This is a genomic window from Clostridium sp. UBA5712 (assembly GCF_002419845.1).
Taxonomy (GTDB): Bacteria; Bacillota; Clostridia; order Clostridiales; family Clostridiaceae; genus Clostridium_J; species Clostridium_J sulfidigenes.
Window position 1 is genome coordinate 115,343 of record NZ_DIGW01000003.1, and the last position, 57,671, is coordinate 173,013.

50 protein-coding genes (2 of these 50 running past the window's edge) are annotated in these 57,671 nt (G+C 30.1%); 41 read left to right on the forward strand and 9 right to left on the reverse strand.

Features of this window, described 5'->3' with window-relative positions; translation table 11 throughout:
• From aroA to B3B03_RS01515, 9 genes are all read left to right on the forward strand, one after another.
• Window positions 1-888: the 3' portion of a 3-phosphoshikimate 1-carboxyvinyltransferase gene (gene aroA / locus B3B03_RS01475; protein WP_346876306.1), read on the forward strand. The gene continues 396 nt to the left of window position 1, outside the view; the window shows 888 of its 1,284 coding nt (coding positions 397-1,284); its start codon lies beyond the left edge, outside the window; its stop codon occupies window positions 886-888.
• A complete protein-coding gene (aroC, locus tag B3B03_RS01480; protein WP_346876307.1) occupies window positions 866-1,942 on the forward strand; it encodes a chorismate synthase in 1,077 nt (358 codons plus the stop codon). The genes aroA and aroC overlap by 23 nt, the downstream gene beginning before the upstream one ends.
• Window positions 1,943-1,977: 35 nt before the next feature.
• Window positions 1,978-2,484: a shikimate kinase gene (locus B3B03_RS01485; RefSeq protein ID WP_346876308.1), complete on the forward strand. Its 507-nt coding sequence runs from the start codon at window positions 1,978-1,980 to the stop codon at window positions 2,482-2,484.
• 95 nt (window positions 2,485-2,579) lie between these two features.
• Window positions 2,580-3,734 (forward strand): helix-turn-helix domain-containing protein, encoded by a 1,155-nt coding sequence (locus B3B03_RS01490; protein ID WP_346876309.1) that lies wholly within the window; start codon window positions 2,580-2,582, stop codon window positions 3,732-3,734.
• 140 nt (window positions 3,735-3,874) lie between these two features.
• The gene (locus B3B03_RS01495; protein WP_346876310.1) at window positions 3,875-4,366 is read left to right on the forward strand and encodes a sigma-70 family RNA polymerase sigma factor; all 492 of its coding nucleotides are present in this window, start codon (window positions 3,875-3,877) and stop codon (window positions 4,364-4,366) included.
• A complete protein-coding gene (locus B3B03_RS01500) occupies window positions 4,363-5,031 on the forward strand; it encodes a zf-HC2 domain-containing protein (protein ID WP_346876311.1) in 669 nt (222 codons plus the stop codon). Before B3B03_RS01495 ends, B3B03_RS01500 begins: the two co-directional genes overlap by 4 nt.
• A gap of 600 nt (window positions 5,032-5,631) precedes the next feature.
• Window positions 5,632-5,811, forward strand: a complete 180-nt coding sequence (locus B3B03_RS01505; protein ID WP_346848750.1) for a hypothetical protein — start codon at window positions 5,632-5,634, stop codon at window positions 5,809-5,811.
• Window positions 5,812-6,099: 288 nt separating this feature from the next.
• Entirely contained in the window at window positions 6,100-6,297 is a 198-nt protein-coding gene (locus tag B3B03_RS01510) for a hypothetical protein (RefSeq protein ID WP_346876312.1), read from the forward strand.
• A gap of 1,015 nt (window positions 6,298-7,312) precedes the next feature.
• Window positions 7,313-7,687, forward strand: a complete 375-nt coding sequence (locus B3B03_RS01515) for a hypothetical protein (protein WP_346848754.1) — start codon at window positions 7,313-7,315, stop codon at window positions 7,685-7,687.
• Window positions 7,688-8,070: 383 nt separating this feature from the next.
• Here B3B03_RS01515 and B3B03_RS01520 read toward each other — a convergent pair whose 3' ends face one another.
• The gene (locus B3B03_RS01520) at window positions 8,071-8,577 is read right to left on the reverse strand and encodes a ferritin-like domain-containing protein (RefSeq protein ID WP_346876313.1); all 507 of its coding nucleotides are present in this window, start codon (window positions 8,575-8,577) and stop codon (window positions 8,071-8,073) included.
• Between the two features lie 221 nt (window positions 8,578-8,798).
• On the opposite strand from B3B03_RS01520, the gene B3B03_RS01525 reads away from it, so the two are divergent.
• From B3B03_RS01525 to B3B03_RS01595, 15 genes are all read left to right on the forward strand, one after another.
• Window positions 8,799-8,960 (forward strand): hypothetical protein, encoded by a 162-nt coding sequence (locus tag B3B03_RS01525; protein ID WP_346876314.1) that lies wholly within the window; start codon window positions 8,799-8,801, stop codon window positions 8,958-8,960.
• A gap of 210 nt (window positions 8,961-9,170) precedes the next feature.
• On the forward strand, window positions 9,171-9,830 hold the full coding sequence (locus tag B3B03_RS01530; protein ID WP_346876315.1) for a CPBP family intramembrane glutamic endopeptidase: 660 nt from the start codon (window positions 9,171-9,173) through the stop codon (window positions 9,828-9,830).
• 98 nt (window positions 9,831-9,928) lie between these two features.
• Window positions 9,929-11,239: a hypothetical protein gene (locus tag B3B03_RS01535; RefSeq protein WP_346876316.1), complete on the forward strand. Its 1,311-nt coding sequence runs from the start codon at window positions 9,929-9,931 to the stop codon at window positions 11,237-11,239.
• A 125-nt stretch (window positions 11,240-11,364) separates the two neighbouring features.
• On the forward strand, window positions 11,365-11,922 hold the full coding sequence (locus B3B03_RS01540) for a glycerol-3-phosphate responsive antiterminator (protein ID WP_150845407.1): 558 nt from the start codon (window positions 11,365-11,367) through the stop codon (window positions 11,920-11,922).
• 119 nt (window positions 11,923-12,041) lie between these two features.
• Window positions 12,042-13,538 (forward strand): glycerol kinase GlpK, encoded by a 1,497-nt coding sequence (glpK, locus tag B3B03_RS01545; protein WP_346876317.1) that lies wholly within the window; start codon window positions 12,042-12,044, stop codon window positions 13,536-13,538.
• Window positions 13,539-13,564: 26 nt separating this feature from the next.
• Window positions 13,565-14,008 (forward strand): GNAT family N-acetyltransferase, encoded by a 444-nt coding sequence (locus tag B3B03_RS01550; protein ID WP_346876318.1) that lies wholly within the window; start codon window positions 13,565-13,567, stop codon window positions 14,006-14,008.
• Window positions 14,009-14,186: 178 nt separating this feature from the next.
• Window positions 14,187-15,614, forward strand: a complete 1,428-nt coding sequence (locus tag B3B03_RS01555; protein ID WP_346876319.1) for an NAD(P)/FAD-dependent oxidoreductase — start codon at window positions 14,187-14,189, stop codon at window positions 15,612-15,614.
• A 12-nt stretch (window positions 15,615-15,626) separates the two neighbouring features.
• Window positions 15,627-16,877 (forward strand): FAD/NAD(P)-binding oxidoreductase, encoded by a 1,251-nt coding sequence (locus B3B03_RS01560; protein WP_346876320.1) that lies wholly within the window; start codon window positions 15,627-15,629, stop codon window positions 16,875-16,877.
• A 1-nt stretch (window position 16,878) separates the two neighbouring features.
• Window positions 16,879-17,238, forward strand: a complete 360-nt coding sequence (locus B3B03_RS01565; RefSeq protein WP_035134767.1) for a DUF1667 domain-containing protein — start codon at window positions 16,879-16,881, stop codon at window positions 17,236-17,238.
• 97 nt (window positions 17,239-17,335) lie between these two features.
• Window positions 17,336-17,671 carry a hypothetical protein gene (locus B3B03_RS01570; protein ID WP_346848764.1) on the forward strand — a complete coding sequence of 112 codons (336 nt, stop codon included), beginning with the start codon at window positions 17,336-17,338 and terminating at the stop codon, window positions 17,669-17,671.
• Window positions 17,672-17,880: 209 nt separating this feature from the next.
• Window positions 17,881-18,390 (forward strand): methylated-DNA--[protein]-cysteine S-methyltransferase, encoded by a 510-nt coding sequence (locus B3B03_RS01575; protein WP_346876321.1) that lies wholly within the window; start codon window positions 17,881-17,883, stop codon window positions 18,388-18,390.
• Window positions 18,391-18,514: 124 nt separating this feature from the next.
• The gene (locus tag B3B03_RS01580) at window positions 18,515-19,447 is read left to right on the forward strand and encodes a M15 family metallopeptidase (protein WP_346876322.1); all 933 of its coding nucleotides are present in this window, start codon (window positions 18,515-18,517) and stop codon (window positions 19,445-19,447) included.
• Window positions 19,448-19,482: 35 nt separating this feature from the next.
• Window positions 19,483-20,601 carry an amidase domain-containing protein gene (locus B3B03_RS01585; protein ID WP_346876323.1) on the forward strand — a complete coding sequence of 373 codons (1,119 nt, stop codon included), beginning with the start codon at window positions 19,483-19,485 and terminating at the stop codon, window positions 20,599-20,601.
• A 70-nt stretch (window positions 20,602-20,671) separates the two neighbouring features.
• Complete coding sequence (gene manA, locus B3B03_RS01590; RefSeq protein ID WP_346848768.1) at window positions 20,672-21,619, forward strand: mannose-6-phosphate isomerase, class I; 948 nt, start codon at window positions 20,672-20,674, stop codon at window positions 21,617-21,619.
• Between the two features lie 165 nt (window positions 21,620-21,784).
• Entirely contained in the window at window positions 21,785-22,105 is a 321-nt protein-coding gene (locus tag B3B03_RS01595; protein WP_346848769.1) for a DUF1622 domain-containing protein, read from the forward strand.
• 19 nt (window positions 22,106-22,124) lie between these two features.
• Here the strand turns inward: B3B03_RS01595 and B3B03_RS01600 are convergent, their stop codons facing one another.
• The 3 genes from B3B03_RS01600 to B3B03_RS01610 form a co-directional block, all read right to left on the reverse strand.
• Window positions 22,125-23,981: a S8 family peptidase gene (locus B3B03_RS01600; RefSeq protein ID WP_346876324.1), complete on the reverse strand. Its 1,857-nt coding sequence runs from the start codon at window positions 23,979-23,981 to the stop codon at window positions 22,125-22,127.
• Window positions 23,982-24,128: 147 nt separating this feature from the next.
• The gene (locus B3B03_RS01605) at window positions 24,129-25,997 is read right to left on the reverse strand and encodes a S8 family peptidase (RefSeq protein ID WP_346876325.1); all 1,869 of its coding nucleotides are present in this window, start codon (window positions 25,995-25,997) and stop codon (window positions 24,129-24,131) included.
• Between the two features lie 3 nt (window positions 25,998-26,000).
• Complete coding sequence (locus B3B03_RS01610; protein ID WP_346876326.1) at window positions 26,001-27,881, reverse strand: S8 family peptidase; 1,881 nt, start codon at window positions 27,879-27,881, stop codon at window positions 26,001-26,003.
• Between the two features lie 285 nt (window positions 27,882-28,166).
• On the opposite strand from B3B03_RS01610, the gene B3B03_RS01615 reads away from it, so the two are divergent.
• Window positions 28,167-29,042, forward strand: a complete 876-nt coding sequence (locus B3B03_RS01615) for a tRNA 2-thiocytidine biosynthesis TtcA family protein (RefSeq protein WP_346848773.1) — start codon at window positions 28,167-28,169, stop codon at window positions 29,040-29,042.
• Window positions 29,043-29,131: 89 nt separating this feature from the next.
• On the opposite strand, the gene B3B03_RS01620 is transcribed toward B3B03_RS01615, so the two are convergent.
• Window positions 29,132-31,114 (reverse strand): sodium-translocating pyrophosphatase, encoded by a 1,983-nt coding sequence (locus tag B3B03_RS01620; protein WP_346876327.1) that lies wholly within the window; start codon window positions 31,112-31,114, stop codon window positions 29,132-29,134.
• 470 nt (window positions 31,115-31,584) lie between these two features.
• Window positions 31,585-32,349: a SagB/ThcOx family dehydrogenase gene (locus B3B03_RS01625; protein ID WP_346876328.1), complete on the reverse strand. Its 765-nt coding sequence runs from the start codon at window positions 32,347-32,349 to the stop codon at window positions 31,585-31,587.
• 266 nt (window positions 32,350-32,615) lie between these two features.
• Here B3B03_RS01625 and B3B03_RS01630 point away from each other — a divergent pair, with 266 nt between their 5' ends.
• The 5 genes from B3B03_RS01630 to B3B03_RS01650 all read left to right on the forward strand — a co-directional run bounded on the left by B3B03_RS01630 (window position 32,616) and on the right by B3B03_RS01650 (window position 41,557).
• A complete protein-coding gene (locus tag B3B03_RS01630) occupies window positions 32,616-33,326 on the forward strand; it encodes an ABC transporter ATP-binding protein (RefSeq protein WP_346848776.1) in 711 nt (236 codons plus the stop codon).
• Window positions 33,319-34,908 (forward strand): hypothetical protein, encoded by a 1,590-nt coding sequence (locus tag B3B03_RS01635; RefSeq protein WP_346848777.1) that lies wholly within the window; start codon window positions 33,319-33,321, stop codon window positions 34,906-34,908. Before B3B03_RS01630 ends, B3B03_RS01635 begins: the two co-directional genes overlap by 8 nt.
• A 217-nt stretch (window positions 34,909-35,125) precedes the next feature.
• Window positions 35,126-37,411 (forward strand): RNA polymerase recycling motor HelD, encoded by a 2,286-nt coding sequence (gene helD, locus B3B03_RS01640; RefSeq protein WP_346848778.1) that lies wholly within the window; start codon window positions 35,126-35,128, stop codon window positions 37,409-37,411.
• A 245-nt stretch (window positions 37,412-37,656) separates the two neighbouring features.
• Complete coding sequence (locus tag B3B03_RS01645) at window positions 37,657-39,318, forward strand: glutamine--tRNA ligase/YqeY domain fusion protein (RefSeq protein WP_346848779.1); 1,662 nt, start codon at window positions 37,657-37,659, stop codon at window positions 39,316-39,318.
• 190 nt (window positions 39,319-39,508) lie between these two features.
• Window positions 39,509-41,557 (forward strand): family 10 glycosylhydrolase, encoded by a 2,049-nt coding sequence (locus B3B03_RS01650; protein ID WP_346876329.1) that lies wholly within the window; start codon window positions 39,509-39,511, stop codon window positions 41,555-41,557.
• Window positions 41,558-41,638: 81 nt separating this feature from the next.
• Here B3B03_RS01650 and B3B03_RS01655 read toward each other — a convergent pair whose 3' ends face one another.
• Window positions 41,639-43,666 carry a HAMP domain-containing sensor histidine kinase gene (locus tag B3B03_RS01655; RefSeq protein ID WP_346848781.1) on the reverse strand — a complete coding sequence of 676 codons (2,028 nt, stop codon included), beginning with the start codon at window positions 43,664-43,666 and terminating at the stop codon, window positions 41,639-41,641.
• Window positions 43,667-43,909: 243 nt separating this feature from the next.
• On the opposite strand from B3B03_RS01655, the gene B3B03_RS01660 reads away from it, so the two are divergent.
• Entirely contained in the window at window positions 43,910-45,010 is a 1,101-nt protein-coding gene (locus tag B3B03_RS01660) for an ion channel (RefSeq protein WP_346876330.1), read from the forward strand.
• A gap of 96 nt (window positions 45,011-45,106) precedes the next feature.
• Here the strand turns inward: B3B03_RS01660 and B3B03_RS01665 are convergent, their stop codons facing one another.
• Window positions 45,107-46,675: a MutS-related protein gene (locus B3B03_RS01665; protein ID WP_346876370.1), complete on the reverse strand. Its 1,569-nt coding sequence runs from the start codon at window positions 46,673-46,675 to the stop codon at window positions 45,107-45,109.
• 197 nt (window positions 46,676-46,872) lie between these two features.
• Between B3B03_RS01665 and lexA the strand changes: the two genes are divergently transcribed.
• Window positions 46,873-48,375 carry a transcriptional repressor LexA gene (lexA, locus tag B3B03_RS01670; protein WP_346876331.1) on the forward strand — a complete coding sequence of 501 codons (1,503 nt, stop codon included), beginning with the start codon at window positions 46,873-46,875 and terminating at the stop codon, window positions 48,373-48,375.
• Window positions 48,376-48,481: 106 nt separating this feature from the next.
• On the opposite strand, the gene B3B03_RS01675 is transcribed toward lexA, so the two are convergent.
• The gene (locus B3B03_RS01675; protein WP_346876332.1) at window positions 48,482-48,844 is read right to left on the reverse strand and encodes a hypothetical protein; all 363 of its coding nucleotides are present in this window, start codon (window positions 48,842-48,844) and stop codon (window positions 48,482-48,484) included.
• Between the two features lie 181 nt (window positions 48,845-49,025).
• Here B3B03_RS01675 and B3B03_RS01680 point away from each other — a divergent pair, with 181 nt between their 5' ends.
• The 9 genes from B3B03_RS01680 to B3B03_RS01720 form a co-directional block, all read left to right on the forward strand.
• Window positions 49,026-49,559, forward strand: coding sequence for a hypothetical protein (locus B3B03_RS01680; protein WP_346876333.1), 534 nt, complete (start codon window positions 49,026-49,028; stop codon window positions 49,557-49,559).
• A gap of 193 nt (window positions 49,560-49,752) precedes the next feature.
• Window positions 49,753-50,541 carry a glutamate racemase gene (murI, locus tag B3B03_RS01685; protein WP_346848786.1) on the forward strand — a complete coding sequence of 263 codons (789 nt, stop codon included), beginning with the start codon at window positions 49,753-49,755 and terminating at the stop codon, window positions 50,539-50,541.
• Between the two features lie 80 nt (window positions 50,542-50,621).
• The gene (locus B3B03_RS01690) at window positions 50,622-51,137 is read left to right on the forward strand and encodes a peptidylprolyl isomerase (protein WP_346848787.1); all 516 of its coding nucleotides are present in this window, start codon (window positions 50,622-50,624) and stop codon (window positions 51,135-51,137) included.
• A 15-nt stretch (window positions 51,138-51,152) separates the two neighbouring features.
• A complete protein-coding gene (locus tag B3B03_RS01695; RefSeq protein ID WP_035134810.1) occupies window positions 51,153-51,524 on the forward strand; it encodes a DUF3783 domain-containing protein in 372 nt (123 codons plus the stop codon).
• 83 nt (window positions 51,525-51,607) lie between these two features.
• Window positions 51,608-52,300 carry a helix-turn-helix domain-containing protein gene (locus B3B03_RS01700; protein ID WP_346848788.1) on the forward strand — a complete coding sequence of 231 codons (693 nt, stop codon included), beginning with the start codon at window positions 51,608-51,610 and terminating at the stop codon, window positions 52,298-52,300.
• Between the two features lie 65 nt (window positions 52,301-52,365).
• Window positions 52,366-54,087, forward strand: coding sequence for a S8 family peptidase (locus B3B03_RS01705; RefSeq protein WP_346876334.1), 1,722 nt, complete (start codon window positions 52,366-52,368; stop codon window positions 54,085-54,087).
• Window positions 54,088-54,174: 87 nt separating this feature from the next.
• Window positions 54,175-55,539: a peptidoglycan-binding protein gene (locus B3B03_RS01710; protein WP_346876335.1), complete on the forward strand. Its 1,365-nt coding sequence runs from the start codon at window positions 54,175-54,177 to the stop codon at window positions 55,537-55,539.
• A 162-nt stretch (window positions 55,540-55,701) separates the two neighbouring features.
• Window positions 55,702-56,379, forward strand: a complete 678-nt coding sequence (locus B3B03_RS01715; RefSeq protein ID WP_346876336.1) for a response regulator transcription factor — start codon at window positions 55,702-55,704, stop codon at window positions 56,377-56,379.
• Window position 56,380: 1 nt separating this feature from the next.
• Window positions 56,381-57,671 carry the 5' portion of a HAMP domain-containing sensor histidine kinase gene (locus B3B03_RS01720; RefSeq protein WP_346848792.1) on the forward strand. 221 nt of this gene lie beyond the right edge of the window, so the window shows 1,291 of its 1,512 coding nt (coding positions 1-1,291); the start codon lies at window positions 56,381-56,383; the stop codon falls past the right edge of the window.

Here is a 57,671-nt window from a genome sequence, read left to right on the forward strand (position 1 = left end):
GGTATAAAATATTCAAGGGAAGAGGACGGTTTACCTTTGAAGGTAAGCGGAAAACTTACTAGTGGTACATATAGAGTAAGGGGAGATATAAGCTCACAATTTATAACAGGGCTACTGTTTTCTCTTCCCATTTTAGAGGGGAATTCTAGAATTCAGATAACTACAAAACTAGAATCTAAGGGATATATAGATCTTACTTTAGATACTTTAAAGGATTTTGGCATAGAGATAGAAAATAATAATTATAAAGAGTTTAATATTAGAGGAGCCCAAAAATATAATAGTAGAAACTATTATGTAGAGGGAGATTATTCTCAGGGAGCCTTTTTTTTAGTAGCAGGGGCATTGGGTTCTTCTATAGTATGTTCTGGTCTAAATAAGGATTCTCTTCAAGGAGATAAGGTCATATTAGATATTTTAGAAGCTATGGGATGTAATGTGGAAGAAAGTGAAGAAGGTATAAAAGTAAAACCTTCTAAGACTAAGGGCATAGAAATAGATGCCTCTAATTGTCCCGATTTAGTTCCAGTTCTTACGGTGCTTGCTAGCCTTTCAGAGGGGGAAACTAAAATAGTAAATGCTAAAAGACTTAGAATTAAAGAGTGTGATAGACTACATGCTATAACTAAAGAGTTAAATAAACTAGGAGCAAATATAATAGAGTTAGAAGATTCTTTAATAATATCAGGTGTTAATGAATTAAAGGGTGGAGAAGTTGATTCTCACAATGATCATAGAATAGTAATGGCCTTGGCCATAGCAGCCACAAGAGCTAATGGTGATGTAATCATAAATAATCCTAGTGCCGTAGAGAAGTCTTATCCTAATTTCTTTAAGGATTATTTTAAATTAGGGGGTGAAGGTGATGAGTTCAATTATAGGAAATAAAATAAAAGTATCAGTTTTTGGGGAATCCCATGGTGATACCATAGGAGTTATAATTGATGGGTTGCCAGCAGGTCATAGGATAAATTTTGACTTTGTTCATGAAGAAATGAGAAGAAGAGCACCAGGTCAAGATTCATTGTCTACTTCTAGAATAGAAAAAGATATACCTAAGGTTTTAAGCGGAATTTTTGAAGAAAGAACTACAGGGGCACCACTATCAGCCATAATTGAAAATAACAATACTAAATCTAGGGATTATTCAGAGCTTAAGGTAAAGCTAAGACCAAGTCACTGTGATTACCCAGCCATGATTAAATATGAAGGGTATAATGACTATAGAGGTGGTGGACATTTTTCTGGTAGGCTCACAGCTCTTTTAGTCTTTGTAGGAGCAATATGTAAGGATATTTTAAATGAATATGATGTGTATATAGGTGCACATATAAAGTCTATTGGAAAGATAAAAGATCATGGCTTTGACAAAGTAAATATAAGAAAAGAATTATTACAAGAATTGAGGAAGGATAGATTTCCTACCTTAAATAAGATTATTTCCGAAGAAATGAAAGAAGAAATTTTAGCGGTTAAAGCTTTAGGAGATTCTATTGGAGGTGTTATAGAAGGAGCTGTTATTAACCTACCAGTAGGACTTGGAAGTCCAATGTTTCACTCAGTAGAAAGTGTATTATCCCATATGCTTTTTTCTATTCCAGCAGTTAAGGGAGTAGAGTTTGGAGAAGGATTTAACATCTCAACACTAAGAGGTAGTGAGGCAAATGACCAGTACTATATTGAAGGTGAGGACATAAAAACCTATTCTAATAATAATGGGGGGATTCTAGGTGGAATTACTAGTGGAATGCCAGTTACATTTTCAGTAGCATTTAAACCAACGCCATCTATAGCTTTACCACAGAAAACTGTAAATATGGATACGAAAACTGATGATATTTTAGAAATTAAGGGAAGACATGATCCTTGTATAGTACAAAGAGCAGTGCCAGTGGTGGAGTGTGTCACTGCCATTGCTATTTTAGATATGATGCTTCAGTAGAATAATATATAGGTATTCTAGAAGGGAGAAGAGTTTTGAATAATATCATATTAATAGGTCTTTCAGGATGTGGAAAAACATGTCTAGGTAATATAATTAGTAACGATGAAGAAATAAATTTTATTGACTTAGATGAATATATAGAAGAAAAAAACAATATGACCATAAAGGAAATGTTTAACATTAGTGAAGAATACTTTAGAGATAGGGAAACAGAAGCAGTTAAACAGGTTTCTAAACTAGAAAATACTCTTATAGCTACAGGGGGTGGCGTTATAAAGAGAAAAGATAACATGGATGCTTTAGGGAAAAGTGGATGTATAATATTTATAGACAGAAAACCAGAAAAAATAATAGAAACTTTAGATATATCAAATAGACCTCTTTTAAAAGAAGGAAAAGAAAAGATATATGACTTACATAAAGAAAGGTATAAGCTCTATAAAAAATATGCTCATATTACTATAGATAATAATGATAGTAAGGAGAAGGCTATTAATATTATAAAGGATATAATTAAAATTAAGCTCCATAAGTGTTAGTATTAATAGATATATTCCTTAAATCTTATCTGTTTATAAAGTCATATATGGATCCTTTTTAATATTATATTAATATAGAGAATTGAGGTGAGATCATGGATATTAAGAAAATACTGTCTATCATAAAACGGCAAGAAGGATTAAAGTTAGATTTTAAACAAAAGCTTTCCTTAGATTTTGAAAGTGGTAAAAAGGAACTAGCTAAGGATGTTTGTGCCATTGCTAATTCAAAGGGTGGAAGAGGATATATAGTTGTAGGTATTGAGGATAAAACAAAAGAGTTAATAGGCTTAGATGAAAGTGAAGTTTTCACAGAAGAACAAGTACAACAAATAATATCTTCTAGATGTGAGCCACCAATCCCAATCTCTGTAGATGAGTATAATATAAGTAAAAAAAGGATTTGTATAATTACAATATATGATGGAGAACAAAAGCCATATCAACTTAAGGAGAATGGAGCATTTTATATCAGAAGAGGCTCTACCACTGATACTATGAGAAAACAGGAACTAGTAGAAGCCTTTGAGGAGAATTTAGACTTTTTTATTGAAACTTCTCAAGTGGTGAGAAGTGATATAAATCTTATAAATATGGAAATAGTAAAAAACTATTTTCATAAAAAAGGTATAGTTATTAATAGCTCTAATGAAAAATTTCTTATGAGAAGTGCAGGAATATCATATACAGATAAGGATACTGGAGAAGAGAAATGTACCTTGGGTGGTCTTTTAGTATTTTCTGATAACAATAGTCTTTGCATACCTCAAAACATGATTAGAATAACTAATAATTTAGGTAAGGGAAAAGACCGAGTAAATGTTGTACAAGGTAATCTCTTATCTATGATAGATAAAAGCGAAGATATATTAAGAAAAATATTACCTAAGAATTATCCTATAGGAGCTATAGTTGAGGCAATAAACAATGCAGTGCTTTATAGGGAGTATTCTTCCATAGATAGAGTTATAGAAGTGGTGATATCTAGAAATAGTACAATAGTTAATAGCCCAGGACAAATGATACAGAACAATTCCACAGGAAAAAGAATTAACTATAATAGAAGAAATATGTGGCTTTATGAAAAACTAGTAACACTAGATGAAAATAAAAGATTTTTAAACAATGAAGGTGGATTTGGAAGGATAAAAAAGCCTTTCAAAAAAAATGTGACCTTTATAAACTCTAGAGCAGAAGACTGTTTTAAGGTAATCTTACCAGGAACAAAACTCTATGAAGGTAAAAAGTAGTGATATTAAGGTTAATTAGCAGTAAGTTTATAATCCTTATAAGTAAAAGATTAGACGATAAAGTAAGAACTAGAATTTATCGTCTAATTTTTTTGTAACGAAATTAATATTTTACGGACTTACTAATAGGAGGTGAAAATGTGGAAGATATAGAAGTGTACTATAAAAGCCATGGGAAAAAGGTGTATTACTATTTATTATCTATGGTACATGATGATAATTTAGCAGAAGAGCTAACACAGGAAACTTTTTATCAGGCTATGAAAACTATTAATAAATATCGTGGGGATTGTAAGCCTTCTGTATGGCTTTGTCAGATTGCTAAACATGTTTGGTACAAACACCTTGAAAAGAATAAGAAATATGAAACTATTTCAATGGAAGAAATAAAAATAGATATAATGGATTCTTATGATCTAAATTCTGAGGTTATGAATAAATTTGATAAGTTAGCCTTTTATAAGAAATTGCGGGAATTAGATGATAATATGAAAGAGGTTATTTATTTACGAATTTCTAGTGATCTATCTTTTGCAGAAATAGGTGAAATAATAGGGAAATCAGAGAACTATGCAAGGGTAATGTTCTATAGGGGGAAAAAGAAGTTAATGGAAGGAGAGCTAACAAAATGAAATTAGATTGCTATATAGTAAAAGATTTATTGCCAAGTTATGTTGATAATTTGACAAGTGATGAAACATGCAGAGATATAGAAGAACATCTAAAAGAGTGTAAAGATTGTAATAAAGAATTTCAGCAAATGATAAAACCTATGTCTATTTCAGATAAAGAGAAGCAAAACAATACCAAGGAAGTACATTATTTTAAAAAATGTAAGAAAAAATATTCAACAATGGTTAAGTTATTGATTGCAATAGCAGTTATATGTGCATTGTTATTTGCAGGATTAGTTATAACACTAACCTCGGCATATCATCAGCAGTATAATAATAAAGGCGTAGGCAATTATTTGCATATGAGTATAGAAGAGAATGAAAGTATCGATTTTATTGGAGATTATGATGATTATAAGATATATACCTATAAATTAGAAGAAGCATATTTTATTGATTTTTTTGCAAATCGAATAGAAATAAAAGATGCATTTGAAAAGGGTAAGATATCATTAAAAGATATGACTAAACATTTAGAACTAGTAAATGAAGAAAATGGTAATAAGATATACGAATTTGAAAACTATCAAATTATCTTTAGTAAGGACAAGTGTGTAATAGCTCCATTATCTATAAAGGGAGAAGGTATAATTCAAGCTGTTGAAGACTACGTAGCAGAATAAGATTATTTGTTCACCAATTTTGTTATTTAATTGGAATTTCATGCACAGAATATACCGTTTTGTGCATTTTTCTATAAAATAAGCTGATTATAGGTTACAATGTGGTTATTAAAATCAATACCCTTTAAGTGGAGATAGATTTAGTAGTTTAGCTAGATATGTCGGAGGTTAAGGATTGTTTAATTTGAAACTTACAAGAAATCCGTTTTCTCTGCTTTATGTTTTATAATGATTAAAATTATGTATAAAGGAGTTATAAGCATGGATTTAGTAATAATCATGTTAATCCCATATATTATTGTGTTATTATCACAAATTTTCTATAAAAAAAGCATTTAAAAAATGGTAAGAAAACAGATAGTACAGAGCATTTAGTTGCAGTAGTATTTGGAAATAGTGTGTTGGCTTATGTATGTTCAAATTCTGCATTTACAGATACTATGCGTACTACAATAATAGGGCTTTTCACAGTTTTATATGTAATATTTTGGGTTATCTGTTTAGGTATAGATAATAAAAAATAAAATTAAGAAAACAAAATTTAATATTAGAAAAAACTCAATTTTAGTAGTTTAGCCTTTGAAAGGAGGAAAAAAGATAATGAAAAAAGTAATGTGGTTAGGTCTTTCTATAGAAATAACAGTCTTGACAATAATGTTATTATTTGTTGTATTCCAGAAACCAGTACCAGGATTACTCGTTGGTATTTTTGTAGTTGGAATGTTAACAAGTATAATATCTTCATTTTTCGTACAACGAGAGAAGATTAAAGAAAATTAAACTATTTAAATATACAAAATTTTATATAGGAAACTAGTTAAATATGATCCTAGGTAACTATATAACTAGTTGTTGGCACCGTGGGGGTTTGTGGGTTTTTTGAATATTTTTATTTATTAAATATTAGTATTTAAGTCTAGTTCTTTTCTGACTTTTTTTATTCATATAATATATAACCTCATGTCTTATAATATTATTATTACATTATGATAATTTCACAAATTTAGTTAATCTAAGGAGTTTATATATTATAAGTGAAATCATATATTTATTTGTGAGGTATGTATTATGAAAAAAGTACTGGCTTGTTTAGTGTTTATATTCATAGGAATAGGATGTTTTTATTTTGCATTTCAAGATGGGGTAAGTGCTACTTTAGGAACAACTTTAACAATAGTTGGAGCCATAGCGTTAGGAATTGGAATTTATAGAAGTTGCCGTTGTGGAATTATTAAAGAGGTAATAGATATTTTATTTCATTTATAGAGCTATAAACAATAAAATAGTTAGTATAGTAAATATTATGTATGAAGTGGAGTATAAAATTGTGAAAGAAAAAAATCATTGTGTTTATAAAGTTATTAGTGATTTTTTTTATTATTGGTATAGGCTCTGACTATTTATTTAAGTCAGGGGGGAGTAGATTTTCTTAAAAGCTTTTCAATTGCATTGGGGATGTCACTAGGGATAACATATGTAATATATTCTAGTAATAAAGAATAAGATAATGTTTTGGTAATATAAATTACTACATATATGGTAAGACTTTTAGTGATTTTAAAGACTCATTTATATTAGATTAAGTGGAGGATGAAAATCATAATATGAATTATTTATCAGGATTTACTGTAATTTTAACTTGTTTTTTTACCTTCTACTGTTTTTATGAACTTATGTTTTCAATACACTTATGTGATAGTGATAATATTAATAAGGATGCTTTCAATGAAGTATTGTATTTTAAAAATATAATGTCAATTGTATATTTATTTTGCTTTATTTGTTTTTTATCTTTGACTATTTTTGGCTATCTTAAAAATTGTATTTTTACTCCATGGAAAGCTAGGGTATTAGGTGTTCAAACATACATAACATTACTGATAATACTTAGTCTGCCAGAGTTTTTTAAATATAAGAAGAACAAATATAAGATAAAGAAAACAAAATTGAATATTAGGAAAAAGCTAATTTTAGTACTTTCAATGCTTGTTTTTTCTTTGATTTCCACCCTTATAAGTTCGTATATAATTTTACCCTAATTATTCAATGGAATAATCAAAACTATGTGTAGTATAGATGCATTTGCTAAATATCTAAAGCAGTAATAAAGAAATAAACAGTAGGTGCTTTTCCAGAAGTTTTGGAAAATGTATATTCGCATTTTTAATTAATGGATGTAGAGTAAAAATTCTGGGATTAATAAGACATTCAGCAACCCATTATTTCCAAACACAACTCTAAATTTTAACAATTTTACACTATAGAATCTAGGAGAGATAGCATGAAAGTAATCAGAGTTATATTTGAAGCATTACTTCCAGGAATAATATCTGTTGGTATTGCAATACAATTTCAATGGTCATGGCCAATTATGTTAATATTATATATAGCACTTAGTGGTATTGCGCATTTTATTATTTTGAGAATTAAAAGTAAAGAAGCGGTAAAAGAGGCTAGCATTAAAAAATATATGATTTATTCAATAATACTTATATTATTGGGCATAATTGGTATTGTTGTAGGGTTTATTGGAGGAGATAAACAGATTACATTGATTATTGGTATTGCATTATTTTCAGTAGGTACTTCATTGATATTTGCAAAATACATTAATTATTTTGCAAATATTATTCTAATGAAAATGAATAGAAATTAATATTATTTTAGACTGAGGAATAAAATGGTTATAGGAATTAAAATATTTCTTATAATTTTTGGTGTAATATTTTTTATATGTCTACAAAAATTGTTAAATTGTTGTACATAAATGGATATAAAAATATAAGTAAGAAAAAACATGAGGAGATATCCAAAAAAATATTTAATTATGGTGGATTATATTGCATAATAGTAAGTATCTTGGATATTTTTATTGGTAATAATACAATTGTTTTGATATTACTATATTTTGTTTTTCTAGCAATAGGGTTAGCATAAGCTGAAATTAAAAAGAAGAGTATTTTGATTAATGAAAAAGAACCTATTACAGAGTGATTATATACATTCTGTAATAGGCTCTTTTAAATTCAGAGCAGGAGCCTATCTTCTTCTACAAACTTCATTATAAAGTATAACTAAAGTTTTAATGTGAACTTCTTCGTCCTTTACTATTCTTTCAAGTATTTCCTTTACCTTTTCATCTTTAATTAATTTTATAGTTTCTTTATATTGTCTAATGGTAGCTTTTTCACCGTCTATATCTTCACGAAGCATGGAGGCTAGATTTGAGCCATATTCAATAAATTTAGGTGACCAATGTCCTTTATTAATTTCAAATCTAGGATTTCCACCAAGAGCTATGATAAGTTTCCCCAAGATTTCTAGGTGCTCCAGTTCTACCCTAGCTATATCCTTTAAGCAATGGGATACATCTTCAAATTTTTCAGACATAGCTAGGCTGTGATATATATATTGATTTACAGAGGTTAGTTCTGAAATAGCACCAGCATAGTTAAGTTGTATTAAGTGTACATAAGATTTATTTTTATCCGTGCAACCTATTTCTGGATAAGGTAAATCTGCTTTATATATATTCTTAGCTTCCATAGCATATCTCCTTAAAAATTTTTACCATATATAATATGGGGATAAATATATTTTAGTGAGAGTTATTTATTACTATTGTTGAAAAAATAACATAACATATATCTAAAGGTGTAGCCTATGGTCTTTGAGATTGATGGGTTACTAATAAAAAAGATATACACATTACAATGTAGTTTTTATCTAAAAGGCTTAATCCTAGTTGTATAAAAGATTCAAATGCAATGGAATATCGTAAATGTGGAAGACAAGAAGCTAAGGATAAGGGAAGGGGTATAAGAAAAAATTGCACAGGGAAGTTAATGAGAGGATGCCTTGACTATTCTTATATGGAAGCCATATACTTAATTTATAAAATTATACTTTTTAATAAAAAATATATTTAAATTTATAAGAGTTGGTAATTTAAAATCCATAACAGACAGATGTGGGATTTAGCAATTTAGATCTAGTAATTGAATCTCATATAAATTTAAGTCATGCCATGGTAAAAATTCAACTTAAGCTGTAACTTAAATTTATGTACTATTTTTAACTGACAACATTGAAATTGAGCCAACTTAAATTATAAAATACATAAAAAGGGGAGACTTTAGATGAAAAATAATAAAAAAATTATATATCCCATAACTCTTATAGGTATATATATGGTGTATTTCTTTTTCCTAGTAAAATACTTCTATAATAATGATTTACTTATAGGTGTTAAAAACATAACTATATCAAATGTTGGGATACAATTATTAGGTGATTTTCTAGCTAACTTACTTATTGTAATAATTATTATGTTAATTATGCTTAGGAAAAAACAATCATTAAATATAACTGGAACAACGAGAAATGGCAAAATAGTTGCTTGTATTTTATTTGCAATTTATATAGGAATATTTTTTATCAAAGGTGATTTCTCACTAGCAGGTATATATAAACCGTTCTTTTTTCTAATTGTTGTAGGATTTTCAGAAGAATTTATTTTTAGGGGATACTTATTTACAGAATTAGATAAAGAGCTACCTGCCTATTTAGCCATAATAATCAGTGGGATGATGTGGGGTGCTATGCATGCTGCAATTCCAATTGCTGTAAATAGCTATTCAGGTATCCAATCTTTCAGTGCTATTATCTCAACCTTTGGAGGATATACTGCCGTTGGAGCAATATTTGTTTTATTATATAAAAAGAGTAATTCTTTGATAGTTCCTATTTTAGTACATGCTCTATTAGATTATTGGCCAGTGTTAGTAGGCAAGGTATAATTATTTATCCTAACAACCTATTAAGCTTAAAATGTATACGTTTATTAACGATTATATATTACTTATTAAATTGTTATACTGAAGGGGTGGAACATTTTATGAAAAGGATTAGTCTAAGATTACTACCAATTTTCTTAATACTAGGTATATTATTAACTGGATGTAAGAAAGAGGAGCATTCAATTGAATTCTCTGATAAAAGTTTAGAACAATCACCTGAGAATAGAAAAATCATGCAAGAGTATTTAAAAGAAAACTATAGTGCTATAGATTTAGAGGATGAAAGTGAATTTAAAGATTTAGCCATTATGGATTCAGATATAGAGGGAAAGGAAATCTTTTTAACTGCAGAGCTTCATGGGACTAAGGCTAATGAACAGTTAAACACGAAATTCTTAAAATATTTTAAAGAAAAAACAGATTTTAAATACTATTTATGTGAACTTCCCTATAGCGATGCTTATTTTATAAATAAGTATTTAGATACTGGGGATATAAAAATATTAGAAGAGATATATAAGCCATTAAAAGGAACCTTTGGATGGAATAAAGATGGTTATAACCATTGGAAGAAGTTATATGAGTATAATAATACTCTACCTAAAGAGAGCAGAATAGAGGTTATAGGTGTGGATATAGAACATCAACCAATTAATGCTTATAAGTTTTTAGTAGATGTTTTACCTGATAAAGAAGCACCTGAAGAAATAAAAACAGTAATAGATAAAATTAAAAGTACATTTAAGGATTTAGATAAATTTGATGAAGCTTTCGCTCAATGTTCAAAGGAATTGCAAAATGATATTAAAGAGAAGGAAAGTATATACAAAGAGTATCTTGGAGAAAAATTCACTAGTTTTACCCTTGTAAATTTGAACGTGTTAAATCGAATAGAAGCTTATAAGCATAAGGAGGAGGGTAATGTTGATTGGAATAACACTAGAGATAAAATGATATATGAAAATTTTCAAATTCTTCAAAAGGAATTGCCTAAGGGGAAGTATTATGGACAGTGGGGGCTTAACCATACATTTCAAAGTAAAGAAAAAGATAAAATGTGGTTTGCTGCATATTTAAATTCTGATGACTCAATATTTAAAGATAAGATTTTGACAGTGATATATAATTATGATAGTTGTGAGGGAATGGGTACATCAGCAGTTGGTATTTATCCAACTAATGAGTTGAAATTTGTTTATCCGCAAATCAAGGAAACTAATGATTTATTAGAAGGAAATTTGAATATTTATAAATTAACGGGTGAGAATACACCTTTTTCTGAAGCACCAATGTATTATACTAATAATAATCTAGAAGAGCTAGAAGCAAGCATGTTAGATTTTTTTCAATATATCGTTTGTATAAGAAACTCTAAAGCAACAGAACCACTTAATGATGAATATAATTAATTGATGATGACTTTAATTATAATTTCTGAGGCTATCAAAATTAAATTTTAGCTGAATTGACAAAAAAATTTAAACATGTAATAATTAAAAAAACATGTTAAAACAGTTCCGAAAGGGAGTTAAGTATGGATTTAATAAAGTTATTAGAGGAAAATCCTATAATAGCAGCAGTTAAGAATGAGAGTGAACTAGATATAGTACTAGATTCAGATGTTCAGGTAATATTTGTCCTATTTGGTGATATACTTAATATTAAAGAAATAAGTGAAAAGATAAATTCTAAAAATAAGATAGGTATAGTTCATATTGATTTAGTAGATGGTATTACTAATAGAGAAGTTGGAATAAAGTACTTAAAGAAAGAAACTCAGTTTAAAGGCGTAATAAGTACAAAACCTCAGGTAATTAAATATGCCAAGGCTTATGACTTATTAGCAATACAGAGAGTATTTATCTTTGATACTCTTTCACTAAATAATGCAATAAAGCATCTAGGAGAGGCCTGTGATGCTATAGAGATATTACCAGGGGTTATACCAAAGGTTATAGAAAAACTTGCAGAAAAGTCTAATAAACCTATAGTCGCTGGAGGACTTATTGAAAGTAAGGAAGAAATAATAACAGCTTTAAAATCAGGAGCAACCTGTGTATCTACTACAAAAGAAGAAATTTGGGCTATGTAGGCTAAGAGTGATGAGAGAGGCTACATAAGACTAGAATGCTAGTTTTATGTGCCTTTTTATTATTGATAAGAATAATTTTAAACATAGATATTTAAGTAATTTATGGATGGAGGATTAAAATGGCAGATTATATAATTGCATTAGATCAAGGAACTACAAGTTCTAGAGCTATAATTTTTGATAAGGAACAAAACATATTAGGAGTGAGTCAAAAGGAATTCACACAAATATATCCTAAGGAAGGATGGGTAGAACATGATCCTATGGAGATATGGAGTAGTCAGTACTCTATGCTTCAAGAGGTTATGGCAAAGTGTAATATATCACAAAAGGATGTAGCTGCTATTGGAATAACTAATCAGAGGGAAACTACTATTGTATGGGATAAAAACACAGGGATGCCAATATATAATGCAATTGTATGGCAATGTAGAAGAACAGCTCATATATGTGATGAGTTAGTAAATCAAGGATTTAGTGAATATATAAAAGAAAATACAGGATTATTAATTGATGCATATTTTTCAGGAACAAAGATTAAATGGATTTTAGATAATGTGGATGGAGCTAGAGAAAAGGCTGAAAGAGGAGAACTTTTATTTGGAACTGTAGATACTTGGTTAGTATGGAAGCTTACCAATGGAAGAGTTCATGTTACAGATTATACTAATGCTTCAAGGACTATGCTATATAACATTAAGAAATTAAAGTGGGATGAAACAATATTAGATATATTACAGATTCCTAAATCTATGTTACCTGAAGTTAAAAATTCCTCAGAGGTATATGGTCACACTAACTTAGGTGGAAATGGGGGAATTAGAGTTCCTATAGCTGGGATAGCAGGAGATCAACAGGCAGCTTTATTTGGTCAGGCGTGTTTTGAAAAAGGAAGTGCTAAAAATACTTATGGTACAGGATGCTTCTTATTAATGAATACAGGTGATGAGATAATTAGAAGTAAAAATGGATTAATAACTACTATTGCCATAGGTATAGATGGAAAGGTTCAGTATGCTCTTGAAGGTTCTGTTTTTGTTGGAGGAGCAGTTATCCAATGGCTTAGAGATGAATTAAGAATGATAACTGATGCTGTGGATACCGAGTACTTTGCTAATAAGGTAGAGGATAATGGGGGAGTATATGTAGTTCCTGCTTTTGTAGGACTTGGAGCACCATACTGGGACATGTATGCAAGGGGAGCTATCTTTGGATTAACCCGTGGAGCTAATAGAAATCATATTATAAGAGCCGCCTTAGAGTCTATAGCCTATCAATCAAAGGCTGTTATTGATGCCATGTCTGAGGATGCTGGCTATAGAATTGAAAAGCTAAAGGTAGATGGAGGAGCAAGTAGAAATGGATTTTTGATGCAATTCCAATCAGATATCATATGTCAAGAAGTTACTAGACCAATAATATCTGAAACTACGGCCTTAGGGGCTGCATATTTAGCTGGACTTGCAGTAGGTTTTTGGAAGAGTAAAGAAGAAATTGCAGAGAAGTGGTTTGCTAGTAAGACCTACACGCCAAACTGCGATAAAGAGACTTCAGAGAAACTTTATGCTGGATGGGAAAAGGCTGTAGCAAGGACTAGACAATGGGAAGAAGATTAGTTAAATTTATTTTATGGAGGTAGGCTATGAAAATTAAAATAAAGAAATTTAATGAATTAACCACAGAAGAGTTGTATAAGATTTTAAGAGTAAGGAATGAAGTATTCGTAGTAGAACAAACTTGTATTTATCAAGATTGTGATAATAAAGACTATGATTCATATCACTTGTATGTAGAAGAAGGAAATGAAGTAGTAGGATATTTGCGAATAGTTAATAAGGGAATCTCTTATGATGAGATATCTATTGGAAGAGTATTAGTTAAGGAGACTCATAGAAACAAAGGTCTAAGTAGAAAAATCATGTTAGAAGCTATTAAGTTTATAGAAGAGAAACTTAATTCTAATGAAATTAGATTATCTGGCCAAGTTTATATAAAAGGATTTTATGAAAGTCTTGGCTTTAAACAAGTATCAGAGGAGTACTTAGAAGATGATATCCCTCACGTAGAAATGTTATATAAAAAGTAAATTATCCCTTTAAGTTTAATACTAAAGAGCAGTTTCATGGACACTTTTTTTAAAAAGTGATATACTATAAGTATAAATGAAATATTAGTGCTGATAAGAGATTTAGAGACAAGCACAAAATAAGGAGTTATATCCTTATTTTAGCTTGTCTTTTTTGCGATTAAAGGAGGAAATTTTAATGTATGATATAGCTATAATAGGTGCTGGAGTAATTGGAGCTTCCATATTTAGAGAACTTATGAAATATGATTTAAAGGTAGCAATAATAGATAAGGAAAATGATGTTTCCATGGGGACAACTAAGGCAAATTCAGCCATTGTCCATGCAGGCTATGATCCTAAGGTAGGAACTTTAATGGCAAAGTATAACCTTAAGGGTAATGAGATGTTTGAAGAAATTTGTAATGAGTTATCAGTACCCTTTAAGAGAAATGGCTCTTTAGTAATTGGATTTGATGAAGAAGATATGGAAACTATAAAAGAATTATATGACAATGGGAATAAAGTTGGTGTTAAGGGACTACAAATTTTAAATAGAGATGAAGTCCTGGAAAAAGAGGTTAATTTAAGTGATAAGGTTATGGGTGCATTATATGCACCAACAGGAGGAATTGTTGGCCCTTTTGAATACACAATAGCCCTTGTGGAAAATGGAGTAGAAAATGGTGGAGAGGTTAAATTAAATAGACAAGTAATTGGTATAGAAAAGAAAGAACATTTTATTATAAATACAGCTGAAGGTGAAGTTATAGAAAGCAAATATGTTATTAATGCAGCAGGGGTTTATGCTGATAAAATACACAATTTAGTTTGTAAAGAAGCCTTTAAGATAAATCCTATTAAGGGAGAATATTTTGTTATGGACAAGAGCCAAGGTGATGTAGTTAGTCACACCATATTTCAATGTCCTTCTAAACTTGGGAAGGGTATATTAGTGACACCTACAGTTCATGGAAATTTGTTAGTTGGTCCAGATGCAGAAAGTGTAGAGGATAAAGATAATGTTGCAACTACAGCTGAAAACTTAGAGTTTATTAAAAATACTGCTGTGAGAACCACAGATAAAATTAATTATAGAGAGAGTATAAGAAATTTTGCAGGACTTAGAGCAAATCCAGATTGTGGAGATTTTATTGTAGGAGAAGCTAAGGACGTAAAAGGCTTTATAGATGCAGCAGGAATGAAGTCACCAGGATTGTCTTCAGCACCAGCAGTGGCTTTAGATGTAGTGGAAATTCTAAAAAGTTCTGGACTTAAGTTTGAGTTAAAAGAGAACTTTAAAAATACTAGAAAGCAAATTAACTTTATGGAATTATCCGGTGAAGAAAAGGCAGAACTTATAAAAAAGGATAGTAGATACGGAAAGATAATCTGCAGATGTGAAAGTATAACAGAAGGTGAAATTATAGATAGTATAAAGAGATCCTTTGGAAAAGTAACCCTAGATGGAGTAAAGAGAAGGTGTAGACCAGGTATGGGAAGATGCCAAGGTGGCTTCTGTGGTCCTAGAGTTCAAGAAATAATTGCAAGAGAGTTAAATGTTCCAATGGAAGATATAATTCAAGAAAGCGATGGCTCATATATTTTAATTGGAAGAACTAAGTAGGAGGAAACATTTATGTATGATTTAATAGTAATAGGTGGAGGGCCAGCGGGACTTGCAGCAGCTTATGAAGCTTATAATAATGGAGTAGAAAAAATACTAATAGTAGAGAGAGATAGAGAGCTTGGAGGAATACTAAATCAATGTATTCATAATGGCTTTGGACTTCATACTTTCAAAGAAGAGCTTACAGGGCCTGAGTATGCTCAAAGATTTATCCATATGATAAGTGATACTAGGGTTAAAGTTAAACTTAATACCATGGTATTAGAAATAAAAGAAAATAAAGAGATTCATATGATAAATGAGGAAGATGGATATTTAATACTAAAGGGAAAAGCTATCATTCTTGCCATGGGATGTAGAGAAAGAACTAGAGGAGCTATAAATATGCCAGGGGATAGACCTTCAGGAGTGTTTACAGCAGGAGCTGCTCAAAGATATATCAATATGGAAGGATATATGCCAGGAAAGGAAGTTGTGATTTTAGGATCAGGTGATATAGGTCTTATTATGGCAAGAAGAATGACTTTAGAAGGTGCAAAGGTTAAGGCTGTAGTAGAGCTTATGCCTTATTCTAACGGACTTAATAGAAATATTGTTCAGTGCCTAAATGATTATGATATTCCCCTTTATTTATCACATACTGTAACTAAAGTTGTAGGAAGAAAGAGATTAGAAAAGGTGGTAATTGCTAAAGTAGATGAAAACAAAAAGCCAATAAAAGGTTCTGAAATTGAGTTTCATTGCGATACTTTATTATTATCTGTAGGACTAATACCAGAAAATGAGTTATCTTCTAAGGCTGGTATTGATAAGGATAGAAGAACAAATGGACTTATAGTGAATGAAAGCATGGAAACTTCTGTAGAAGGAATATTTGCCTGTGGAAATGTAGTACATGTTCATGATTTAGTAGACTTTGTTAGTGCAGAATCTAAACATGCTGGATTTTGTGCTGCCAAATATATTAAAGGTAAAGATGACAAGGGGAATTATGTAAATATAATAAATGGTGAAAGAATTAATTATACTGTTCCCCAAAGATTAAATGTAGAGGCTGTAGAAGATAAATTAACCATATTTATGAGGGTGAATAATATATATCATAATAAGAGGCTTGTGGTTAGATGTGGTGAGGATATAATCGCTAGCTTTAAAAGAAATCACTTAGCACCATCGGAAATGGAAAAGATTTTACTTAATAAAACTCAATTAGAAAAGATTACAGGAGATATAACAATTTCTCTAGAGGATGGTGAATAATATGATAAAAGAATTAATTTGTATAAGTTGTCCTATGGGATGTCATTTAAAGGTAAATACTGAAACAAAAGAGGTTACAGGAAACACTTGCAAAAGAGGTGAAATTTACGGGATAAATGAAGTAACTAATCCTGTAAGAGTTATAACTACCACAGTAAAAGTTAAAGATGGTGAGCTCCCTGTTATACCAGTAAAAACAAAAACACCTATTCCTAAAGAGTTAAATTTTAAAGCTATGGAAGTATTAAATTCTATAGAAATAGAGGCTCCAATTTCTATGGGAGATATCATAGTGAAGGACATTCTAGGCACTGGAGTAGATGTGGTGGCTACTAGAAACTTAAAGAAGAATATAGAGTAGGATAGTAAATATATTTTAAAAATAATAGAGATTTAGAATAATAATTTATAGGTTGGAATAATATATTTACAATGAAGCATTTTTAAGGTAGGAGTTTATGGCACAGAGAAGAATTATTGAAAGTTATGGAAGAGATCTAGGTTTTACTATAGATCAATTATGTAGACTTATAGGTTCCTATAAAATCTTAGTTGATACAGCAAGCAGCGTGAACTGTATTACCATTGCTAACAAAAGGGATATTAAAGATGCCCTTAAAAGAGCACAGGAAGTTGGTTGCTTAATAGATGAGCTTATAGATGTTTTAGATTGTAGTATATGTACCTGGGGCAACTATATGAAATTAAAAACTGAGTATATAAACTCTAGATTAGATTTATGCCTCATAGAAACCGAAGTAGAAGAAGAAATCAGATTACAATCAGGACTATAATAATATAAAACATGTTATAAAGTAATTGAAAAGATGTTAATATATATATTAACATCTTTTAATTTTATCCGATGACGACTAGTCCTGGATAACGATTTTACCTAAAGGACAATGATTTCTAAGTATCAAAAATACTGACACTAAGAATTCTGTTAGTAAAGCTTCAAAGAAGCTAGGAATTCTGTTTATAACGAAAGTGAGGGAATTTTATGTGGTATGATTACTTTGACTCTATTATAGGAACTATATATGTGGTTATGGATGAAAAGGGCGTTGTGAAGATAGAGCTTTTTCAAGATGGATGGGAAGAATACCATAACCTTAATAAGGGAAGTTTAGAACATAATAAAGAGAGGTGCTTAAGGGCTATAACTCAATTAAAGGAATATTTTAATGGTGAAAGGGAAGATTTTAACTTACCATTGTCAGTAAGGACTACAGAATTTAGAAATAAAGTTTGGCAGGAGCTTATAAATATACCCTATGGAGAAACTAGAAGTTACAGTGATATTGCTATAGCAATTGGAAATCCTAAAGGTGTAAGAGCTATAGGTGGGGCCAATAGAGCAAATGAATTTCCTATAATAATTCCATGTCACAGAGTAATTGGAAAAAGTGGAAAATTAGTAGGATATGCAGGAAATCATACGGATATAAAAAGTAAGCTTTTAGAATTTGAAAAAAATAATAAGGATAATTTATTAAAAAAAACTCATTAATTTACCAGTCATAAATAATTGTATATTTACACAAAATAGGCTAAAGGATATTTTTAGCCTATTTTTTATTTTAAATAAGACCGTAAGTCGTTTTTGTGTTAGGTTCTTTGCTAGGAGGATATATATGAAAAAGTTTTTTTTATATGGAATTATAATTTTAACTATATTAGTTACTTTCATTAATAATATGAAAGTATTTGCAGATGATATAGAAGAGAATAATGAAATTAATTATAATACTACAATGAAACAAGATATTCTAACTTTAATGATGGCATATCCGGAGTTCATAACTGGAGTTGAAAAAAGTGAAGAAGGAAAGGTATTTATAATAACAGATTCAGGAAAGAAAATACTCTATGATGATAAACAATCTAAGGATTTTAACGGAAAAATGGATAATGCAGACCTTCAAGATATACTAGAAGATATTTATCCTCTTACTATGCCTGATAAGCTTTTAGATATAAATAGAGATCCAGGTAGATTTAGAAATTATAATCTTTTAAATGAAGTTTATGGAGGTAGTGAAAGAGAAGTATCATCTAACCTTATAAGTGTTCCTGCACCTTATAAAAACTATCAATTTAATAAAAATAATGGAGCTGCAGAAAGTTTAAAGAAGGCTATGGAGGAGATAAAACAATTATCATTAGGAAATGGAGCTGTATCATCTCTTTTAAATCCTATTAATGGAACTTTTAATTATAGAGTTATATCAGGTACAGGAAAGCTGAGTCCTCATGCCTATGGAATAGCTATTGATATCAATAGTAATCCTAGTGACTATTGGAAGTGGGCATCTAGAGATGCTGGAGAAAAGAGGATGTTATCTTATCCTAAGGAATTAGTAGATACTTTTGAAAAAAATAACTTTGTATGGGGTGGAAAATGGGGTCATTTTGATATTCTTCATTTTGAATATAGACCAGAGGTGTTAATAAAGGCAAAATACTTTGGAGAAACCTTTAAGGAAGATATGGATTGGTTTGGTGAAGTACCAAGAGATATAAAAATAGATAATTATATTAATATTATTGAAGGAACTTTAAATTAATAATTAACTAAAGAGCTAAAATGAGGAGGACCTTTATGAACATTATAAGATCCATAAAAAAGATACTTACATGGAAGTTGATATTTGGAATATTACTAGCTATTATTATTGCAAATATTTTTTTTTCTAGAGCTAATGCTGAAGATGTAGATGAAGAAGTAAAACTAGAAATTAAGAACTTCATTGAAGAAACTATTGCAAAGCGTAATAGAGCCATCGTAACTGGAGAAGAAGAAAGCATTAAGTCCGTTTATGATATGGGAACTAAGTATGGTACATGGGCCTATGAAAATGAAGAGAAAAAGATGATTTATCTTCACAATTGGGAACAGAAACAAGGGGTTAAAATTACAGAAATACTTCCTAAGGTAGTTGTAAATCGTATAAGTGAAAAGGATAATGGATTCAAAGTTAACTTTACATGTTCTACAGAATATAGGTATGTTTATGAAGATAGACCAGAAGAGGTTAATGCAGCTAGGATAGGGACTTATCATGTACTTACTTTAATAAATAAAGGGGACAATTTCTTAATAAATAAGGAGTGGTATACAGATCCCTTTGCAGATTCTTTAAATTTAGAAAAAATAAAAGTAGATGATGTAAAAGAATTTATTTTAGCTCAAGAACCTAAAGATTTCTCAAATTTAGATGAAAGAAGGAAAGCATCTGTAGAATATGCCAATAAATATTGTGGAGCAGCTACTGAAGAAGAATTTGGTTATAAATACAATAAAGATTATAGAAATTTTAATCCTGAAGGTGGAGATTGTGCTAACTTTGCTTCACAGATATTGCATGAGGGTGGTAAATTTAAGAAAAATTCATCATGGAATTATTCTAAAGGAGAAGCTACAGCATCTTGGGTAAATGCGGATAAATTTAAGAGTTATTGGGTATATAGTGGAAGAGCTTCAGTAATAGCTCATGGAACCTATGATAAGGTATATAAAGCTTCCTATCAACTTATGCCAGGAGATTTTGTTGCTTATGAGAAAAAAGGTGATATTAAACATATATCTACTGTAACCAATGCAGATTCTAGAGGTTATGCTTTAGTTACTTGTCATAATACTGATAGAAATGATGTGCCTTGGGATTTGGGTTGGAGTGATAAAAATATTAAATTTTGGCTTATAAGAGTTCATTATTAAAAATATTTAATTAACCTTATTAGGATACATAGCATACCTTAAAATATAAACATTTATATTAGAGGGCAATATGTATCCTATTAAATTTGAAAATTTATATTATGAAAAAATTTGGGGAGGAAGAAAGCTAGAAGATTATAGAATAAATCTTCCTAAAGGAAACATAGGAGAAAGCTGGGAAATTGCCTGTCATAAAAATGGAATGAGTATTATTAGTAATGGAAAATATAAAGGAAAAGCACTTATTGAGATAATTAAGGAATATAAAAACTTAATTTTAGGAGATAAGATATATATAGATAAATTTACAGATAGGGATTTTCCACTACTTATAAAGATTATAAATTCTAATGAGAATCTATCTGTGCAGGTACATCCCAATGATGAGTATGCTCATATAGTAGAAAATGATAATGGTAAGGTTGAGGCTTGGTATATTATAGATTGCGAAGAGGGCGCAGAAATAATTGTTGGTACAACAGGATGTACAAAGGAAGAATTCAAAAGAAGTTGTAAGAATGATACTGTGGAAGATTGCATGAATAAAATATCAGTTAAGCCTGGAGAATTATTTATAATAGAACCTGGATTACTTCATTCCATAGGAAAAGGCATATTACTAGCAGAAATACAACAAAATAGTGATATTACCTATAGAGTTTATGATTATAACCGAGGAAGAAAACTTCATATTGACAAAGCGTTGGATGTAGTTAATTTTAGTGGTACACCTAAGAGCCTATGTATAAACAATGATTTAGTAATACAAAATCATATGAATTCAGAAAAATTTAATATAGATATATACAATATAAAAGGAAGCTATAGTGAAACTAGTGATAAAAACAAGTTTTTTGTATTTACCTGTGTAGAAGGTAAAGGTAAAATTAGCTTTGTTGATGAAGGACTTAGAAAATTTATTGACATATCTATTTTGGAAAGTTTTCTAATACCAGCATATTTAGGTGAATATGTTTTAATAGGTGATATGAAGTTAATAAAAAGCCATATATTTTAAAATAAAAATAGCTCTAGACCTATATAGAGAAATCTATATGAGTCTAGGGCTAAAATTTTCAAGTTAATAGCAAACAGTTACATAACTAGTTATTAATAAATGGACAAGTCACTATAAATATAATAATATACAAGTAATAGTAAATTCATAAGGGGGTTTTTAACATTGGAACATATTATTACGGCCATAATAATACCTAGAGTTATTTCATTGTTAGAATTAATGGGAACTACAGTAATTCTAGTAGCTGGAATGAAGGCATTTTATAGATATATTCTAAGCTTATTTAAACCAATTAATTGTTCTATAAAGGTAGATTTTGCACAAGCATTAGCACTTGCACTTGAGTTTAAATTGGCTGCAGAGATTTTAAAAACTGTAATAGTAAGAAATTTTGATGAGATGTACATATTAGCTGCAATAATATTACTTAGAGCTATACTAACCTTTGTTATTCACTGGGAAATAAAAAGTGATGGACACTAATTATTTTATTAATTTGAGCCTACTCATTATACTTTAATCTACTCAATAGACTTACTGGTAGAAAAGTTTCTACATTATCATCAAAGTATCTTGAAGGACTAACAGGCCTAGGTTCTATAACTATAGGGGATGCCATTTGATCTTGTTGAGCGTAAATACCCCTAATAGCATCAAACACTCCAACCATATCAAGAATACCATAGCCCCAAAATTCGTTGGGATATGCCTCATTAGGCCTTTTTCGTGTTCCCCTAATTAAAAAGGTTTTTATACTTTCAGAAGACAATACAGGAATATTTCCATCGGTTATACCCCATTGATAAAATAGGGTTATAGCACCAGCTAATACTGCTGTGGCTGCACTGGAACCTGAGATGGTTGTGGTGGTATTGTTTAATCCTGTAGTTAACACATTTATTCCACCACAAGTTAAGTCAGGTTTGATTTTATTATTTGATGTGAATCCAACTCCAGAATTTGAGCCTAGAGTATTGGTATTTTGATTATAAAATGCAGTAGTAATAGCTAGATTACTAGTAGATGGTATGGTAAGAGTTGTAAAATTATTAGGATTTAGTAGTGCTGTACCAGGCTTAGATAAAGGCCTTTGATCAATCCAAACGTTATAATAACCGTTTACTATATAATCACCGAACAAATTTATAGTCCATATACTAGCGGCAATATTAGAAAATGACAAGAAGATTAGCTGATTGCCAGATATAATTTCAGGAAAATAGTAAACTAGTCTAGTAGTGGTATTTTCATATAAAAAATTAAGGGTTGTAGTTAGACCAATTTTAACAGGAACCCTAGAAATTACTTGCCCACTAGGAGAAGTTAGCCCTAAAGATATTTTATCTGGATAGGAACACCATAGGGCTATATTTAAATCATTTTGATTTGGGTCTACAGAAAATTCAACAGATGAAGTTTCACCAGTATTATTAATGTAACCAGAGGTGTGAGTTTCCGAGTTGCCCTGGTTACCAGTGCCTACGGCAAAGGATACGGTAGAAGAAAAAGAGTAGTAGTCAATGAGTTCTTCAATAGCACTAGTGCCATCATGAGCTCCTAGATTACTACTAAGTGGTAAAAATATTACCATGGGTTTTTGGTATATATAACGTTGTTGTAAGAGATAAAGCATAGCTGTAGCCATATCAGTATTACGATAAATTGGAATGCCAGGTAGTGACGGATCTGTTATATCTGTTAACTCTCTTATAGACCTTAGCTTAACTACTATAAAATCACAGTTAGGTGCTGCACCTTTAATTTCACCGTAACCTCTAGCTCCAATTATACCTGCACACTGAGTTCCATGCCCATTAGTGTCTATCCTTGGAACTATGGAATAGGGATCACCACCCTCCCTATTTAAGTTAATAGCTGCATTTATTTGTTCTTGTGAATATACGCTACCATAATTAATTCCAGGTGGGGCAGTTCCATTATTGTCAGTTTGATCCCAAATGGATAATATTCTAGAGGTACCGTCTTCTCTAGTAAACTCTACATTTAAATAATCTATACCTGTATCTATGGTACCTACAATTACCCCAGTGCCAGTTAAATCTATAGGATTACCTTCAGTAAATTGGGTTATATTAGAGGTTTGTAAAGGCGATAATTGTGTAAGTATATAGTCGTTGGGAGGTTCAATTATATTAATAGTAGGTATAGTTATAAGTAAATCTTCATATCCAGGAGCTATAAATACAGCTGCCATATATGGAGTTAGTATTACAACGCTGATTTGAGGAATAGAAGCAGTAGCACTAATTATATCTCCACTATAGTAAACTATATATCTGCTATATTGTAATGGAATATCTACTTGTGGAGTTGTTTCCCTTAAATCCTTAAGATTCATAAATTACACATCCTCCTTATATAACTCATCTATTCTTCTATATGATTGATTAGGAACTATTATTGAGAAATTAATAAGAAATAACATTACATCTCCTAAAAATGTTTATCTATCTATATTAATCTAAACAATATAAAGTAGTTACAATTAAAATAAAAACTCCTTGGTATAGTTTAGTCTTCTAAATAAATCATAAGGCAGATATGTTTCTATATTATCATAACAGTATCTTGAAAGACTAACAGGCCTAGGTTCTATAACTATAGGGGGGGCAAGTTGATCCTGTTGAGCATAAATCCCCCTAATAGCATCAAAGACTCCTCGCATATCGAGAATACCATAACCCCAAAATTCATTGGGATATGCTTCATTAGGTCTTTTTCTAGTTCCCCTAATTAAAAAAGTTTTTATACTTTCAGAAGACAATATAGGAATATTTCCATCAGTTACAGCCCATTGGTAAAATAGGGTTATAGCACCAGCTAATACTGCTGTGGCTGCACTGGAACCTGAAATAGTTGTGATAGTATTGTTTAAGCCTGTAGTTGATACGTTTATTCCACCACAGGTTAAATCAGGTTTTATTTTATTGTTTGCGGTGAATCCAACTCCAGAATTTGAACCTATAGTATTGGTATTTTGATTATAAAATGCAGTAGTAATAGCTAGATTACTCGTAGAAGGTATGGTAAGGGTTGTAAAATTATCAGGATTTAGTAGTGCTGTACCAGGCTTGGATAAAGGCCTTTGATCAAGCCAAACGTTAAAAGATCCATTTACTATATAATCACCGAACAGATTTATAGTCCATATACCAGCGGCAATATTAGAAAATGACAAGAAGATTAGCTGATTTCCAGATATAATTTCAGGGAAATAGTAAATTAATCTAGTAGTGGTATTTTCATATAAAAAATTAAGAGTTGTAGTTAGACCAATTTTTACAGGAACTCTAGAAATTACTTGCCCACTAGGAGATGTTAGCCCCAAAGATATTTTATCTGGATACGTGCACCATATAGATATATTTAAATCGTTTTGATTTGGGTCTACAGAAAATTCAACAGATGAAGTTTCACCAGTGTTATTAATGTAACCAGAGGCGTGAGTTTCTGAATTGCCCTGGTTACCAGTGCCTACGGCAAAGGAGACATTAGAGGAAAAAGAGTAGTAGTCAATGAGCTCTTCAAGAGTACTGGTACCATTGTGAGCACCTTGATTACTACTTATAGGTAAAAATATTACCATGGGTTTTTGGTATATATAACGTTGCTGTAAGAGATAAAGCATAGCTGTAGATATATCAGGACTACGATAAATTGGAATGGTAGGTAGTGACGGGTCTATTGAAGTTGTTAACTCTCTTGTCGGTAGTAGTTTAACTACTATAAAATCACAATTAGGTGCTGCGCCCTTAATTTCACCATAACCTCTAGCTCCAATTATACCTGCACATTGAGTTCCATGTCCATTAGTGTCTATCATTGGAACTATGGAATAAGGATTACCACCCTCCATATTTAATTTAATAGCTGCATTTATCTGTTCTTGTGAATATACACTGCCATAATTAATTCCAGATGGTGCCGTTCCAGTATTATCTGTTTGATCCCAAATAGATAATATTCTAGAGGTACCGTCTTCTCTAGTAAATTCTACATTTAAATAATCGATGCCCGTATCTATGGTACCCACAATTACATCAGTTCCAGTTAAATCTATTGGGTTGCCTTCGGTGAATTGAATTATGTTAGAAGTTTCTAAGGGTGATAGTTGTGTAAGTATATAGTAATTGAAAGGTTCAATTATATTAATATTAGGTATAGTTATAAGTAAATTTTCATATCCAGGCTCTACAAATATAGCTGCTATATATGGAGTTAGTACTACAACGTTGATTTGAGGAATGGAAGAAGTAGCACTAGTTATATCTCCACTATAGTAAACTGTAAATCTACTGTATTGTAATGGAATATCTACTTGTGGGGCTGTTTCTCTTAAATTCTTAATATCCATAAATTACACATCCTCCTTATATAGCTCATCTATTTTTCTATATAATTGTTTGGAAATTCTTATAGAAAAGTTAAATGGAAGGTGATTTTCTCCTGGGGTAATGAATTTATTAGAATTTCTAACCAGGGAAGATGATCTAAGATTTTCAAAGGAGCCCTGAAGATTTAACATTCCATATCCCCATTGAGGATTAGGATATATATCACCTGATCTTTTGCTAGTACCTCTGGTGAAATAAGAAATAACAGTAGGTCCATATATATTAGGGTCATTTCCAAGGACAATTCCCCACTCTAGCAGAAGAAGAGTAGCACCACAGAGTACTGCACCAGCTACTGAACCTCCTGTAAGTAAAATGGTTTCATTATTAAGTCCAGTGGTTAAGGCCATAACACCACCAGTAGTTAAATTAGGCTTAATTCTATTGTCAGCAGTAAATCCTCTACCAGATTCTACAGCTATGGTGTTATTATTTTGATCGTAGAAGGATGTTGTTATAGATTTTCTTGCGTTGGCTGGGGCTTGCAATGTAGTATAAGGGCTAGGATTAATTACCCTGGTAGTTAACTGTATAAGAGGTCTTTGAGGTAGCCACATATTGTAGACACCATTAACTATATAGTCTCCCTTAAGCCGTAGTTGCCAAAGTCCATCTTTAGGATTCGTTATAGTTATATATACAGATTCATTTCCACTAGCAAATTCAGCACTTGTAAAGGCTATATTAATTACACTGCTTTCAAGGATTAGGTTAACTTGTTCAAACTCTGTACCTACTAGTTCAGGTTGTACTGGTTCGGCGATTTCTCCACTAGGAGAAATTATAGCTATAGATATTTTATCTGGCCTTTGAATCCAGAGCATAAGAACTAAGTTATCCTCATTTAAGCCTACAATAAACTCTATAATCTCTAGAGAGTTGCTTTTTAAAAACCTACCAGAGACGTGAGTTAAACTAGCACCTTGATTTCCAGTATTAGTTACGAACACGAGACCCTTTCTAGTTGAAAAAAAATCGATGTCCTGCTCTATGGAAGTTAAACCTTCATGACCACCCCAATTTGTTCCAGTAGATAATAAAATACTCATAGGTTTTAATAAGTTTACATCATTATAATTTATAGTAAATCTTGTGGCAAGATAAATATCGATACCTTCAAAAATTGGAGTACTTCTTCTATTATTAACTCCTACCAACTTAAGATTGCTAGTTTTAGCTTCTTTAAGCTTTATAATTAGAAATTCACAGTCAGGAGCCCCACCTATTACGCCATTCAATCCTCTTGCCCCAACTAAACCAGCCATATTTGTGCCATGACCTAACTCATCTCTTGAAGGAACTATGTCATATGGATTTCCACCTTGAGTAGATGTCTGAATAGCTCTATTGATATCTTCACGACTATAAATAGTGCCAAAAAAGGCTATAGGGTCATTATTAGCTACATTACTTTCAATGGTTTGATCCCATATTGCCACAATTCTTGTAGTACCATCAGGATATTGAAATTGAGGGTTTAAATAATCTATTCCAGTATCTATAATTGTAGCTATTGTACCTTTTCCTGTAAGATTTAAAAATGTTTCTCCATGAAATTGTGTTATATTAGCAGCATCTATTGGTTGTACAGCTGATAAAGTATAAGGAAAACTAACATCTATGGTGAATTTATCCTTAAAGTTGCGGATAAAATCATCATAATTAATAGTTCTTACAGACACAATATAGTCTATATCAGATACTCTAAAAGCACAGGCGTATTCTATGTCATTAAGTTCACTAACAAGATCTCTATCATATTGAACAAATAGACTTATATAATCTTCACTAAGGTAGGCGTCTTTACATGGGTTAGCCTGCCTATACATATTTATGTTACCCATTAATAAACTTACAGCTCCTAAAAATTGTTTATCTATTTATAGTATTCTATAGTATTAAAAGTAGTTACAAGTTTAATATTTAAAAAAATGTATTTATAAAATGAAAATTTAAGCTGACTAATATTTGTATTATACCTAGACATAGGTATTTAATTTAATTGAAGTACCAAGACAAAAATTTATAAAGGTGCTATAATATCAAAGTAAGTTTATAGTGTAAAAGTATAAACTTAATATTAGAAATATGTAAAGTACATATATTAAAAAATATACGAGGTGAAATAAATGAGTGGTGTAGCAGGAGAAGGTTGTGAAATATTAGTCCCTTTTAATGAAAGAAAGCCATTAGAAGAAATAGAAAGAAGTTTAATTAAAAAATATAGAAAATCAGTATGGTCTAAATTTATTAAGGCTATTAGAGAATACAAATTAGTAGAAGAAGGAGATAAGATAGCTGTTGGAATATCTGGAGGTAAGGATAGTATAATAATGGCTAAGTTATTTCAAGAGTTAAAACGTCATGGGCAAGTAAATTTTGAATTAGAATTTATTGCTATGGACCCAGGATATCATCCACAGATTAAAGAGCTTTTATTGGATAATTGTAATTATTTAAATATACCAATACATACCTTTGATTCAAAAATATTTGACATTATAGATGAGATAGCAAAGGATTATCCTTGTTATATGTGTGCTAGGATGAGAAGGGGTGCATTATATTCTGAAGCTGAAAGGCTTGGATGCAATAAGCTAGCATTAGGACATCACTTTAATGATGTTATTGAAACTACAATGCTTAATGTGCTTTATGGAGGAACTTTTAAAACTATGCTTCCCAAACTTAAAGCAACCAACTTTAAAGGATTAGAGCTTATACGTCCTCTTTATTATGTTGAGGAAAGTTATATAGAAAACTTTATACAAAGCAGTGGTATATGGCCTCTTAACTGTGCATGCATGGTCGCAGCAAAGAAGATTGGTAACAAGAGACATGAAATAAAGGATATGATAAAAGAAATGAAAAAGAATTTTAAAGATGTTGATAAATCTATATTTAAGGCTGCTGAAAATGTAAATATGGATGCAATTTTAGGTTGGCAAAAGGATGGACAAAAACATTCTTTCTTAGAAGAATATGATGGAGAATTTTTAGATTAGAAATCAAGATATTTAATTGAAAAAACCTCTTATTCTAGAATTATAATTCTAGAATAAGAGGTTTAATATTTTAACTTATAATTAGATTTCTATAAAAGTCCACCTATTGAAACAAATAGTGAAGCAAAAACTAAAGAAACAATTGTCATAAGTTTTATTAATATGTTGATTGATGGACCTGATGTATCCTTGAATGGATCTCCAACAGTATCTCCAACAACAGCAGCTTTATGAGCATCGCTGCCTTTACCACCGTGAGTACCTTCTTCAATGTATTTCTTAGCGTTATCCCATGCACCACCAGAGTTAGACATGAAGATAGCAAGCATAACTCCAGAAACAAGAGATCCTACTAAAAGTCCACCTAAAGCTTCAGTACCAAGTAATATACCAATTACTAATGGTGAAGCTACAGCCATAACTCCAGGAAGCATCATTTCTTTTAATGCTGCAGCTGTTGAAATTTCAACGCATCTTTTATAGTCAGGTTTTCCTGTACCTTCTAAAATACCAGGAATAGTTTTAAATTGATTACGAACTTCAACAATCATTTTATTAGCTGTTTTACCAACTGATTCCATTGTAAATGCTGAGAATAAGAATGGAAGCATACCTCCAACTAATAATCCAACAATTACTTTAGGATTTAAACAATCGATAGTAGTTAATCCAACAGCTTGAGAGTAAGAAGCGAATAATGCTAATGCAGTAAGAGCTGCAGAACCAATAGCAAAGCCTTTACCCATAGCAGCTGTAGTGTTACCTACAGAGTCTAATTTATCTGTAATCTTACGAACTGATGAATCAAGTCCTGACATTTCTGCAATACCACCAGCATTGTCAACAATTGGACCATAAGCATCAACTGCTACAGTAATACCAGTAGTTGATAACATTCCAACAGCTGCAAGAGCAATACCGTATAATCCAGAGAATGAATAAGCAACTAGTATAGCAATAGCAATTAATATTATAGGTAGAGCTGTAGATTCCATTCCAACAGCAAGTCCAGATATTATTGTTGTTGCAGAACCAGTTTCAGATTGTTCAGCAATTTTCTTAACTGATCTATAATCACTTGAAGTGTATACTTCTGTTAACTTACCAATTAATAAACCAACTATAATTCCAGAAATTATTGCGAAGAATGGTAAGAAATCTCCAAAGAATTTTTTACTAAGTACAGCAGAAGATATAACAACTAATATGCTAGCTAAGTAAGTTCCACTATTTAAAGCTTTATGTGGATTTTGGCTTTTGCTATTATTTACAAGCACAATACCTATTATAGAACAGAAAATTCCTGCTGCAGATATTATAAGTGGGAAAATAGCTCCCTTTAATCCAAAAGCAACTACACCTAGTGTAATAGCAGATATGATAGAACCAACGTATGATTCAAATAAGTCTGCACCCATACCAGCAACATCACCAACGTTATCACCAACGTTATCAGCGATTACTGCTGGGTTACGTGGATCATCTTCAGGTATACCAGCTTCAACCTTACCAACAAGGTCAGCTCCAACGTCAGCAGCCTTAGTATATATTCCACCACCAACACGTCCAAAAAGAGCTAGAGTAGAAGCTCCTAAACTAAATCCAGTAAGTACTTCTATATTATTTGTAAAAAAGTAAACTACACTTACTCCTAGTAGTCCAAGACCTACAACACACAGACCCATAACAGCTCCACCAGAGAATGCAATTGAAAGTGCTTTACTCATACCAGATGTTCTAGCACCTTCAGCAGTTCTTACATTGGCTTTAGTAGCTGTATGCATACCAACATAACCTGCTAGAGTTGAGAATAATGCTCCAACTAAGAAGCAAACAGCTGTAACCCAGCTACCTATTCCTACACCAATTAATACAAAAATAATAGCACAGAAAATGATTAATACTTTGTACTCTGCCTTTAAGAAAGCAGTAGCACCTTCACTGATAGCTGAAGCGATTTCTTTCATTCTATCTGTACCTTCACTACTTTTATTAATTTTTGATAGTAGTAAAAAGGCAGAGATTAAAGCAAGCAATCCAGCAACTATACAAACATAGATAAGATTGTTCATAATAAAGTCCCCCTATATATTCTTATTTAATTTTATTTAACAATTGAAGTGAAGGGTTTAACCTATACCTCAATTGGATTTGTCCTATGTATTAACCTTGTATATGATACAAAAAATATTATGATATATCAAGCAGAAAAATTAGCCATTTTAAATTAAAATGGTAATAAATATGTATTTAAATACAGTTTAAATCTTATTAGTACTAATAAATGTTATCATCATAATAATTTTATGTCAAATATAAGTTGAATTTTATTTAAATATCTTTGAATATATTAAAAGAAAATATAGAATTATTTCAATATACTAAATTGTGATACATTTTATATGTAGAAAGAAAGTATTAATGCCACCTTATAAATGTCAATTATGATTAATAATTATGGTTGATTTATATAAAAAGGACACCTTAAATTTTACTTAAGCTATCCTTTAGACTTTGTTAAATATGGTATACTATTTTTGAACTATTTACTTACTTTACCAACGGGAGCTACATAAACTACAAACTCATTTTCGCCATCTAATCCAAGAAATTTATCTATAAGCTTTTGGTCATAGGCTCCTACAGCACAGGTACCACAATCTATGGCTTGGCAAGCAAGATAAAGGTTTTGACATACATGACCTGCATCAAGTAGCATAACTTTATGGGCAGCATCTAGATATCTCCATTCGCCTCTATAGGGAATACAACTCCATATAAAGGTTACGGCACTATCGCCAACAAAGGTTTGTTCACAAGCTATATCAGAAAGTTGAGATGATAAAGTAGAATCTTCTAATATAAGAAGTAATTTATGGTGTAAGGGAAGGTATCTGTATAAGCCCTTCTTAATGCCCTTAATGTGATTTATTACTAAGTATGTCTCAAAGGGATGACGAGCACCACCAGAAGGTACGGTTCTAAGGGTTGCATAGTTATTAGCAGTAACTTTTTTTACACCTTGTGTACACCAAAGAAGAAAGGATAGCTCCTCTAAGCTTAGATTATCATCAGTAAATTTACGATGACTTTCCCTTTGATTTATAATGTCTAGGATATTAGATCTAACTAAAATTTTATCTGTTACCTCAGGCAAGTCTATAGTTTTATCATTTTCATCATATGGTTTTTGTAAAGGTGGTTGAGGTAATTTTTTTTGTTGATCAGATAACTCATATTCCCCTTCATCTTCTTCTGTTGAAAAGCTAGATTTCATAAAGTTTCGAAATTTCTCTAAATTCTCCATTTAATACAACTCCTTAAAAGTAAAATGTTCATAAACGAGCTTAGTTAACATTTATTCTTGATTCTAAGTTATTACTTAGAAAATTATAATATAAGAATAACCTTTATCCTATTATTTCATAATAACCTACAATTTTAAATAGATAATTTGTAAAATATGTGATTTAATAGTTAATAGGATATATGAAAAAATTTTCCTATATAAATATTTATATAGGAAAATAGTTGTTCTGCCCATGCGGGTTTGAGAAGATTAGGGGGAGAAAAGTGGAGTTAATATTAAAGGATATACAAAAAAGTTTTGAAAATAAAGTGGTGTTAAAAGGAGCATCTTTTACCTTTGAAAAAGGAAAGATATATGGCCTATTAGGAAGAAATGGTGCAGGTAAAACTACTTTATTTAATTGTATAAGTGGAGAGCTAAGCAAAGATTCAGGGGAAGTCATCTTAGAGAATGGATTGGGTAATGAAGGAGAGTTAGATTATTCTAATATAGGATTTGTTTTTGCAGATCCAGTATTACCAGAGTTTTTAACAGGTTATGAGTTTGTTAAATTCTATATAGATATAAATAAGGATAAGATTAATGATATTAAGACCGTAGAGGAATATTTAAATATCATAAAAATATCTAGGGTCGATAGTCATAGATTAATTAAAACCTATTCTCACGGAATGAAGAACAAGCTCCAGATGTTATGCTTTTTAATAAGTAGACCGCCGGTAATTTTATTAGATGAACCATTAAGTTCTTTTGATGTAATTGTGGCACTAGAAATTAAAAATTTATTAAAGGAAATAAAGAGTGAGCATATAATTATATTTTCAACCCATATATTACAACTTGCCATGGATTTATGTGATGAAATAGTAGTTCTTAATCATGGAATATTAGAGCAAGTTCCAAGTGAACTTATAAGAAGTGGAAAGTTTGAGGAAAGCATCATGGAAATTTTAAAGGAGGACAATTATGATTAGAACTTTTACTAATACATACAAATTCTCCTTTGTACAAGGTGCAAATACATTCATATATTTCATCAAGAGGATTCCGCTAATAGGTAAAAAAGTTCCAGAGAGTTTTTACAGTAAAACAAAGGCTAAAATTACTCTTGGAATTATATTTGAAATAATGTCTTTTTTATTTGGCTTTATTAAAAAAGCTGTTTATATTGGTGTGATGATAGCACTTCCTGCTCTGTACCTCTCAAAGGAAAGCGGAAATTTACAGGAAGTAGCTCTTCAAATATTTTTTATTTTAAGCTTTATTCTAGGACCCATTATAAATACTACTTTAATACCACGAGATGAAAAACCTTTCAACATGATAAGATTAATGAGGGTGGATGCTAAAAAGTACTTTATAAGTGAAATGGTTTATACCAGAATTTTAGCTTTTATACATTTTACTCCCGTGATGATGGTACTGTTTTCTCCAGTAAAGGGATTAATTTTGACCTTTGAGTTTATACTCATTAGGTTCATATGGGAGTTTATACATTTATTTGTATTTAGTAGGTTTAACAAGATGATATCAAATATGGATATATTTATTGGGACATTGGTGATTATTTGTCCTTTACTAGCCTATGTTCCTTTATTTTTTCATGTTAATATAGGACTTCATAGGTGGATATATGATTACAGGATTATTATCCTATTATTTTTATTGTCAGTTTTATCTCTTAGATATATCTTTAAATACAAAAGGTTTAAGGATATTAGTAAAATTATATGCACTAAGGATAATATTTTAGAGAAACAGAAATTAGTAAAAGATGTTCAGTTTAAAGATGTAGAAATAAACGAGAAGAAGATAAAAGTAGAAGACTTGAATTCCAATATCTATGAAAATAAGCAAGGCTATGAATATCTTAATGCTATATTTTTCAAAAGATACAAAAAACTTTTATCAAAGTCTTCAAAATATATAATTATAGGAAGCCTTATAGTAACAATAGTTGCCATTGGATTTGTATTGTGGAAACCAAGTGATAAAGGGGGTATTATAGATTTTTTCAAGAATAAAACTTCTAGTTGGATATTTGTAATGTACTTTTTATCTACTACAGAAAGAATTTGTAAGGCTATGTTTTTTAATTGTGATATAAGCTTACTTAGATATGGATACTATAGACAAAGAGAAGCTATATTTTCTAATTTTAAATCTAGGTTAAAAAGGGTAGTTGTTTTTAATATTCTTCCTGCTTTAGTAATTTGCTGTTGTATAATTTTCATACTAATAGCATCTGGAGACCCTAAGGCAATATTAGAATTAAGTTATTTATTTTTAAGTATAATAGCCTTGGCTTGCTTTTTTTCTATACATCATTTAGCCATATATTATATAATTCAGCCATATACTGCTAACTTAGAGGTTAAAAGTCCACTATTCAGAGGAATTAATACAGTAATGTATGTAGTTTGTTATATGTGTTCAGGAATTGATAGCTCTTCCTATATGTTTAGTATAGGAGTAATCATATTCACTGTAATATATATGATTATAGCATTAATATTAGTTTATAAATTAGCACCTAAGACATTTAAACTTAAATAGATAACAAATATTTAAAAACTTCTATGAATTTGTAAAAATTTAATGTATAATATATAGGCAACTCATAAACAAAGAAATATTTCATTATGATATGATAAGCTCTTAGAAAATTATACGATTAATGCAAAAAATATTACATTATAAGCAAAGAGGGAGAATCCAAGGGGTTTTTCCTCTATATTTTTTCAAAAATATAAGAAGTGAGAGGTGAAAAACAATGACAATTAATAGAGAAGAGACTTTGAAGGAAGAAATGAAATTCAGTAGTACTAAGGAATGGATAGAAGAACAACTTTTAAACACTGAGAAAAAGTGTGAAGAGTATGAAAAGAAAGTAGCAACTCTTAAAAAATCTTCAAGGGGTACTTTTAGTACAGAGCTAATTTTAGCCCAAAATATTCAAGACTTCGCAAATAAAGATTTGCATAAGTATAATGAAAGTAAAGATAATCCATACTTTGCAAGAATTGATTTCAAGGAAAAGATAAGAGATGTAGAAAGCTTTTATATTGGTAAGTTTGGACTTATAGATGAAGTTAAAAACGAAGAGGTTGTCATTGATTGGAGAGCACCTCTTGCCAATTTATATTATAGTGGAACTTTTGGAGCAGCATCTTATACTGCCCCCATGGGAGAAATTCAAGGAGACCTATTATTAAAAAGGAAATTCCAAGTTAAAGATGGAAAAATAGTAAATATCTTTGATGAGGGAGTAAATGAGTTAATAGTTCCAGTATCAGAAGATGGAGAAGAACTAGTAGATGAGTTTTTAAAGATAAATCTAGAAGAAAATATGAGTAAAAAGCTTAAGGATGTAGTAAATACAATTCAGAGGGAACAAAATGAAATTATTAGAGCCTATAAAAATAAACCAATAATTATTCAAGGTTCCGCAGGGTCAGGAAAGACTACTGTAGCATTACATAGATTAGCCTACCTAGTGTATACCTATGGAGATGAAATGAACAATAGAAACATACTAGTAGTTGCACCAAACCAATTATTTTTAGACTATATATCAGATATATTACCAAACTTAGGAGTTAGTAATGTAAAACAGTCAACCTTTGAGGAACTTTGCAGTGCAATTTTAAACATTAAATATAAAATAATAACTAAGGATAAAAAGCTTGCACATATAATGGAATGTAAGGATGAGGAAGAAATTAAATACATTACTGCATCTAGCAAGATAAAAGGGACAATGACCTATAAAACCATTATGGATAGGTTTATAAAATATTTAGAAAGAAAGAGTTCTGAAGTAGAGGATATATTAGTAGATGAATACATTTTATTTTCAGCAAAGGAAATAAAAAGACTATATATAAAGGATTTAGAAAATTTACCTATTAACAAAAGAAAAGATGAAATAAATAAATACTTTAAAGGTAAGTTGAAAAACCGAATAGAAGAAATTAAAGAAAAGATAGAAAATATATACTTTTTTAAGATAAAAGATATAAAGGATAGAAAAGACATATCAGAGGAAGATAAGAGAAAAGAGATAATTAAAACCTATGATGAACGAGATGAGCTTATAGCAGGACTAAAAACTAAAGGGAGTAAGGCATTAAAGGAGTTCTTTGGTAGTTGGAAGAAGATAAGTGTAGTAGATAGTTATATAAATCTATATAATGATGAAGAAGCATTTTCATCTGTAACAGATAATTGCTTACCTAAAAAGTTAGCTGACTATATGAGAGATGAAATAAATAATAATATTGCCACTAAAAATATAGACTGCGATGATTTAACGGCATTAACATACTTACAATTGAAGTTAGAAGGAGTAGTAGGAGAGAATTATATTCATACTGTCATTGATGAAGCACAAGATTATAGTCTTATGCAATTTAATGTATTAAAAGAAATATCGAAGAATAACTCCATGACTATAGTTGGGGATTTAGGGCAAGGAATCTATAATTATAAAGGAATTAACTCATGGGAAAGCTTAGTAGAAAAGGTATTTAGCGAAGATGCCACTTATATAACTTTATCCCAAAGCTATAGGTCTACAGTAGAAATAATAGAGTTTGCAAACAGGGTATTAGAAAAGCAAAAGTTAAATATAAAACCAGCTCTTCCTATATTAAGACATGGAGATGAACCTAGGGTTATTAATGCTAAAGAAGATGAAGAAATAAGAGTTATTGATTCTTTATTAGAAGAAATATATAGTAAGAATAAAAAAACTGTAGCTATAATTTGCAAAACCTATACTGAATGCAAGGAATTACATAAAAGGCTTAAGAAGGAGTCCAAATATAAATGGGAACTGATAGAAGAGAGTCAAAGTAAATTAGATATAGATAATTTACTTATACCTAGCTATATGACCAAGGGGTTAGAGTTTGACGCAACCATTGTTTATAATTGTGATGAAGATATGTATAGGAATGAAGTCTTAGATAAAAAGTTGCTATATGTAGCTTTAACTAGAGCATTACATCTTCAATATGTAATGTATAAGGAATCACTTTCTTCTTTACTTGTATAGGTATAAGCCTAGTTCCAATAAGGAATAATAGGTTATAGTTTAAAATAGAAGTTATTGTACTATAACTTTAAAGATAATAGAAAAAAAGTGCAAATTATGATATATTTAAGGTTGTGTAAGTCAAAATAATTAGATAATTTATTGATAATATGAATTATGTTTCGATAATGAAGGTATATGAATGCCATTATATTAAATTATTTGATAATAACCTAAATAAAATATAATAAGAGGAAGTGATTATTATGGGAGAAAATATAGGAAATACATCTTCAAATTTTATTAAAAGAATAGTGGTGGATGACTTACAGAGCAAGAAGCATGACAATATAATTACTCGTTTTCCACCAGAACCAAATGGATATTTACATATAGGACATGCAAAATCTATAGTTTTAAACTTTGAGTTAGCAGATGAGTTTAATGGAAAGACAAACTTAAGATTTGACGATACAAATCCTACTAAAGAGGATACTGAATATGTTGAATCTATAAAAGAAGATATAAAATGGCTTGGATTTGACTGGGATGATTTATACTTTGCATCAGATTATTTTGAGGAAATGTATAATAGGGCAGTACTCTTAATTAAAAAAGGATTAGCCTTTGTATGTGATTTAACTCCTGATGAAATAAGAGAATATAGAGGTAGTTTAAAAGAACCAGGAAAAGAAAGTCCTTACAGAAATAGAACCGTTGAAGAAAACTTAGACTTATTTGATCGTATGAGAAAAGGTGAGTTTAAGGATGGTGAGAAGGTTTTAAGAGCTAAAATTGATATGAGCTCTCCAAATATAAATATGAGGGATCCTATAATATATCGTATATCTCATACAGCACATCATAATACAGGAGATAAATGGTGTGTATATCCAATGTATGATTTTGCACATCCCCTAGAAGATGCTATTGAAGGCATAACTCACTCAATCTGTACTTTAGAATTTGAGGATCATAGACCACTTTATGATTGGGTAGTAGAAGCGTGTGAAATGGAAAGTACTCCGAGACAAATAGAATTTGCAAGATTAAATATTACTAATACAGTAATGAGTAAAAGAAAACTTAAAGCTTTAGTAGATGAAGGTATTGCTGATGGATGGGATGATCCAAGAATGCCAACTATAGCTGGATTAAGAAGACGTGGTTATACTCCTGAGGCTATAAGAAACTTCTGTAGAGAAATTGGGGTAGCAAAAAATGATAGTACTGTAGATGAACAATTATTAGAACATTTTATTAGAGAAGATTTAAGTACTAAAGCACCAAGAACCATGGGAGTTATCAGGCCTTTAAAGGTGGTTATAACTAACTACCCTGAGGGTGAAGTTGAAATGTTAGAGATTGAAAATAATCAAGATGACCCATCCATGGGAAAAAGAATGGTACAATTCTCTAGAGAAATATATATTGAAGAAGAAGATTTTATGGAAGAGCCACCTAAAAAATACTTCAGACTATTTCCGGGAAATGAAGTTAGACTTAAGGGAGCATACTTTATAAAGTGTAATGATTTTATAAAAGATGAATCTGGAAAGGTTGTTGAGATTCATTGTACTTATGACAAGGAAACTAAGAGTGGAACAGGATTTACAGGTAGAAAAGTTAAGGGTACAATACATTGGGTAGATGCTAGCTCTGCTATACTAGCAGAATTTAGACTATATGAGCCTTTAATAAAAGATGAAGAAATTGATGAAAACAAAACTTTCCTAGAATGTGTTAATCCAAACTCTTTAGAAGTATTACAAGGTTATGTTGAAGATAATATGAAGGGTGTAAAACCAGGTGAAAGCTTCCAATTCTTTAGACATGGATATTTTAATGTGGATTCTAAATATTCTACAGATGATAAACCTGTATTTAACAGAATAGTATCTCTAAAAAGTTCTTTTAAAATAAAATAAAAATACTACCTCTTAATTTTAAAATTAAGAGGTAGTATTTTTTATAAAGTCCAATGTTATACTCATAAGCTGTTTATATATGAATTATCTGTTACCTTTTAGGATTTAATATAAACTTTAAGAGTATAAGGGCGTTAATAATAATACATGGACAAGTATAAAAACTATTTATAAGAATAAAGGAGGAAGTATGAAAAAGATATTAACTGGTTTACTAGGCATGTTTTTAGTATTTGCTGTTATGAACACAACTGCTTTTGCAGATGCTAAAGAAATGAGAGGCGCATGGATTAGCACTGTTTGGAACCTTGATTGGCCAACTGTTGGTGCTAGAAATAATCAGGCTCAACAAAAGCAAGAGTTTATAACACTATTGGACAAGCTACAAGCAACAGGATTAAATAGTGTTATAGTACAAGTAAGACCTAAGGGAGATGCTTTATATAATTCTAGTCTTAATCCTTGGTCTGACATACTTACTGGAACTCAAGGCAAGAATCCAGGATATGACCCATTAGCATTTATGATTGAAGAAACTCATAAAAGAGGAATGGAGTTTCATGCTTGGTTTAATCCCTATAGAATAACGACTTCTGGTACAGACGTAAATGCATTAGCATCAAATAATATGGCTAGGAAGAACCCTAGCTGGGCTATAGCTTATAACAATGCATTATATTATGATCCAGGCAATCCACAGGTGGTAAATTATTTAGTAGAAACTGTAGCTGAAGTAGTGAAAAATTACAAGGTAGATGGAATCCATTTTGATGATTACTTCTATCCAAGTAAATCTTTTAATGATGATACTAGCTACAGTAAGTATGGTAATGGAAGTAATAAAGATGACTGGAGACGTGCTAATGTCAATACATTAATTCAGAAGGTATATACTAAAATTAATAGTATAAACTCATCAGTATCCTTTGGAGTAAGTCCAAGAGGAATATGGAAAAATGCATCTAGTGATCCGGCTGGTTCAGCTACAAATGGTGGACAAAGCTACTATGATATATATTGTGATTCTGTAGCATGGATAAAGAATGGATGGGTTGACTATATAAATCCTCAGATATATTGGACTTTTGAAAATAGTGCAGCTCCCTATGGAACCCTTGTAGATTGGTGGGCAAAGCAAGTTAAGGGAACTAATGTTAAACTTTATATTGGACATGATGTTTCTAAAACTGAGGTAGCTAATCAAATAGAAAAACAAGTAAATTATAGTAGAGGTAATTCAGAAGTAGATGGAAATATATATTTTAGAGCAAAATTTATATCTGAAAATAGTACACTTCAATCAAAATTAAAACAGTTAAATAAAGTTACACATAAACAACTTAAGGGTTTAAATAGATATGAAACATCAGTAAAGGTAAGTAAAGAAGGTTGGAGTAGCGCAAATACTGTGCTATTAGTAAATGGTTATGCAAATGCTGATGGTCTTGTAGCAACTCCATTAGCATCGGCTTATGGAGCTCCAATACTTTTATCAAGTGCGGACACTTTACCTGAAAGTACAAAAACTGAATTAAAGAGATTAAATCCATCCAAAGTAATTCTAATTGGTGGAAAAGGAGTACTTTATGATAAGCTAATTAATGAAATCAAAAGTATAAAATCTAGCATAACAGTTGAAAGATTAGGTGGTTCAACTAGATATGACACATCTCTTTTAGTAGCAAAAAGATTAGATACTATAATTGATACAAATAAAGCTTATATATGTTATGGATATGGAGAAGCAGATGCCCTATCTATATCAGCAAAGGCTGGAGAAGAGAGACAACCAATAATTTTATCAGAAACCAATTCTTTAAAAGATTCTTCTTTTGAATGGTTAAAAGGAGAGAAACTTCAAAATGCATATTTTATAGGTGGTACAGGGATTATAGGTGATTCTGTAATATCTAAGGTGAATTCCATAACATCTTCAAATGTAAGTGGAAATAGAGTTGCAGGTATTAATAGATATGATACAAATGCAGCTGTGATTAAAAAGTTTTATACTAACTCAGTTCAATCTGGGATTAGTGTTACTAAGGGAGACGTATTAGCAGATGCATTAACATCAGGTCCATTAGCGGCAAAATTAAAGACACCCATAGTGCTTGTAGACACTGAACTAAGTAACAATCAAAAACAGGTTTTAAGTACAAAACAAGCATCCTTAGTATACGAGATAGGAGGAGGCATAAATCCTTCTGCAGTGCAAGATGTTATAAATAGAGTAAGGTAATTTGAAATATTATTGAAATTAAATAAACTCAGTTAATGTAATGATAATTACGTTAACTGAGTTTTTTAATCTATGATATTATTATATGTTTATGTTAGAGTCTATGTCAGAAAATTCTACCATGAGTTTCTCGCTATTATTAGTAATATTTTGTGATATATGATTTTCCACATCTAAAGCGGCCCTATCAACTTCCTTTATAGGAAGAGTAAATATAAATTCACAACCTTTGTTTGGTTCACTTTTAAGGATAATGGAACCATCTAAAAGTTCTACTAGAGATTTTACCAAAGAGAGACCTATACCACTACCCTCTTCACTTTTAGATTTTTCATTTTTAACTTGAGTAAATCTTTCAAAGATGCTTCTTTGCTTATCTTTAGGAATTCCAATTCCAGTATCCTTTACTGAAACAGATATGGAGTGTTTTAAACATTTTAAAGTTACGTATATACATCCTCCTTTAGGGGTAAATTTAATAGCATTTGAAAGAAGATTTAATATAATTCTATCTAGTTTTTCAGAATCTAGTGGCATATAAACCTCTTCTTCGTTAGTATCAAATACTATGGAAATTCCTCTAGCAGATGCATATTCAAGTACAGACATAGTGATATCTTCTACTACTTCTACTATATTCTTAACTTCAAATTCTACATGATAAAACCCAGAATCAATTTTTGTCATATCAATTAGATTATTTATAAGCTTAAGTAGTCGAAATCCATTTTGACGTATATATATTAGTTTAACTTCATCATCTTTATTAGCAAAAGTAAGTTTGCCGTTATCTTTATATATATCTAAAAGTTGTAACCCAGATAGTATAACATTAAGCAAAGTACGTATTTCATGAGAAAAGTTAGCTAAAAATTCAGTTTTAATTTTATCACTTATCAGAAGTTCATCATATCTTTTTTTTGCAGCAATCATATTTTTTGCATTATTTGTTTTTTGGATTGTTTGAATAGCTAACATTATCATGCATACTAGCAAAATTAGAAGTAAAAGAAATACTATACCTAGAGATACGCCTTTATTTATCCAACTATCATTTATAAATACAACATTCTCGGGAAGAGAAGAACGAGATATATTATTTGTTGTTACTTCTGATGCATCAAATAACAAGGTACTACCAGGATCGTATATACTTGGGATATCATTTGGTTTTGTACCATTTAGTACACGAATAGCAGTTTCATAAATGATTTTGCTGTGATTTTTTGCATATAATATATGTCCACCGATAGCTCCATTTCCAACATAAGTTTCCTTAAAAGTATATAATTGACCATTAGAATAGTTTTTTATAATATGTGTTGTGTTCTTAGGTGAAATTATAATGTTGGAAGTATCTTTGAAATTACCAACAATTATTGAAGGTGTATTGCTAGGGTATTGAGATAATTTATAGCATAAATCATCAATATAATCGCTTTTTATAAAATTAAATCTTAACACATTAGTATAATAGGGAATAGTATCTCTTACTTGGTTTTCTATATACTTAGATTCTATAGTATTATCCAATAAAATATTTATTTCAGAAGTATTTGGATTTGTATGTAAAATCAAATCAACTAGGGTACGGACATTAACTGGTTCCATTACTCCAGTAAAATTATTAAATGGATAGGAAGACAGCTTGCTAACATCATTAATACCGCCATATACCACAGGTACATTTTTAAACATGGGAGTATTGTAATAATTTCCTACAAAATTTAAAGATTCATCATCAAGAGTAACAATTAAATCAAATTTAGTATTTTCATATTTTAATGACCAAAGGTCAGCTTGCTTATCTAAATAGGATTTGTCATCATTTGTTATAGATAGGAATTCTGTTCGTGTATGAATATTTAAGTCGCTTGAAGTTAGTGAAGTTTTGAGATTATCGAGGAGATAAGATTCCCAGAGTTCATTTTCACTTTGAGAAGATAAAATTAATACCTCTTTATACTTTAAAAGGGATTGATCAGTATCACTTGATGGCGTAGCAAAAACTGTGATAGAGTTAAAGGACATAACTATGCCTAAAGCTAAATTCACTAACACATATATAAATTTATTTCTTTGGCAGGAGAGTACATATTTATCATTCATACAAATCACCTAACATATCTATACTTGATTTTAAAATATATTTAATTGACTTGGAATAAAGTATTTGAGCAAGTATCCCAAGAAAGTATATATATCGACAGAATAATTATATCATGAAAATTAGATAGATAATAGAATATTTTTAACATTGTATTAATTATTAATACATTTATTATTATCTTAGAGAATATAATAAATACATTTCCATAAAATAATACTATTAAAATTGTGGTGGGAGTATATATGAGTAGTTATTATACTGTGAAATGTAGTAAATACGTTGATTACGATAAAATCTTAAAATTTAATTATGAAAATTTAAAACTTAATGGGAATACGAAATTAGATTATATTAATATTAAGTTAGAGGATGTAAGTTATAGTAATTGTGAATTTAAAAATATGAATTTTGAAAATAATTTCTTTTCAAATGTTATATTTATTAATTGTAAGTTCATAAATTGTAGATTTATTAGAGGAAAGATAAATTTAAGAAATTTTTTGGAGTTTAATAATTGTATTTTAGACAAAATATATATTAATAATTGTAATTTTTCATCTTTATATATAAAGGAATGTTCATTATATAAGGTTGATTTTAAAAATAGCTTTATGAAAGGTTGTAATTTTGTAAGAAATAGTTATGATGAGGTTAGATTTATAGATAATTGTAATTTAATGGACTGCATAATAAAAGATATGGAAGGAACCATGGATATAAAGTTTATTAATGAGAAATCTTATACTAAGCTTAATTATGGTTCTTATATAGGAAAATTCAACTATAATGATATGAAAAAAAATAATACCTGTAGAAATAATAAAGAATCAAGTAATTGCATATGTAATTGTAATTATCTAAACATTAGTTTTAGTTACATGGATTTTGGTGAACAATATTTAAGAAATCATGTAGGCGGAAGATATGGTAGGTGTTTTTATCAAAGTAAGTTAGCTTTTCATAGGACGCTTAAAGGTAGAAAGAAATTTTATTCTTCTGTAGCCAATATAGTATGTGGTTATGGCGAAAAGCCTTATAGAAGCTTTATGTTATCTTTAATTATAATTTTGATATTTGCTTTATTATACATGATTACTGGTATAAACTGCTCCAGCGGAGTAATTGGAATTAGTGGATTAGCAGGTGATTTTTCTGTTAAAATGCTATTTAAAAATATAATTTATTGTATTCACTTTAGTTTAGTTACATTTTCTACAGTAGGATATGGTGATTTATTGCCATATAATATAATGGGGGTTATACTAAGCAGCGTAGAAATACTTATAGGAATTATAATGATAGGAATTTTGACATCTACTTTAGTTAGAAAGATGACAAGATAAGCAGATTTACAATTATTAAATAAGCATATACATAAAATGTAAAGTAAGGTAAATTTTATGGGAGGTCACTTTTTAGCGTCCTCCCATGTTTTATTGTTATATAAAACCTTCTATATGTTTTGCTCTTTCAAAGGAATTTTCTATAATTTCATCTGGATATCCAATATATTTTAAAAGTTTTATTGCATTTTTTGTTTGAGATACTCCTTGTTTCAGTTTGTAGTCAAAGGAAAGTCCTTCGCTATTATTTACATCTTCACTGAAATAAAAGAAATCATAGTAATCTTTAAGAATATCAGCTAGTTCCCTATCATGGGTAGCAACTATAGAAATTGCTTTTTTAGAGTTAATATATTTTAGAATTTCAGCGGAAGAAGCAATTCTTTCTACAGGGTTTGTACCTCTAAAAATTTCATCTATGGCACAGAAAATAGGAAGAGGCTTTTCAGTAGCTTTTATAATTCTAAGGATGGATTCAGCCTCTGCCATGTAATAACTTTTTCCTGCATTTACATCATCGCTTGGACTAATTGAAGATACAACATTGAAAAAGCTAGCTTCGTAATTTTCAGCTAGTACAAAATTGAAACTTTGTGCAAATACTATGTTAATTCCTAGCATCCTTAAGAAAGTTGATTTTCCAGACATATTTGTACCAGTAAGAATGATACCATGTTTATTAATATTAATGGAATTTGCAACAGGATTCTTAACAAGGGGATGAATTCCTTCAGAAATATTTAACTTTAGTTCCTGATAAAATTTTGGTTTAGTATATGGTGTATCAAGTCCACTTTGGTAGCTTGCTACAGATGCTAAAGCTTCAATTTCTCCAATTATGTAATACAAGTCTAAGAGGTAATTCTTTTTCTCCTTAAGTTCACTACTAAGTTTATAGTAAGCGGCTTCTTCTAATAAAAGTGGTACAGAGATGAACTCAAAGAAACCTTCAAACATGGTGGTAAATCCAACAAGTCTAGTTCCCCTATCTATAGATTTTATATTGTTTAGGATATTGGTTATTTGCAATTTATAGTCCTTAAGTTCGGAAATATTAAGATTTTTCAACTTTTTTGCAGCAACAATTATTTTTCGTAGGTATAATAATCCTTTATCTTTAATATTTTTAGCTTCAGCCATATTTATAAATGCATTAACCCATAAAATTATAGCAAAACCAAACATATACTTAGGATTTTTGGTCATTATAGATATAAGTATTATTAATATAGGAAGAAATTTACCTAAGAAAGTATATAGGTAATATTTACTCTTATTAACTTTAAGATATGTTTCTAGCATTTCTATAAAACAGTCTTTATTATCGAATCCCATATTAAAAAAATGCATTTGAACCTGGCATTTTTTATCTTCATTATCCTTAAAGAAGCTAATTATATTATTTCTTCTGTTAAGTTCTTTTTCATCTATAATAATATTCCTTATCATAGAATATAAAGCAGATTCTCCTGCACTACTATAGGTTCTATCGAAATTTTCATAAACTCTATTCATATCTAAATCATTGAAACTTTGTTCATCTAGAAAATATTCAGTTTTAGGTTTGATATCAAATAACCGTCTAATAGACTTGAAGTTACGTACCCTTTCATTATCTCGTTTAGAGTCTTCTTTAATATAGTTAAGTTTGATTTTAGACAATATATCACTTCCAATACATGTTATTATTTAACATTATAACTCATTATTACATTTTAGTCTAACAAGTAGGGATGACCTACTATTTTTTTAGGAAGAATATGAGAGTTTATGATATAATATGAGGTATATTATAAATGTAGTAAAAGAAGATATATTAATTATATATTTTAGTGGAATAGACAGTGAATGGAGGTGACTTTATGGATATTAAACAGGCTTTAAGTAAATTCAAAGAGGATAAGAAGAATAGATTTTTTATAATCAATGGCAAAGAAGGTATAGGGAAAACTAGAGCAGCTTTATCAAGAGCTATATTTTTACAAGATAATTATTGCATTAGAGAAAATGAAAATATATTGTTTATATCTAATGAGGTTTTAGGGGATACTTTAGAAGAGGCAAAACTAGATGTAAATAGAAATAATACGTTCTTTACATATTTAAATAATAATGTTGAGATCTGCAGTAAAAAACAATTAATAAATAGATGTTTCCAGTATATAACATCAAGCAACCCGTTGAAAGGTAAAAGGTTTTGCAATAAGGATGTGACAAAGGCTTTCATTTTAGAAGGAATTGGAGAATTGCGACAGAAGGAAAGAAGAATAAATAAAGTTATATTAACAAAAAATATAGATTTTTTATTCGATGAAATTTTCTATATAAAACATTTGAATATAAGCTCCGTTGAAGAATATCAAAATTTAAATAGGAAAAAAAGAGGGTTTTCATTACGGAAGAATTCTAATAGTAGAGAAGCTATTTATAAATTATATTTATGGTATTGTAACTACATGGATGAAAATGGACTAATTGATTATATAGATGAGTTTAAAATTGTTTATGATAATATAGATAAGCTTAAAGATTTAAAGTATGCACATATAATAATAGATAATGTAGAACAGTTAACCATTGAAGAAGTAAAATTTATTCGTGGACTTTTAAAAGATTTTACTTATAGTAACTTTATTTTGGTGAAAAATATTAATCCTATTGACACACCAAAACCTTGGCTCCAATACTTTAAACGAAATAAGGATGTTACTATTTTTGATAGTAATAAATATAAGATTATTAATTGCAGTAAAGTATCAAAGAAAAAAGTGACTAAAAAAGTTATAGAACAAACTATCGAAGAACAAATTAATAAAGAGTTGAAGGAAGATAAAATGGTTAAAAACAATGAATATATTGAAACCTATAAATATGTAGATTTAAAACATAATATATCTCATGATTTTGCCATAGATACTAGTAGTTATAATGAAGTTATTTTAAACCATAACACTACTAGTGAGATAATCGGAGATAAGGAAATAAATAAAGTTCCAGTGTACAATGAGATTGCTGCGGGGCAACCTATTTCTATTAATGATGAAATAGAAGGTCAATTTAATGTTCCTATATATTGGCTTAAAGGTGTACAACAACCTTTTATATTAAAGGTTAAAGGGGATAGTATGATTAATGCTAATATTGAAGATGGAGATTATATAGTTATAAATAAGCAAACTATGGCAAATCATAATGAGATAGTTGCTGTAAGTATAGATGGAGAAGCTACCCTTAAGAGGCTATGGTTAAAAGGAAATAAGGCAGTATTAATGCCAGAAAATGATAAATACTATCCTATAGAGATTAAAGAGGATAATGCTTATATTATTGGGAAGGCTGTAGGGTTAATTAAGTCTACTAGCTAACACCTATGTAAGTCTTAAAATAGTAACAAATTTTTTATAAATACAGGTAGAGTAAATAATTTATTTAAGTTTACTCTACCTTTTTATTTTATAGTCTCAATAATACTTATAAAATAAAGATTAACAGAATGTTTATAAAGCCACCTATAGCTATAGAAATCCAATTTAAGAAAAGATGGAAATTTATATTATTAAGGGTATTAAAAATGTTATCTTTTGTAAAAGCTTTATTGTCCATATATTTAGAATATATTTCATTTAAAATATAATAGGACATACCTAAAGATTTACTGTTTATAGCTGATGTAATAGACATTAATAACATGATTAAGCCTTCTACAAATATAATATCTTTAAAAAAAAAGTTAGTTAGTGGTGTAAATATCCCTGATATAGCTAAAGTTAGAATACTCCACAACACACCACAGATAAATAGCTTTAAAGTGATTTTTACTGATGCATTTTTCATGAAATTCACCTCGCTTGAAAATGAATTCTTATTGAATTATAAGAGTTTAATATAATATATGATTAAAAAGCCATTTAGGTAATGCAAATAAGAAAAATGTAAACCGTAGAAACTTACTAAGCCATGGTGTATAATTATCTGTGAAGTTTGGTTTAATCTGATTATGAGAGGGAGAGATTTTATGTTAAGTAGAGTGAGATTAAATTTAGAAGCAGTAGAAGCAATGCTTTATTATTGGCAAGCAGCATCTGAAAAGGATAACATTGCAGAATCATTTTTCTATGATGTAGCAAAAATGCTAGGATTAACTGTTGCTTATGATGATGAATTTAATGGAGAATCTGTAAGACGTGCTTTAAGCGCTATAAAAAATAGAGAGCCTTTTGATGGGACTAAAAAAGAAAAGAAGTTCTGGAATAACAATATGTGGATGATGGAAGACTTAGAATTTACACATGCAATGGCAGCACCACTAAAAGTATTAAATTTAGATTCATTAGCAAGTGAATTTCAGAAGGTAGAAAATAAACATAATTATGATGAAGTAGAAGTTATTTTCTCACCATTACATTCTGATGAATATATAATCTCAGGAAATAAGTTAGTTATAAATTTCTTTAGAATAAAGATTGATTTAATGGATGGTAAAGCAACTATTGGAGATATAGAAATAATAGAGTATATTAAAGAAAAGATTAAGGAAGTAATACAATAGTGAGAATACTGTAAAATTAATTAAAGAAAGGGTATTGTAAGATGACCTAAATTAGTCATAAACAATGCTCTTTTTTAACTATATTTTTACATAATGCATGTCTCATACTTTTAATAATCTTTTAGCTGTAGTATTATAGTTATAGGATATATGAAGAAATATCTAAAAACTAAGTAGTGTGGTGTAATGAAGTATGGACAAAACTAATTTTAGTATAGGATTTTTTGATTCAGGGGTTGGAGGTATTAGTGTCCTAAAGGAAGCAGTGAAGCTACTACCTAAAGAAAACTACATATATATAGGAGATTCTTTAAATGCACCCTATGGAGTGAAAACTCCAGAGGAAGTTAGAAAGTTAACCTTTAATATGGTAGATAAGCTTATTTCTATGAATGTGAAAGCTATAGTAGTGGCATGTAATACTGCTACTAGTATTGCAATTGATGAATTAAGAAGGATTTATAAAGAAATCCCCATAATTGGAATAGAGCCAGCTTTAAAGCCGGCAGTAGAGAATTATGGTAACGGAATAATAGTAATAATGGCTACACCAATGACTTTATCTGAGAATAAATTTAGTAAACTAAGAGAAAGATATAATAAGGCTTCTGACATTATTTCAATGCCATGTGATGGTCTGGTGGAAATTATTGAAGGTGGAAATATTAAGGGTGAAGTTGTAGAGGGGTATTTAAGAAATAGGTTTAAAGATGTACCTAAAGAGAGAGTGTCCTCTGTGGTTCTTGGATGTACTCATTATCCATTTATTAAAGAAGCATTAGTGAATGTTATAAATGATGATGTTGCTATTATAGATGGTAGTTTAGGAACAGTAAAACAATTGAAGCGTAAGTTAGATCAAAAAGGTTTATTAAATACTAATAATGAACAAGGTACTGTTAAAATATATAATTCTAAAGATGATAAAAATTTAATAGAATTGTCATATAAGTTGCTTGATGCAGATAAAAACAGCAAATAACTCTGTTTATCATCAGTATAATAAATTACATAAAAATAATTAAAGAATAAATAATATAAAGAAAGAAAAGAGGAAGATGTATGAATCCAATAGTAACTTTTGAAATGGAAAACGGAAAAATAATGAAGGCGGAATTATATCCTGAAATAGCTCCCAATACAGTAAAAAACTTCATAGACTTAGCTTATAAGGGATTTTATGATGAATTAATTTTCCATAGAGTAATACCAGGTTTTATGATTCAGGGCGGTTGTCCAGAAAAATCAGGAATGGGCGGACCAGGATATTCAATTAAAGGAGAATTTAGTGGAAATGGATTTAAAAATGATTTAAAACATACTAAGGGTGTTTTATCAATGGCTAGAGCTCAACATCCAGATTCAGCGGGTTCTCAATTTTTTATAATGGTTGCAGATGCACCACACCTAGATGGAAGCTATGCTGCCTTTGGTAAATTAATAGACGGTCAAGATGTAGCAGATGAAATAGTAAGCTCTCAAACAGATAGAAGAGATAGACCATATGAAGATCAAGTTATAAAATCTGTAACTGTAGAAACTTTTGATGTAAACTACGGAGAACCAGAAAAATTATAATGGAAGGTATTTAATATGAATATACTTAAAGATAGATTAATCATAGCTTATGGGCTTAATGATGAAGAGATAGATAAACTAAATATAAAATTCAAAGATATATGTATAAAACCATGTGTATCAATAAATGAAAATATGGGAGAATATACTTTAGAGCATATATTAAAAGAAGAGAGCTTATCAGATAGTGATACTAAACTACCTGAAGAAAAAGTTATTATATTTAATGGATTTTTAGGTGTTTATCTTCAACAAGCTGTTAAAAAGGTTAGAGAAGTTTTAGGTGCAAAACCAATATTAGCGTCTACTACACCCAATTCTGTTAAAATGACTCTTCATGAATTGATAGATCATTTAGTAAAAGAGAGACAATATTATCAAAAATAATTTTTAAGTCTAATAATTTAGAAATCCTCTAGGACTAGAGGATTTCTATTTAGATTAAGGAGATACAGGGAGGATAATTAAGAATGAGTACTGTTGGAGAAAGAATTAAACAAGGAAGAAATGCTAAGGGAATGACTCAAAAGCAACTTGCTAAGAAGCTTGGAGTATCAGAAAACTATATAAATGATGTTGAGAATGGAAGAAAAGTTGTAGAAGAAAAGTTTATAGAAAGAGTAGGTAAGGTTTTAGGTGGAGATCTTGCAGAAATGACTACGCTGTTTGATAATATAGCTTATGAAGAAAGAAAATCTTCAGAAAGTAATTTAAAGACACATAATGTAGCGAAGGGTAATAAAGTAAAAGAAACTATAAATGAAGTATGGAATGATGCATTTAGTTCTGTTCTTAAGTCTGTAGGAATTTATAGCTATGATTTAAACAAGCCTATAGGAAAAAAAGAGTTACCTGTTATATCAAATAAAATAGAAGGATATGCTCAGGATAAGGTGCTATATATTAAAATTGAAAACGATGATTTATTAGGATTTAGAATTTGTCAAGGAGATTTAGCATTTGCTAACCTAACTTCTGAAATAGAAAATAATAAGATATATCTCATGGATGTAAATGGAGAAAGAGTGATAAGACAGTTAAAGAAGCTAGATAGTAATAAAGTTTTAATAATAAGTAATAAAAATATGGTTCGTACAGAAACAGCTCATCCTAAAGAGGTAAAGGTTATTGCAAAGTTAAATAGATTAGAAGTTCAACTATAATCTATTTAATAACATTTTTAATATACATTCATACTATAACTATATAAGAATTTGGAGGTATGGGTGTGCAAAAGGCTGATGGATTATTAAATTTACTTATAAATGTACCAGAGAGTATAAGAAATGAGATTATATATGGATATGGAATTGGAGATGTTGAAGAAACTAACATTGAATTAATTATACTTTATAGTGGGACTCCAGAGGTAATGGAAGAGAAAATAAATGCTATTGGAGGTACCTTTGAAGATTTAGATTTCGGTTATGGAATTATAACTATACCAAGAGGCGATGTTGAAAAGCTAGTAGGAATAAGAGAAATCAACTATATAGAGTTACCTAAAAATTTATATTTATCCTTTGAACCTAGTAATAGAGCTTCATGTATAACAGAAGTAAATACTAACTATGGATTAGAGGGAGAAGGGGTACTTATAGGATTCATAGATTCTGGAATAGATTATGTAAATCAATCATTTAGACTTGACAATGGAGATACAAGGATTGATTTTATTTATGATTTATATGAAAATAGAAGGATTTATACAAGAGAAGAGATAAATGCAGCTTTAAGAAGTCCAGACCCATACTCATTAGTACCTCACGTTGATAGAGCAGGTCATGGTACTCATGTGGCTGGTATAGCATGTGCTGGAGGGAATATACCAAGGAGATTTTATGGGGTAGCTCCTAGAAGTTCTATAGCCATGGTTAAAATGACAAGAGAGATAGGAGGACAGGGAGCAAAAAGTACCCAGTTAATGAGAGGGATTAAATTCTTAATTGATAAAGCTTATGAATTAAATAAGCCCCTGGTTATAAACATAAGTTTTAGCACGAATGATGGAGCACATACTGGAAATAGTTTGTTAGAGCAATATATAGGTATAGTTTCTACAGTGCAAAGAGTTAACATAGTTGTAGCAGCAGGAAATGAAGGGGATAGAGCACACCATGTTGGTGGTGAACTGGGTAGAGCACAAGAAATACGATTTAATGTTGGAATAGATGAGAGAATATTAATAATACAATTATTTAAATCATTTTTAAAGGATATTAACTTAAATCTTATATCACCAAGTGGAACTAGTAGTGGTGAATTAAGATTAACTAATGCATTAAATCAAGGAAGAATAGGTAATACTGAGTATTTTGTATTCAATACAGGGCCAACACCTTTTAGTATAGATGGCGAAATAATAATTGTACTTTCAGGGGTAGGAGAAGAAACCATAGCTAGTGGAATATGGACTATGAACATGACTACTAATGAAAATGTTCTAGGAAGCTATGATATGTGGTTACCTATTGCAGAAGGATTAAATATTGCTACAAGGTTCTTAGGACCTAGTACTGCTAATACATTAGGTATACCGGGAACTGTACCAGATGTAATAACCGTTGGTAGTTATAATTTTATAAACTCTACTATATCACCATTCTCTGGAAGAGGAAATGCTGAATTAAACCCTGTAAAACCTGATTTAGTGGCACCTGGAGAAAATATAGAATCATCTACTCCGGGAGGTGGATTTGAGCCACGGTCAGGAACATCAATGGCTACACCTCAGGTGGCAGGGGCATGTGGACTTTTAATGGAATTTGGAATTATAGAAGGAAATGATCCTTATTTGTATGGAGAAAGAGTAAAATACTTTTTATTAAAAGGAGCCAATAGAAGTAGAGTAGATGTACAGTATCCTAATAATAGTTGGGGATATGGTACTTTATGTCTTGCAGGAGCTCTTAGGGTATGGAATAATGAAGTAGCTTCAAGGTGGGAATAAATTACAATTTTACTATAAAGAATATGTAACTTTTCTATGATAGTCATCATAATATATATATTGAAGTATTATTTTAAGGAGAAATTTATGGCAGACATAGGTAGGTTGCAGGTTCAAGTGTATAGAGTAAATACAGCTATACCAATAAGTAATGCCAATATTACGGTATCAAGAACAGATGGAGAAACTAGAGAGCAAGTTACTACCCTAACTACTAATCCAGAGGGACAAACGGAGACTATAGAATTAGAAACTCCAGAAATAGAAAGGTCATTAAATCCAGATAATACCCTTATACCTTATGCCCTTTATGATATAGATGTAACGGCAGAAGGCTTTGATGAAATAAATATAAGAGGATGCCAAGTGTTGCCGCGACAAACAGCGTTACAGATATGTAATCTGATTCCAACAAGTCTTAATAGAGAGATCACAGAGGATGAAGATGTACAGGTAGTCAGGGTTATAGAGATTCCACCTAATGTTCAATTTGGTGATTTTCCACCTAAGATACCTGAGGACCCTAATAAAGCTTTGCCACCTCCACCAAGTGGTTTTGTAGTTTTGCCAGAGCCAGTTGTACCAGAGTTTATAATCGTACATGCAGGGGCACCAACTAATACAGCAGCACCAAATTATACTGTTCCATATACAGACTATATAAAAAATGTAGCAAGCTGTGAAATTTATGCAACTTGGCCAGAGGCAACTATAAGAGCTAATGTATACTGTATCATTTCATTTACTTTAAATAGAATATACACAGAATGGTATAGAAGTAAGGGGTTTAATTTTGACGTAACAAATTCTACAGCCTATGATCAAGCTTTTGTTTACGGAAGAAACATATTTGATAACATAAGTAGGATAGTAGATGATTTATTTGCTACCTATGTAAAGAGGTCTGGAGCTAAACAACCTTTACTTACACAATACTGTGATGGTAGAAATGTTCAGTGCCCAGGATGGCTTACTCAATGGGGCAGTAAGGATTTAGGGGCTCAAGGATGGATTCCATATGATATATTAAGAAATTTCTATGGAAGTGATATAGTTCTTGAAAGAGCTGAAAAGGTTTCTGGAAGTCCAAGGTCATATCCAGGTTTTACTTTACGACAGGGAGCCAGTGGAGAGCCAGTTAGAACCACTCAAACCTTTTTAAATAGAATAGCACAAAATTATCCTCTAATACCTAAAGTGGCTATTGATGGAAAGTATGGTTCTACAACTGCCAATCAAGTAAAAGTATTTCAACAGGTATTTGGTCTTCCGCAGACAGGTGAAGTAGATTATGCTACATGGTATAAGATTTCGGCTATATATACAGGAGTAACTAAAATCGCAGAATTAAGAAGTGTTCATGAGGAAGAAATTGAATATTCATACTTTGTTCCACATTGGCCATATAAAGATGCACCGGATTTACCTAGAATTAAATATCCTAAAAATTGAGTATATAATCTATTAATGAACTTCGAAGTTATCTCGGAGTTCATTTTTGCGTATAAAAACAACATGCAGAAAATATTTTAATAAAATATTCAAGTAAATAATTATAGAGTATAAAATGAGGTATAATTATTGATAAGAAGAAAAATACAAGGAGTTACGGATATGGATAATATAAAGGTATTATTAGTTGATGATGAAGAAAATATTAGAAACCTTTTGGAAGCTTACTTAAAAAAGGAAGGATTTAAAACATTACATAGCTCTAATGGTAAAGAAGCTATTGAGATTATAGAGAATGAATCAGTAAATTTAGTGGTACTAGATATAATGATGCCTGTTTTGGATGGATTTGAGACATTAAAGGTTATAAGAAATAGATGGAATATACCAGTAATAATGCTTAGTGCAAAGGAAGAGGAAGAAGATAAGCTTTTAGCATTGGGATTTGGTGCAGATAATTATGAAACAAAGCCCTTTAGTCCAAGGGTTTTAGTAGCTAAAATTAAAGCATTAATAAAGAGGAGCTATGGAAGTAGTATAGATAAAAGTACGGGAATTGTGATAGGGAATCTTTATATAGATGAAGAAGGTCATAGAGTTATGGTAAGTGATGAAGAAATTAATCTTTCACCAACAGAATTTTCTTTGCTTATATATTTCCTGAAAAACAAAAATATAGTTCTTACTAGAGAGCAAATTCTTACAAAAATATGGGGTTATGATTTTGAAGGAGATATACGTGTGGTTGATACTACGATTAAGAGACTTAGAGAGAAGCTAAAGCACATGAATAAAGTGATAGTAACAGTAAGAGGCTTTGGCTATAAGATAGAGGTTTAGTATGAATAAAATAATTAACTATTATAAAAAGATAAAGGGAAATATAGAAAGAAGCATTACATTGAAAATGTTTGTTGTAACTACTGTGGTGTTTATAGCATTTTTGACTATTACTCTTTTAAGTCAGAGAATATTGTTTGAAAAGATATATAATGATAAAAAGGAAAATGATATTAAAAGCAATGTGATAAAGTTTAGGGATACTCTAAGTAATCCAAAGGATGAAAGGGAAATAATAGAGAGTATTAAGAAGTTTGAGAATAATTATAACACATCTATAGGAGTGGTAAACACAGAAAATAATATTATAGTGACCTTTAAAACTGACTCAGAAACTATAGATAGTAAAAATACAGAAATTTTTAATTATGTTATTAAAACTATAAAGACAGATCCGGAACTATTAAACGAGATGATTAATAAAAAACAGGTAACTATTTCATTTAAGAACAGCGAGAACACTAAATATTTAGCTTCTGCACTTCTACATGAGAATAATATAATAGTAGGATTTACATCTTTACAATATGTAAAAGAAGCCATGGGGGTTATAGGGATATTTTATAAGTATTTTTACTTAGGGGCTATAGTAGTAATAGTTATATTAGCATTAATTTATTCGAAGTTTATTACAAAGCCATTAAGAGAAATAAATAAAGTGGCTGTAAGAATGAGTAATTTAGATTTTAGTCAGAGATGCACTATGGTATATGAAGATGAAATTGGAAACCTTGGGGAAACATTAAATTTTTTAGGACAAAATTTGGATAATTCTTTAAATTCATTAAAAGAAGTTAATAGAAAACTACAAAATGATATCCACAGAGAAAGAGAAATTGAGATTATGAGAAAAGAATTTATAGCAGATGTATCTCATGAATTAAAAACCCCTATTACTTTAATAAAAGGATATGCAGAAGGTATTAAGGATGGCGTATTTTTAGAAGACAATATGAATTCATCATTAAATGTAATTATAGAAGAATCTGATAAGATGAGTAATTTAGTTAGAGATATGCTTCAAATATCATCTTTGGAAAGTGGAAAGGTAATCCTTAATAAAGAATTATTTTTTATTGATAATTTAGTGAAAAATGTTGTAAAGAAATTACATCATAGTATCGATAATAAGAATGTAAAAATAGATTTGAATCTATATGAGAAACAAATTTATGGGGATGCATTTAAGATAGAACAAGTAATAACCAATTTTCTTACGAATGCAATAAGGCATACTCCCTGTGAGGGAAGTATATTTGTTAAAATGTACCCACGGGGGAATATGACTAAGT

Bases quoted from the DNA above. Each gene is read 5' to 3' on its own strand.
- aroC (WP_346876307.1), top strand. From the start codon at position 866: ATGAGTTCAATTATAGGAAATAAAATAAAAGTATCAGTTTTTGGGGAA.
- B3B03_RS01490 (WP_346876309.1), top strand. From the start codon at position 2,580: ATGGATATTAAGAAAATACTGTCTATCATAAAACGGCAAGAAGGATTA.
- B3B03_RS01500 (WP_346876311.1), top strand. From the start codon at position 4,363: ATGAAATTAGATTGCTATATAGTAAAAGATTTATTGCCAAGTTATGTT.
- B3B03_RS01505 (WP_346848750.1), top strand. From the start codon at position 5,632: ATGAAAAAAGTAATGTGGTTAGGTCTTTCTATAGAAATAACAGTCTTG.
- B3B03_RS01510 (WP_346876312.1), top strand. From the start codon at position 6,100: ATGAAAAAAGTACTGGCTTGTTTAGTGTTTATATTCATAGGAATAGGA.
- B3B03_RS01515 (WP_346848754.1), top strand. From the start codon at position 7,313: ATGAAAGTAATCAGAGTTATATTTGAAGCATTACTTCCAGGAATAATA.
- B3B03_RS01520 (WP_346876313.1), bottom strand. From the start codon at position 8,577: ATGGAAGCTAAGAATATATATAAAGCAGATTTACCTTATCCAGAAATA.
- B3B03_RS01525 (WP_346876314.1), top strand. From the start codon at position 8,799: ATGGAATATCGTAAATGTGGAAGACAAGAAGCTAAGGATAAGGGAAGG.
- B3B03_RS01530 (WP_346876315.1), top strand. From the start codon at position 9,171: ATGAAAAATAATAAAAAAATTATATATCCCATAACTCTTATAGGTATA.
- B3B03_RS01535 (WP_346876316.1), top strand. From the start codon at position 9,929: ATGAAAAGGATTAGTCTAAGATTACTACCAATTTTCTTAATACTAGGT.
- B3B03_RS01540 (WP_150845407.1), top strand. From the start codon at position 11,365: ATGGATTTAATAAAGTTATTAGAGGAAAATCCTATAATAGCAGCAGTT.
- glpK (WP_346876317.1), top strand. From the start codon at position 12,042: ATGGCAGATTATATAATTGCATTAGATCAAGGAACTACAAGTTCTAGA.
- B3B03_RS01550 (WP_346876318.1), top strand. From the start codon at position 13,565: ATGAAAATTAAAATAAAGAAATTTAATGAATTAACCACAGAAGAGTTG.
- B3B03_RS01555 (WP_346876319.1), top strand. From the start codon at position 14,187: ATGTATGATATAGCTATAATAGGTGCTGGAGTAATTGGAGCTTCCATA.
- B3B03_RS01560 (WP_346876320.1), top strand. From the start codon at position 15,627: ATGTATGATTTAATAGTAATAGGTGGAGGGCCAGCGGGACTTGCAGCA.
- B3B03_RS01565 (WP_035134767.1), top strand. From the start codon at position 16,879: ATGATAAAAGAATTAATTTGTATAAGTTGTCCTATGGGATGTCATTTA.
- B3B03_RS01570 (WP_346848764.1), top strand. From the start codon at position 17,336: ATGGCACAGAGAAGAATTATTGAAAGTTATGGAAGAGATCTAGGTTTT.
- B3B03_RS01575 (WP_346876321.1), top strand. From the start codon at position 17,881: ATGTGGTATGATTACTTTGACTCTATTATAGGAACTATATATGTGGTT.
- B3B03_RS01580 (WP_346876322.1), top strand. From the start codon at position 18,515: ATGAAAAAGTTTTTTTTATATGGAATTATAATTTTAACTATATTAGTT.
- B3B03_RS01585 (WP_346876323.1), top strand. From the start codon at position 19,483: ATGAACATTATAAGATCCATAAAAAAGATACTTACATGGAAGTTGATA.
- manA (WP_346848768.1), top strand. From the start codon at position 20,672: ATGTATCCTATTAAATTTGAAAATTTATATTATGAAAAAATTTGGGGA.
- B3B03_RS01600 (WP_346876324.1), bottom strand. From the start codon at position 23,981: ATGAATCTTAAGGATTTAAGGGAAACAACTCCACAAGTAGATATTCCA.
- B3B03_RS01605 (WP_346876325.1), bottom strand. From the start codon at position 25,997: ATGGATATTAAGAATTTAAGAGAAACAGCCCCACAAGTAGATATTCCA.
- B3B03_RS01610 (WP_346876326.1), bottom strand. From the start codon at position 27,881: ATGGGTAACATAAATATGTATAGGCAGGCTAACCCATGTAAAGACGCC.
- B3B03_RS01615 (WP_346848773.1), top strand. From the start codon at position 28,167: ATGAGTGGTGTAGCAGGAGAAGGTTGTGAAATATTAGTCCCTTTTAAT.
- B3B03_RS01620 (WP_346876327.1), bottom strand. From the start codon at position 31,114: ATGAACAATCTTATCTATGTTTGTATAGTTGCTGGATTGCTTGCTTTA.
- B3B03_RS01625 (WP_346876328.1), bottom strand. From the start codon at position 32,349: ATGGAGAATTTAGAGAAATTTCGAAACTTTATGAAATCTAGCTTTTCA.
- B3B03_RS01635 (WP_346848777.1), top strand. From the start codon at position 33,319: ATGATTAGAACTTTTACTAATACATACAAATTCTCCTTTGTACAAGGT.
- helD (WP_346848778.1), top strand. From the start codon at position 35,126: ATGACAATTAATAGAGAAGAGACTTTGAAGGAAGAAATGAAATTCAGT.
- B3B03_RS01645 (WP_346848779.1), top strand. From the start codon at position 37,657: ATGGGAGAAAATATAGGAAATACATCTTCAAATTTTATTAAAAGAATA.
- B3B03_RS01650 (WP_346876329.1), top strand. From the start codon at position 39,509: ATGAAAAAGATATTAACTGGTTTACTAGGCATGTTTTTAGTATTTGCT.
- B3B03_RS01655 (WP_346848781.1), bottom strand. From the start codon at position 43,666: ATGAATGATAAATATGTACTCTCCTGCCAAAGAAATAAATTTATATAT.
- B3B03_RS01660 (WP_346876330.1), top strand. From the start codon at position 43,910: ATGAGTAGTTATTATACTGTGAAATGTAGTAAATACGTTGATTACGAT.
- lexA (WP_346876331.1), top strand. From the start codon at position 46,873: ATGGATATTAAACAGGCTTTAAGTAAATTCAAAGAGGATAAGAAGAAT.
- B3B03_RS01675 (WP_346876332.1), bottom strand. From the start codon at position 48,844: ATGAAAAATGCATCAGTAAAAATCACTTTAAAGCTATTTATCTGTGGT.
- B3B03_RS01680 (WP_346876333.1), top strand. From the start codon at position 49,026: ATGTTAAGTAGAGTGAGATTAAATTTAGAAGCAGTAGAAGCAATGCTT.
- murI (WP_346848786.1), top strand. From the start codon at position 49,753: ATGGACAAAACTAATTTTAGTATAGGATTTTTTGATTCAGGGGTTGGA.
- B3B03_RS01690 (WP_346848787.1), top strand. From the start codon at position 50,622: ATGAATCCAATAGTAACTTTTGAAATGGAAAACGGAAAAATAATGAAG.
- B3B03_RS01695 (WP_035134810.1), top strand. From the start codon at position 51,153: ATGAATATACTTAAAGATAGATTAATCATAGCTTATGGGCTTAATGAT.
- B3B03_RS01700 (WP_346848788.1), top strand. From the start codon at position 51,608: ATGAGTACTGTTGGAGAAAGAATTAAACAAGGAAGAAATGCTAAGGGA.
- B3B03_RS01710 (WP_346876335.1), top strand. From the start codon at position 54,175: ATGGCAGACATAGGTAGGTTGCAGGTTCAAGTGTATAGAGTAAATACA.
- B3B03_RS01715 (WP_346876336.1), top strand. From the start codon at position 55,702: ATGGATAATATAAAGGTATTATTAGTTGATGATGAAGAAAATATTAGA.